The 55,058-nt window shown below is 65.4% G+C and carries 55 protein-coding genes and 2 tRNA genes (1 of these 57 running past the window's edge); 29 read left to right on the forward strand and 28 right to left on the reverse strand.

The genetic code is table 11. The features are described 5' to 3' along the window. Window positions 1-74 precede the first annotated feature (74 nt). The 6 genes from BW39_RS32210 to BW39_RS01835 all read right to left on the reverse strand — a co-directional run bounded on the left by BW39_RS32210 (window position 75) and on the right by BW39_RS01835 (window position 5,050). Window positions 75-497, reverse strand: coding sequence for an HNH endonuclease (locus BW39_RS32210; RefSeq protein ID WP_326923857.1), 423 nt, complete (start codon window positions 495-497; stop codon window positions 75-77). A gap of 72 nt (window positions 498-569) precedes the next feature. Then, window positions 570-1,004, reverse strand: a complete 435-nt coding sequence (locus BW39_RS01825; RefSeq protein ID WP_043819329.1) for a hypothetical protein — start codon at window positions 1,002-1,004, stop codon at window positions 570-572. Then, a complete protein-coding gene (locus BW39_RS30800; protein WP_152547177.1) occupies window positions 991-1,302 on the reverse strand; it encodes a hypothetical protein in 312 nt (103 codons plus the stop codon). The genes BW39_RS01825 and BW39_RS30800 overlap by 14 nt, the downstream gene beginning before the upstream one ends. Before the next feature lie 387 nt (window positions 1,303-1,689). After that, window positions 1,690-4,146 (reverse strand): VapE domain-containing protein, encoded by a 2,457-nt coding sequence (locus BW39_RS29710; protein ID WP_081816109.1) that lies wholly within the window; start codon window positions 4,144-4,146, stop codon window positions 1,690-1,692. Between the two features lie 77 nt (window positions 4,147-4,223). After that, window positions 4,224-4,511 (reverse strand): hypothetical protein, encoded by a 288-nt coding sequence (locus BW39_RS29975; protein WP_235264139.1) that lies wholly within the window; start codon window positions 4,509-4,511, stop codon window positions 4,224-4,226. A gap of 14 nt (window positions 4,512-4,525) precedes the next feature. Then, window positions 4,526-5,050, reverse strand: coding sequence for a hypothetical protein (locus tag BW39_RS01835; protein ID WP_043819330.1), 525 nt, complete (start codon window positions 5,048-5,050; stop codon window positions 4,526-4,528). Between the two features lie 105 nt (window positions 5,051-5,155). Here BW39_RS01835 and BW39_RS01840 point away from each other — a divergent pair, with 105 nt between their 5' ends. Beyond that, window positions 5,156-5,434, forward strand: coding sequence for a hypothetical protein (locus tag BW39_RS01840; RefSeq protein ID WP_043819333.1), 279 nt, complete (start codon window positions 5,156-5,158; stop codon window positions 5,432-5,434). A gap of 203 nt (window positions 5,435-5,637) precedes the next feature. On the opposite strand, the gene BW39_RS32255 is transcribed toward BW39_RS01840, so the two are convergent. Continuing rightward, complete coding sequence (locus BW39_RS32255) at window positions 5,638-5,904, reverse strand: YdaS family helix-turn-helix protein (RefSeq protein ID WP_081816110.1); 267 nt, start codon at window positions 5,902-5,904, stop codon at window positions 5,638-5,640. Window positions 5,905-5,976: 72 nt separating this feature from the next. On the opposite strand from BW39_RS32255, the gene BW39_RS31825 reads away from it, so the two are divergent. The 7 genes from BW39_RS31825 to BW39_RS01870 all read left to right on the forward strand — a co-directional run bounded on the left by BW39_RS31825 (window position 5,977) and on the right by BW39_RS01870 (window position 11,299). Beyond that, window positions 5,977-6,666, forward strand: coding sequence for a LexA family protein (locus tag BW39_RS31825; protein WP_235264140.1), 690 nt, complete (start codon window positions 5,977-5,979; stop codon window positions 6,664-6,666). A gap of 249 nt (window positions 6,667-6,915) precedes the next feature. Then, a complete protein-coding gene (locus BW39_RS31465; RefSeq protein WP_161786974.1) occupies window positions 6,916-7,083 on the forward strand; it encodes a hypothetical protein in 168 nt (55 codons plus the stop codon). Between the two features lie 252 nt (window positions 7,084-7,335). Further along, window positions 7,336-7,674, forward strand: coding sequence for a hypothetical protein (locus BW39_RS01850; protein WP_052155259.1), 339 nt, complete (start codon window positions 7,336-7,338; stop codon window positions 7,672-7,674). Next, window positions 7,667-7,996, forward strand: a complete 330-nt coding sequence (locus BW39_RS30805; RefSeq protein ID WP_046237877.1) for a hypothetical protein — start codon at window positions 7,667-7,669, stop codon at window positions 7,994-7,996. The genes BW39_RS01850 and BW39_RS30805 overlap by 8 nt, the downstream gene beginning before the upstream one ends. Beyond that, complete coding sequence (locus BW39_RS01860; RefSeq protein ID WP_043819338.1) at window positions 7,993-10,503, forward strand: ParB/RepB/Spo0J family partition protein; 2,511 nt, start codon at window positions 7,993-7,995, stop codon at window positions 10,501-10,503. Before BW39_RS30805 ends, BW39_RS01860 begins: the two co-directional genes overlap by 4 nt. Next, window positions 10,500-11,030 (forward strand): hypothetical protein, encoded by a 531-nt coding sequence (locus BW39_RS01865; protein WP_043819341.1) that lies wholly within the window; start codon window positions 10,500-10,502, stop codon window positions 11,028-11,030. Before BW39_RS01860 ends, BW39_RS01865 begins: the two co-directional genes overlap by 4 nt. Then, entirely contained in the window at window positions 11,027-11,299 is a 273-nt protein-coding gene (locus BW39_RS01870; protein WP_043819344.1) for a hypothetical protein, read from the forward strand. Before BW39_RS01865 ends, BW39_RS01870 begins: the two co-directional genes overlap by 4 nt. A gap of 49 nt (window positions 11,300-11,348) precedes the next feature. Here the strand turns inward: BW39_RS01870 and BW39_RS01875 are convergent, their stop codons facing one another. The 10 genes from BW39_RS01875 to BW39_RS01915 all read right to left on the reverse strand — a co-directional run bounded on the left by BW39_RS01875 (window position 11,349) and on the right by BW39_RS01915 (window position 22,031). Next, window positions 11,349-12,011 (reverse strand): Eco29kI family restriction endonuclease, encoded by a 663-nt coding sequence (locus BW39_RS01875; RefSeq protein ID WP_043819346.1) that lies wholly within the window; start codon window positions 12,009-12,011, stop codon window positions 11,349-11,351. After that, window positions 12,008-13,219, reverse strand: coding sequence for a DNA cytosine methyltransferase (locus BW39_RS01880; RefSeq protein WP_268749018.1), 1,212 nt, complete (start codon window positions 13,217-13,219; stop codon window positions 12,008-12,010). The genes BW39_RS01875 and BW39_RS01880 overlap by 4 nt, the downstream gene beginning before the upstream one ends. A 157-nt stretch (window positions 13,220-13,376) precedes the next feature. After that, window positions 13,377-13,628 (reverse strand): hypothetical protein, encoded by a 252-nt coding sequence (locus tag BW39_RS32260; protein ID WP_081816111.1) that lies wholly within the window; start codon window positions 13,626-13,628, stop codon window positions 13,377-13,379. A gap of 374 nt (window positions 13,629-14,002) precedes the next feature. Continuing rightward, the gene (gene phaR, locus BW39_RS01885) at window positions 14,003-14,542 is read right to left on the reverse strand and encodes a polyhydroxyalkanoate synthesis repressor PhaR (RefSeq protein ID WP_043819348.1); all 540 of its coding nucleotides are present in this window, start codon (window positions 14,540-14,542) and stop codon (window positions 14,003-14,005) included. Window positions 14,543-14,755: 213 nt separating this feature from the next. Next, window positions 14,756-14,832 (reverse strand) — tRNA-Val (locus BW39_RS01890). 70 nt (window positions 14,833-14,902) lie between these two features. Then, window positions 14,903-16,168, reverse strand: a complete 1,266-nt coding sequence (locus BW39_RS01895) for a Zn-dependent hydrolase (RefSeq protein WP_043819349.1) — start codon at window positions 16,166-16,168, stop codon at window positions 14,903-14,905. Window positions 16,169-16,192: 24 nt separating this feature from the next. Beyond that, on the reverse strand, window positions 16,193-17,653 hold the full coding sequence (hydA, locus tag BW39_RS01900; protein WP_043819351.1) for a dihydropyrimidinase: 1,461 nt from the start codon (window positions 17,651-17,653) through the stop codon (window positions 16,193-16,195). A 30-nt stretch (window positions 17,654-17,683) separates the two neighbouring features. Further along, a complete protein-coding gene (locus BW39_RS01905; protein ID WP_013803149.1) occupies window positions 17,684-19,177 on the reverse strand; it encodes an NCS1 family nucleobase:cation symporter-1 in 1,494 nt (497 codons plus the stop codon). Window positions 19,178-19,309: 132 nt separating this feature from the next. Beyond that, entirely contained in the window at window positions 19,310-20,629 is a 1,320-nt protein-coding gene (gene preA, locus BW39_RS01910) for an NAD-dependent dihydropyrimidine dehydrogenase subunit PreA (protein WP_013803150.1), read from the reverse strand. A gap of 34 nt (window positions 20,630-20,663) precedes the next feature. Continuing rightward, on the reverse strand, window positions 20,664-22,031 hold the full coding sequence (locus BW39_RS01915) for an NAD(P)-dependent oxidoreductase (RefSeq protein ID WP_043819353.1): 1,368 nt from the start codon (window positions 22,029-22,031) through the stop codon (window positions 20,664-20,666). A gap of 324 nt (window positions 22,032-22,355) precedes the next feature. On the opposite strand from BW39_RS01915, the gene BW39_RS01920 reads away from it, so the two are divergent. Together BW39_RS01920 and speG are read left to right on the forward strand one after the other, a co-directional pair. Continuing rightward, complete coding sequence (locus tag BW39_RS01920) at window positions 22,356-23,036, forward strand: TetR/AcrR family transcriptional regulator (RefSeq protein WP_013803152.1); 681 nt, start codon at window positions 22,356-22,358, stop codon at window positions 23,034-23,036. Between the two features lie 4 nt (window positions 23,037-23,040). Then, complete coding sequence (gene speG / locus BW39_RS01925) at window positions 23,041-23,571, forward strand: spermidine N1-acetyltransferase (protein ID WP_016445275.1); 531 nt, start codon at window positions 23,041-23,043, stop codon at window positions 23,569-23,571. 146 nt (window positions 23,572-23,717) lie between these two features. On the opposite strand, the gene BW39_RS01930 is transcribed toward speG, so the two are convergent. The 3 genes from BW39_RS01930 to BW39_RS01940 all read right to left on the reverse strand — a co-directional run bounded on the left by BW39_RS01930 (window position 23,718) and on the right by BW39_RS01940 (window position 27,115). Further along, window positions 23,718-23,794 (reverse strand) — tRNA-Val (locus tag BW39_RS01930). A 67-nt stretch (window positions 23,795-23,861) separates the two neighbouring features. Next, on the reverse strand, window positions 23,862-26,111 hold the full coding sequence (locus BW39_RS01935; RefSeq protein ID WP_013803154.1) for a RelA/SpoT family protein: 2,250 nt from the start codon (window positions 26,109-26,111) through the stop codon (window positions 23,862-23,864). Continuing rightward, window positions 26,108-27,115 (reverse strand): alpha/beta fold hydrolase, encoded by a 1,008-nt coding sequence (locus tag BW39_RS01940; RefSeq protein WP_200871497.1) that lies wholly within the window; start codon window positions 27,113-27,115, stop codon window positions 26,108-26,110. The genes BW39_RS01935 and BW39_RS01940 overlap by 4 nt, the downstream gene beginning before the upstream one ends. A 69-nt stretch (window positions 27,116-27,184) precedes the next feature. On the opposite strand from BW39_RS01940, the gene BW39_RS01945 reads away from it, so the two are divergent. Next, complete coding sequence (locus BW39_RS01945; RefSeq protein ID WP_012204702.1) at window positions 27,185-27,979, forward strand: 3-hydroxybutyrate dehydrogenase; 795 nt, start codon at window positions 27,185-27,187, stop codon at window positions 27,977-27,979. Window positions 27,980-28,051: 72 nt separating this feature from the next. Here the strand turns inward: BW39_RS01945 and BW39_RS01950 are convergent, their stop codons facing one another. Further along, a complete protein-coding gene (locus tag BW39_RS01950; protein WP_043819357.1) occupies window positions 28,052-28,798 on the reverse strand; it encodes an SIMPL domain-containing protein in 747 nt (248 codons plus the stop codon). A gap of 305 nt (window positions 28,799-29,103) precedes the next feature. Here BW39_RS01950 and ompR point away from each other — a divergent pair, with 305 nt between their 5' ends. After that, window positions 29,104-29,841 (forward strand): osmolarity response regulator transcription factor OmpR, encoded by a 738-nt coding sequence (gene ompR / locus BW39_RS01955; RefSeq protein ID WP_017404718.1) that lies wholly within the window; start codon window positions 29,104-29,106, stop codon window positions 29,839-29,841. A 243-nt stretch (window positions 29,842-30,084) separates the two neighbouring features. Then, window positions 30,085-31,587: an ATP-binding protein gene (locus tag BW39_RS01960; protein WP_012204699.1), complete on the forward strand. Its 1,503-nt coding sequence runs from the start codon at window positions 30,085-30,087 to the stop codon at window positions 31,585-31,587. A 102-nt stretch (window positions 31,588-31,689) separates the two neighbouring features. Here BW39_RS01960 and ispF read toward each other — a convergent pair whose 3' ends face one another. Both ispF and ispD read right to left on the reverse strand, forming a co-directional pair. Further along, window positions 31,690-32,169 (reverse strand): 2-C-methyl-D-erythritol 2,4-cyclodiphosphate synthase, encoded by a 480-nt coding sequence (ispF, locus tag BW39_RS01965; protein ID WP_013803157.1) that lies wholly within the window; start codon window positions 32,167-32,169, stop codon window positions 31,690-31,692. 16 nt (window positions 32,170-32,185) lie between these two features. Further along, entirely contained in the window at window positions 32,186-33,016 is an 831-nt protein-coding gene (gene ispD / locus BW39_RS01970; protein ID WP_043819361.1) for a 2-C-methyl-D-erythritol 4-phosphate cytidylyltransferase, read from the reverse strand. A 161-nt stretch (window positions 33,017-33,177) separates the two neighbouring features. Between ispD and mfd the strand changes: the two genes are divergently transcribed. From mfd to BW39_RS01990, 4 genes are all read left to right on the forward strand, one after another. Then, complete coding sequence (mfd, locus tag BW39_RS01975) at window positions 33,178-36,672, forward strand: transcription-repair coupling factor (RefSeq protein ID WP_034391890.1); 3,495 nt, start codon at window positions 33,178-33,180, stop codon at window positions 36,670-36,672. A gap of 17 nt (window positions 36,673-36,689) precedes the next feature. Continuing rightward, window positions 36,690-37,355 carry a hypothetical protein gene (locus tag BW39_RS01980; RefSeq protein WP_043819362.1) on the forward strand — a complete coding sequence of 222 codons (666 nt, stop codon included), beginning with the start codon at window positions 36,690-36,692 and terminating at the stop codon, window positions 37,353-37,355. A gap of 79 nt (window positions 37,356-37,434) precedes the next feature. Then, on the forward strand, window positions 37,435-38,148 hold the full coding sequence (serB, locus tag BW39_RS01985; protein ID WP_016445267.1) for a phosphoserine phosphatase SerB: 714 nt from the start codon (window positions 37,435-37,437) through the stop codon (window positions 38,146-38,148). Between the two features lie 307 nt (window positions 38,149-38,455). Continuing rightward, the gene (locus BW39_RS01990) at window positions 38,456-39,019 is read left to right on the forward strand and encodes a hypothetical protein (protein ID WP_043819363.1); all 564 of its coding nucleotides are present in this window, start codon (window positions 38,456-38,458) and stop codon (window positions 39,017-39,019) included. Between the two features lie 66 nt (window positions 39,020-39,085). On the opposite strand, the gene BW39_RS01995 is transcribed toward BW39_RS01990, so the two are convergent. Continuing rightward, window positions 39,086-39,304, reverse strand: a complete 219-nt coding sequence (locus BW39_RS01995; RefSeq protein ID WP_043819365.1) for a DUF3820 family protein — start codon at window positions 39,302-39,304, stop codon at window positions 39,086-39,088. A 196-nt stretch (window positions 39,305-39,500) separates the two neighbouring features. On the opposite strand from BW39_RS01995, the gene BW39_RS02000 reads away from it, so the two are divergent. Continuing rightward, window positions 39,501-40,286, forward strand: coding sequence for a MetQ/NlpA family ABC transporter substrate-binding protein (locus BW39_RS02000; protein WP_034391882.1), 786 nt, complete (start codon window positions 39,501-39,503; stop codon window positions 40,284-40,286). 97 nt (window positions 40,287-40,383) lie between these two features. On the opposite strand, the gene BW39_RS02005 is transcribed toward BW39_RS02000, so the two are convergent. Beyond that, on the reverse strand, window positions 40,384-41,286 hold the full coding sequence (locus BW39_RS02005; RefSeq protein ID WP_034391880.1) for an EamA family transporter: 903 nt from the start codon (window positions 41,284-41,286) through the stop codon (window positions 40,384-40,386). 108 nt (window positions 41,287-41,394) lie between these two features. Between BW39_RS02005 and BW39_RS02010 the strand changes: the two genes are divergently transcribed. Continuing rightward, window positions 41,395-41,892 (forward strand): Lrp/AsnC family transcriptional regulator, encoded by a 498-nt coding sequence (locus BW39_RS02010; protein ID WP_013803176.1) that lies wholly within the window; start codon window positions 41,395-41,397, stop codon window positions 41,890-41,892. Between the two features lie 30 nt (window positions 41,893-41,922). After that, a complete protein-coding gene (locus BW39_RS02015; protein WP_043819366.1) occupies window positions 41,923-42,234 on the forward strand; it encodes a hypothetical protein in 312 nt (103 codons plus the stop codon). Window positions 42,235-42,243: 9 nt separating this feature from the next. Here BW39_RS02015 and BW39_RS02020 read toward each other — a convergent pair whose 3' ends face one another. After that, complete coding sequence (locus tag BW39_RS02020) at window positions 42,244-42,894, reverse strand: LysE/ArgO family amino acid transporter (RefSeq protein ID WP_012204685.1); 651 nt, start codon at window positions 42,892-42,894, stop codon at window positions 42,244-42,246. Between the two features lie 70 nt (window positions 42,895-42,964). Here BW39_RS02020 and BW39_RS02025 point away from each other — a divergent pair, with 70 nt between their 5' ends. The 7 genes from BW39_RS02025 (at window position 42,965) to BW39_RS32145 (ending at window position 51,123) form a co-directional block, all read left to right on the forward strand. Continuing rightward, window positions 42,965-43,870 carry an HTH-type transcriptional regulator ArgP gene (locus BW39_RS02025; protein WP_043819368.1) on the forward strand — a complete coding sequence of 302 codons (906 nt, stop codon included), beginning with the start codon at window positions 42,965-42,967 and terminating at the stop codon, window positions 43,868-43,870. 450 nt (window positions 43,871-44,320) lie between these two features. After that, entirely contained in the window at window positions 44,321-45,163 is an 843-nt protein-coding gene (locus BW39_RS29720; RefSeq protein ID WP_161786975.1) for a GspH/FimT family pseudopilin, read from the forward strand. Window positions 45,164-45,182: 19 nt separating this feature from the next. After that, window positions 45,183-45,671 carry a type IV pilus modification protein PilV gene (gene pilV / locus BW39_RS29725; RefSeq protein ID WP_052155261.1) on the forward strand — a complete coding sequence of 163 codons (489 nt, stop codon included), beginning with the start codon at window positions 45,183-45,185 and terminating at the stop codon, window positions 45,669-45,671. Beyond that, window positions 45,668-46,768, forward strand: a complete 1,101-nt coding sequence (locus BW39_RS02040; RefSeq protein ID WP_043819369.1) for a PilW family protein — start codon at window positions 45,668-45,670, stop codon at window positions 46,766-46,768. The genes pilV and BW39_RS02040 overlap by 4 nt, the downstream gene beginning before the upstream one ends. Window positions 46,769-46,770: 2 nt before the next feature. Beyond that, on the forward strand, window positions 46,771-47,328 hold the full coding sequence (locus BW39_RS29730) for a pilus assembly PilX family protein (RefSeq protein ID WP_062794134.1): 558 nt from the start codon (window positions 46,771-46,773) through the stop codon (window positions 47,326-47,328). A gap of 10 nt (window positions 47,329-47,338) precedes the next feature. Further along, window positions 47,339-50,674 (forward strand): PilC/PilY family type IV pilus protein, encoded by a 3,336-nt coding sequence (locus tag BW39_RS32140; RefSeq protein ID WP_161786976.1) that lies wholly within the window; start codon window positions 47,339-47,341, stop codon window positions 50,672-50,674. 2 nt (window positions 50,675-50,676) lie between these two features. Then, a complete protein-coding gene (locus BW39_RS32145; protein ID WP_326923858.1) occupies window positions 50,677-51,123 on the forward strand; it encodes a type IV pilin protein in 447 nt (148 codons plus the stop codon). Window positions 51,124-51,153: 30 nt separating this feature from the next. Here the strand turns inward: BW39_RS32145 and BW39_RS02060 are convergent, their stop codons facing one another. Next, complete coding sequence (locus BW39_RS02060) at window positions 51,154-51,693, reverse strand: DUF2721 domain-containing protein (RefSeq protein WP_052155263.1); 540 nt, start codon at window positions 51,691-51,693, stop codon at window positions 51,154-51,156. Window positions 51,694-51,809: 116 nt separating this feature from the next. Then, on the reverse strand, window positions 51,810-52,799 hold the full coding sequence (locus BW39_RS02065; protein WP_012204682.1) for a LysR family transcriptional regulator: 990 nt from the start codon (window positions 52,797-52,799) through the stop codon (window positions 51,810-51,812). A 191-nt stretch (window positions 52,800-52,990) separates the two neighbouring features. On the opposite strand from BW39_RS02065, the gene BW39_RS02070 reads away from it, so the two are divergent. Both BW39_RS02070 and BW39_RS02075 read left to right on the forward strand, forming a co-directional pair. Beyond that, the gene (locus BW39_RS02070; RefSeq protein ID WP_043819370.1) at window positions 52,991-54,019 is read left to right on the forward strand and encodes a tripartite tricarboxylate transporter substrate binding protein BugE; all 1,029 of its coding nucleotides are present in this window, start codon (window positions 52,991-52,993) and stop codon (window positions 54,017-54,019) included. After that, window positions 54,016-55,058, forward strand: partial view of a M20 family metallopeptidase gene (locus BW39_RS02075; RefSeq protein ID WP_043819371.1) — the 5' portion only. It continues 385 nt past the right edge of the window; 1,043 of the gene's 1,428 nt are visible here — the first part of the coding sequence; the start codon lies at window positions 54,016-54,018; its stop codon lies off the right edge, out of view. Before BW39_RS02070 ends, BW39_RS02075 begins: the two co-directional genes overlap by 4 nt.

The following is a 55,058-nucleotide window of genomic DNA, read 5'->3' on the forward strand; positions in this document are numbered from 1 at the left end:
CCCCTCGGCCCTGCCTCGGACCCCCATCGGACGACCGGGTACCCCTGGCCCGGCCGGCCCACCCTCGGGCGGGCTCACCCTTCCCGATATCCAGCCCAAGCACGCCGCACCCCGCGCGCTCGCTCAGCCTTCGACTTCTCTTCATGACAGTCGGCGCAAATGGGTTGCTCGTTGTCTTTGGTATCGGTCCCACCCTCTTCCAATGGGATCTCATGGTCCCGCTGGGTCGCAAGGGTCACGATGCCCTTGCGGTAACAGGGCCGGCACAGCGGCTCACGCTCGAACAGTTCTTTGCGCAGCTGCTGGAGCTTGCGGCCCGTCACGCGCTTGGCGGCTGTGGGCTTCTTTGCCCAGGACTGTTTGGGATGCTTTGGACACCGGCCCGTGCCATCACGGACCAGCACGCCACAGCCCGGATGCGAGCACGGACGCGGGGCAGCTGAGGGCACGGCGATGTCTCCTGTGAAGCCAAAAGAAAAGCCCCGCCGGGTCTGCACCGGGCGGGGCTGGCATGTGTCCAGTGGTTGGGGTCACTGAGCACTAGCTTGCCGCAAATGTAGCCCAACTCTCTATGTTGTAAAACTCCCCGCGCGCCGCATGTACTCACGGCCACGCGCCAGTGCCTCGCGCTCTTCCTTGATGCGTTGCTGTTCCTGCAGCCATCGGTCGATGAACTGGTCTGCCTGGCCAAGCTGAGCATGGACAGTGCTCTGCCCCTTGCCCAAGGTGCGGGCGATGCTCGACACTCCCAGGTCTTGCAGGTAGTAGGCATAGACCGTGTCATAAAGATGAGCCTTCGCCTGCTCCATTGCCTGCACAGCCTGGTCTGTCTCCTCTGCTTCCTGCTCGACGTGCGGAATCTGGCTGCCGTTGTAGCTGTTGCGTCCCCAGACATCCACCGCCAGCACGTTGACCGTGTGATACCCCAGGCTGTTGCTGTCGAGCCTGGATCTCCACAGTGCCCAGTTCTCCAGCCGCTGCCTGATTCGCTCAATGCGCGCCATGTGCATTCCCTTCCGGCTCACGCATGAACCCAGCGAAGCCAACGCCCAGGAGCACCGCAGCAGCCTGCAGCTGTGCCACTGTGCGGGTGCCGCTGCCGACCAATGGCGCCAGGACATCCATGGGCCAGGGCGTGCCGAGCACCTTGCCGCCCTCCATCGCATAGAACCACCCCGGCTCGCCGCGCAAGGATCGGCGTATGCACTGGTCCACATAATCCCTGCCCCACTGGACACGCTTCTGGTCCACCCAATCCGCTGTCTCAGGCATCCGGTCTCTCAAGCTGGCTGGTTTGTTCATCCCCAACTCCCCAACAGATCAACGGCATGGACGACGGGTGGACGAGGGGAGGACGGCGCAAACCCGCGCCAATTCTCAATCTGTCCATCTGTCCATCCCGACCACAGAAAAAAATAAAAGACGGCCCGCACGCGAGCGCGCAGACACGCGCCCGCCTGTCCGCACACACGCCCATGTGCACACGTCTGCACGCGGCGGTGGACGGGTGGACGGATCGCCGATTCACCCATGAAAATCAAGCACTTACGCCGTCCACCCCGGGGCGGACGAACGGTGGACGGCAGGACGGCGGTGGCGACAGGACCGGCGGCGCGGATGCAGACGCATCCACCCAGCCGGGGCGTGACCAGCCCGCAAGGCATCCCGCTGTGCTCCACAGCGTTGAAATCAGATCGGGAGGTCATCACCCTCCCCCGGAGCGTCATAGGGCCACTGAGGGGCTTCCTGTGCAGCAGGAGCGGCCGCCAGCACCGGCGTGACTGCATCCTTGGGCTGCCGGAGAAAGCCGCGCTTGCGCAGGCCGGTGCTTTCCCTGTGCACCTTGAAGCCCAGCGACTTCATGGCATTGCTGATCCGCGTGTCCATCTGGCCCGCGTTGTCCACCCTGTCGGGCTTTATCTGCAGCACCTGATAAAGCTCAGTGCGCGGGAAGAACTGGCGCCGCAACGGCGCGGGATCGTTGACGTGCAGGCCATCGTTGCCGTTGACATAGGCATCCAACAGGTCTTCCCAGGGATCGGACCGCTTGAAAGGTTCTTGCTCAGGAAAGATCAGGGTCTTTTCCTCGTCCCTGTCCGGCCAATAGCGCTCCCCGGCAGTAAGCCGATGCAGCGCCTCGGCCAGCAGTTGGCCGCGCATCTCGATCAATGCGTCCGCGTTGACCTGGTGCACCTCCAGTGGCCAAAAGCGGCGATCACCCGTGGCATCACGCAGGAACGTGTCGGCATTCGTGGTGCCCACGTTGACGAAATGGCGCTTGGACTTGACCATCTGCGCGCCATACGGCGGGCGGAACCAGTCCTCTTGTGCTGAGAGGTATTGCTTGATCGCCGTGGACTCGGCCTTGTTCAGAGACTCCAGCTCGGCCGACTCCACGATCCAGGCCATCTGCTGGGCCAGCTGGCTGTCCTTGTCGCCCACACGGATCGCGTTGTCCGTGAAATACGGGTAGGCCAGTGCACGCCAGGCCGATGACTTTTTGAGGCCCTGATCTCCCTTAAGGATCAGCATGTAGTCGAACTTGCAGCCCGGGTTGATGGCGCGGTTGACCAGGCCCATCATGAAACACTTGCCGATGAGGCGCGTATAGGGCCGCTCCTCGATGCCGTACACCTTGGTAAGCCAGTGCTCAAGCCGCTGCTCACCGTCCCATGTCTCGGAACGGATCAGATCCTCAATCGGGTTGTACTTGTCCTGCAGGGCAGCCATGACAGCACCGTCCCGCAGCGTGCCCTTGGAGTTGATGTTGAGCGAGTGCGACTGCAGCAGATACTCGCCCAGCATCATGTCGTCCTCTTCATCCCAGGCGCCCGCCTCCCGTCCCCATGGCGCCTCGCGGCTGCGGTCTACGGCCATCGTGAAGGTGTTGTATCGGGCCAGGCCCGCCAGGGCTGGGTCCAGCTGAAGGCAATACATCACGTTGGGACGGCAGTCCATGTACGAGTTTTTGCCCCACACCAACTTGTCATAGAGCGCCGTCAACTCGCCGTCATGGCTCGGCTTGCGCTTGCCCTTCTTGGGCTTGTCGGCATCGCCGCCGTCCCCAGCAGCAGCCTCAGCAGCGCCCGGCGCAACAGCATCCCCCCCAGCGGGAGCACGCTCGTTCGCGCGATTTGGTTTTGGGGGCTGGAGCACGATGCCCAGCACGCCAGCGAGCCACTTCAAGGCCTCGGCCGGCTTGGCCGTCCCAGGACCCCACTCCATCACAAGATCAATGGGCGAGCGGCGGCCTCCGCGCGCATCGCCCATATCCGCCACACCCCAATCCATGATTCCATCGTCCATGCCATCGGCATGGATGGAGATGTCTTCTTGAAGGTCTCGGCCCAGCGCTTTTGATGTGATGCGATAGCCCTTCGGGCTCCTTTGCTCACGCCCTCCAAACAGGGCCGGCACCCAGACGTGCAAGGCACGCATCGCCTGCTCGTTGACATGAGCAAAATCATTGCGGCCCTCACCGACCCCTGCGGCCTGCTGCGCTGGCCGGGAAGGCGGGGGAGATGCAGGCGCCTGCCGCTTTTCCTTCGCCTCTTGAATCGTGGCGTGCATGCGTCGGATCGCCGATTCATCGGCCTGCGACACCTCCACGGGCGTGCCCGCCACATGCCTGCCCGTGACCGTGAAATACTGCCGCTCACAAAACATCTCCACGCCGATGTCATTGCTCTTGGCCGTCTGGGTATGCCCCTGCAGGTACAGATGCACGCCGGTACCGCTGGGTGATATTTCCGTGAACGTGTGGAAGGCCGCAATGATCTTTTTGCAGCGCTCAGACATCTCCCCGGTGGCAGGGTCCACATGCGTGTCCAGGTCGATGCCAATAAGCCCATCGCCCGGCAGGAAGCCGAAGCCGATCCCACTCCACGCATCCGCATGCCCCTGCTTGCGCTCGAAGGCCAAACGCACCACCGGCAGTGTTGCAAGCCGCTGGCGGTCCCTGTCGCTGCCCTGATCGCCGGAGCGACGGCCTCCGCCCACGTAGTACGGCACCTTGAGCCACGCCGAGCGACGGGCATCCCATTCAAACTTCCACAGCACCCATTGCTGACGCTGCGCAAGCTCAGCGGGAATGCTGTCCCACACCGGGACCGGGGCGGCGGGCAATGCTGGCTTTTCGTCAGACATAGCGGCCTCCACGCACCCACGAAAACATCACATCGGCGTCCCCAACACCGACGACATGCAACGAACCCATCAGAGAACTACCCCCAAAGTTGAATGGCCTGTGCCAGGCCGAAAGCCGCATCGTTCGCGGCGGTTTTTGAAATTGGTTGTGGCAGGCCATACTCGGCTGCTGGCCTGTTGCGCCCTGGCACCTTGCGCTCCCCGCAAATGACCAGGCGGCCATAGCGCTTCATGTTGGCCACCGTGGTGCGGGCCGCAGATACCGCGACACCAGCGACAGCAGCCGCCGCTGAAATCTCGCTGAGCGTTGGACCGCGCTCGGGCGTCCAAAGGCTCTCCACCACATGCAGCAGCGTGGTGCTCACTTCGCCTGCAGGCCTCATGTGAAGTCCTCCGACCTGCCAGCAGCACGGCGCGCATTGCGGCGCAGTCGAAACACCAGCTCGATAATTTCCATGCAGCCCGCTTCCAGCTCATCGCACTCAGTGCTGTCGATCTGGTTGTCTTCCGTCACGCGGGAGCAGATCCCGGCGAGCAAACCGTTTTTTGCTGTGATCTGCATGACCTTCTGCCTGATGGCCGAGGCCTCGCAGGCCCAGCCACCTTCTGGCGGTGGCGGCAGGTACGCCGCAGCCATCGAGAACCGCGCGTTGAAAGACTGGAGCCAGCGCCTGGCATCCGGCCTGCCCATGTCAATCAGCCACTCGCTCAGCAACTCAAGCATTTCTGTGCTCAGCGACTCTCCGTCAGCACCACGCAGCCGGCGGCGCAGGTCTTCCGGGTGAATGGCCTTCTCGCGCCGGTCCGTGAGAAACGCGGCCGCAGCAGTAACACCGCCAGGCGCCTCGCGTACAGCGTTGTAGAAGATGTCGCGCCAATCGGCGCTGGAGTAGCGGCGAGTCATTGGGGCTCCCCTTGAACGCTGGAAATTTCAGGATGGCGCCCGCCCCTGCCATGGCTACGATGGAGGCTTCCACACACACCATCGAAGACACACAGGAGTACGGATATGGATGAACAGATTTCCCCAGATAGGCTGCAAGGCCAGCTCATCGCCTACACCGTGCTGCTAGAAGCAGTGCTGCGCACGCTCCCAGCGCAATCACTGAAATCGATCCGAAGCGATTTCCAGACGAACGGCTCCGAGGTGGAAGGCCATTTGCTAAACACCCCAGGCACTGAGGCGATGCTTGATGCGTATCGCTCGACTGTTGAGAGCACTCAGGAATTGCTGACAAAGATTCATCAGCAGGCAATTTTTCGAGACAGCGCAGCTGGGCGGCTGTAGACAGCCCTTGCCGATACAAATTCGTGTAGTACTTCCGTCGCGCCGAAGTGTCTTGGTCCATAGCAAACCTCCTGCGAGAGAAAAAAAGCCCCACTCCAGCCAGCAACGCAAACCGCACACGCCTTCCCGCGCATGCAGCACCAAGTTGGGGAAGGAGACGAATCCCGGGCGGCGTTGCCGGGAGGCTGGAGGGGGAGAAAAGGCTATGCACTGGTGTCTCCCGCCGTATGAGCGCCACGGCGCAACAGAACGTCCCAGCGCACACACGGCCTCAACTGTTCACAGAGAACCCCAGTGCCCTCCTCGATGAGAGGGCAGTACTCAGCTGGGACTCCGTTCCCAGAGTCCAGCCAATACGACACATGCCCCTGCTTCTTGCCGAGGAGACGAGCAAGCGCGGCTTGGCCACCGGCCTTCTTGATGGCAGCAAGCAGCGCGTCGTGAGGATTCAAAGCAGTTTGTTGGTTCATAACAAGCTGCTTTGTATCTTACTACAAAGAATTTTGCAACCAACAAAACAAAGAAATTTGTAGCATCAGTCCATGCCCGAACAGAATCCACAACTTGCCGAACGCATCCGCATAGCCATGGAACGTGCTAACACGCCCAGCCAGAGCGAGCTAGCACGTGTGGTGGGCGTGAAGCCGCAGGCAATTCAGTATTTGCTGGACCCTAAGAACAATGCGACTGGCAGCAAACACTTGGTGAAGATCGCAGAAGCACTGAAAGTGAGTGCTGTATGGCTTGCGACGGGCCAGGGGGAGCCGACGGATGTATCTGCTCCCTCGAACATTGAACCCGGTCCCGATGTCCGACATGGTGCTCTCTACCCGCTCATCACCTGGGTGCAGGCTGGCGCGTGGAATGGAAACTGCGAAGCATTCACCCCTTATCAAGCGGAACACTGGTACATGAGTCCGCACAACCTCGGCCCGCGAGGCTATGTGTTGCGCGTTAGAGGCGATTCCATGACGAATCGTCAAGGGCGCTACTCATTTCCCGAGGGGATGCTGCTGTTCGTCAATCCTGACAAAGACCCCACTCCCGGTCAGTTCGTGATCGCGCGAAGGGAAGCCGACAACGAAGCAACCTTCAAGCGCTACACGGTCATCGATGGCAAACCCTACCTGGAAGCCATCAATCCTGACTGGCCGCACAAGTACCTGGAAATGAAACCCGGGGACACGTTCAGCGGGATAGTTGTGGATGCATCTTTCGGAACGCTTCCTTAATCTACAAATTGCCTTGTTGACACAAATAACAAATTGATTTGTAATTCGCCTGCCTGAGCTATCGCTCAGGCGGGCGCAGTGGCCTGCATCGCCGCGCGCCCTCCACCGCATAGGAGGCCCGGCATGCAATGCAGCAGTACAGCAGACAGTGCACACGTCTGCACCCTCTCTCTAGCCGTAGACACGACGCCGCTTCAGCGGCACATCCAGCAGTCTGAGCGCCTGCTCTGGCCCCATCGACTCGCCGCCATGTGCGACGCCGCCAATGCGCGGCTGCAGCAAGGCATCCTGCAGGCCGCCAGTGCGGCATACATCGCCCTCGATATCCCGCCACCGGACAGCCACGTCATCGACGTGCTGATGTCCATCCCTGGCCTGGCCGGCGTTGAGCTGACCGACGCCGCAAGGGGTGAGTGATGGCCCTCTACACCGTCACATGCGGCCGGACTCGCCACACGATCCGCGCCACGGGCGCAGCGGATGCCATAGCCCGCGCCATGGTCCTCTTCGGGCACGGACATCCCATCAGCGCAAGGGCAGCACGATGAGCCGCCCGCCCATCCAGATGGAAGGCCCATACCTGCCGCGCCGCGTCCGCCGCACCGTGCTGCGCTGGCTGGTCCTGGCTATGTTCGGCGCCCTCGTTGCCATCAAGTTCGGGAGCGCGCCATGGCTTTGATCTTGATCACCGGCACCCTGGTGCAAGACGCCGAGGTGCGCACGCTGCCACAGGGCGTGGACAGCACCCCGATGCCCGTCCTGTGCCTGTTGATCGACAGCGACGGTCCCGGCCAATTGCCTGTCAAAGCCGAGCAGGTCTACCCGCCAGCAGCCCGCGCGCAGGCCCAGCAGCGCGCCAAGTCATTCAAGCGCGGCATGCGTGTATCCATCACCGCGCCCGTCCACCAGATCCGCCACACCCTGGGCCACTGCAGCGACATCCAGCCCCTGCATGAGCCCGCCCCCATCCAACCCCAAATGCAACTTCTGGAGGCCGCTCATGGCTAAAGCAATCGTCATCGAAATCAAGCATGTCGGCCCTGGCGCTGTCCAAGTCGAATCGGATCTGCGCACGCCCCGCGTTGGCGCCCCTCTCGCGCCCCAGGAATCCGCAGCACTGGAAATGATCCAGCACATCCAGCGGCAACCGGCCTGCCGACGCGTGATCTATGACAGCCCGCGCGTCGATCCCGACACAGCCGCCTGCGTTGCCCTGGTGCGCGATCTGCTGGACCCGGAGGAGTTCGGCCACAGCGTCACAGCCGAAGTGCGCAACGCGGCGCGCCGCGCCTGCGGCATCAAGGGCCAGCAGGAAGGACTTGCAGCATGACCAGCACACACGACACCCAGACCGCCGCCATGCCCACCCCTGGCGCAGGCGCCCTGATGCTGCATGTGCCCGTCATGAGCATTGCACGAAGCCTGCGCAACCCGCGCAAGCACTTCGACCAAGCGAAGCTACAGGAGCTGGCCGACTCAATCAAAGCCACGGGAGGCGCGCTGCAGCCGATCCTGCTGCGCCCCCTGCCCGAGTCGCGCATTGGCGATGAGCAGCAAATTGCGAAGGCCGAGAAGCGCGAGCGCGCGCAGTACGAACTGGTGGCAGGGGAACGCCGTTGGCGCGCCAGCCAGCTCGCAGGCGTGGCCGAAATCCCCGCAATGATCCGCCCGATGTCGGACGCTGACGCCCTGCGCGCGGCCGTCATTGAGAACCTGCAGCGTACCGATATCACGAAGCTCGAAGAAGCCGAAGGCTACAGGGAACTGCTGGACCTTGGAGAAACCACGGCTGAGAAAATCGCAGAGGACGTGGGCAAGAGCCGCACCTACGTTTTCAACGTCATGAAGATCCTCGACCTGTGCGAAGAGGTCCGCGAGGTGCTGCGCAAAGGGGACATTGACTTCAGCCGCGCGCAGTTGCTGGCACGCATCCCCAGTGCACAACTTCAAATCAAAGCACTCAAAGACATCACCCGCACCGACTGGCAAGGGGAGAAGCCCAGCTACCGCGCGTGCGAGGATCTTGTGCAAAACGAGTACATGGTGCGCCTGGACCGGGCCAAGTTCACGATCACAGACGCCAGCCTGGTGCCTTCCGCTGGCAGTTGTGCGGACTGCAGCAAGCGCACCGGCGCCGATGCCGAACTGAAGAAAGAAATGGGCAGTGCAGACATCTGCACTGACAAGCCGTGCTATGACGCCAAGTCGGAAGCGCACACGGCCCGCATCGTGCAGGAGGCCAAGGACAAAGGGCATACCGTCATCGTTGGCAAGGAAGCTGCAGAGCTTCAGGCCCAGGGCTACAACGAGAAGCTGCTCGGCTATCGCCGTCTGGACGCCATCGAGGACAGCCCAGGCGACCACCCGCTGCGAAAAATCATTGGCGACCAGATGAAGGCCGAGGGCATCCAGCCGGTCAAGATCGAGAGCCCGCGCCGCAAGGGCGAGCTTGTTGACGCCCTGCCGAATGAGACGGTGCTGCGCCTGCTGAAGATCGTGGACGGCCAAGCAAAGGCGTCCGAGAAAGTGGCCAAGGAAGCGCGGCAGTTCTCCGAGTCTAAGAAGGCCCAGGCCGAAGCGAAGGCACAGGCCAAATTTGAACAGGCATGGCGCGATGCCCTGCTGGATCGCTCTTGGAACACCCTCAATGCCGAACAGCCTCCCGCCTTCACCATGGACGTGCATCGCTATATCGCCCTGCGGTCCGTCAAGAGCCTCGGAACTGATGACGCACAGGCCATCGCCGATGTGCTCGGCATCGAGCGCGTGGGCGCCCATTCCGCGCTGATCGAGTACGCCAAGGAAACCGTCAGCCCCGACTTCCTGCAGCTCCTGTGCATCATGCAGGGAGACAGCCGCGCCACGCATAACCCCTACAACGGCACGCCGAATGAGGGCCTGATGCTGGTCGCCGGCGCCGTGCTGCAGGAACGCCTGCAGGCAGTGATTGAAGAGGTCAAATTGGCTGCTGCCGACAAGCATCTGCCGAAGATTGCCCCCGTCAAACCTGCCGCCCCAAAGGCGGATCTACCCCTAATCCCCGCTGCGCGCGCTGGCGAGAGTCGCGCGAAGGGCAAAGCCAAAAAATCCCCCGCTGCGCGTGCGAGCGCCGAGCCGAAGACGACTGCCGCCGAAGCCTCGGCCGCTATCGCGGCCGCGCTCCAAGACCAAGACCAAGACCAAGAATCAGGCGCGGCCGCAGCCGCGCAAGGCAACGAGGGGGCGCCTGTCGCTGACGCGCAGGCACCCATTCAAGGTGCGGCTGCAGCCGCACAGGGCGACGATGCAGGCCCAGTCGCAGCTGACGCTGCGCAGGGCCTGCCGCCCTCCCCTGCGGCCACTGATGTTGACCAGGCCATGACCCCTGACGCGCAGCAGTCTGCGCCCGCGCAGACTGCCACCGCTGACGATGGCCAGGACAGTGCGCACGCCGGCACCGGGGCAGCAGATCAAGCAGCCACCAGCCAGGCGCCCACGTTCGCGGCCGGTGACTTGGTGCGCATCAAAGTCGGCCTCAAAGGCCCAACGGGGAGGTTCCGCAAAGAGTGCGGCCGCGTGGGCGTGGTGCGGCCTGGCCATCTGTCGCTGATCGTGGAATTCGGCGCCGGCGTGGGCCAGCGCGCAGGCTTCGAGCCCGAAGAGCTGGAGCCCTACACCGCAGACCCTATCGTGCACAAGCGTGTGCGTGTGCTCAATCTGGAGAGCGCTTACCGCTGGCAGGAAGGCACCGTCACAGCATGCACAGCAGACGGCTGGCAAGTGGAGTTCTCGGGCAAGCCTGGCACCGTGGCCAAGGCTGCAATTTTCGATACCAAGGAACTGGAGAGCCTGGCATGAACGGACGCCGTAAACCATTCCGCAGCCGTTGGGCAGGCCGACCCGACACATTTGCCGTGATCAATCACCACGGCACCAAGCTGACGAGCAAAGAGATCGCCTCCATCATCGACCCGGTGCGCGAGTGCTTCGCCCAGATCCGCGCCGGCACAGCCACTGAGGTGCACGCCACTGTCATGCACAGCACTATCCAGGTGGCCCAAGAGGTAGAGCGCGGGGATATCGTCCACGGCCTGGCCGAACATTTCGACAGCGCCCAGGCAGCATGCGAAGCCTACTTTGCACGCTGCCGAGCCGGCGGCGCTTGGCATCCAAGCGCAGTGCACTTCTACGAGCTGGACGCACTCACAACAGCGATTGACCTGCATGAATTCCAGTTGCAGCAACTCACGGCCCATGAGATCCAAGAAGTCACGCGCAAGCTAATCGCGCGTACAGAGAGCAGCGGGGGTGAGATGCTCAAAGCTGATAGCAACTTGGTCACGACCAGGCCGTACCGCAAGAGTCGAGAGGAGGCACCCGCATGATCGGCAAACAACCCACTGGCGCCATTGAGGGCGTGCAAATCAGCGCGGTGAGTCATGAGGGACTGAGCGTCAGTATCAACGGAAAACCAGGGCGCTTGGCCATCATCACCGATGATGGCCAAGTAATCGCCTCAGGCAAGGATGTGGCTCGCGAGGCCCAGGCAGTGGCCGTAAACTCTTACCGCAACTTTCTGCAGGGCAAAGGTTTCCTTCGCATCCTGAGCAACCCCATCAAAGCTGGCAATGCTGGTGCAGTCGAGGAAGCATGACACTCCCTTTTACATAAAAAGCGCGTAGAACTTGCTCTACGGGCTTTTTCTAGATATCTTGCCGTCCAACAAAGTGGGGCGTATCAGGCAACGTCATGCTGGCAAGGTAGCTCTGTACTTCCCGTTGTATATCCGCCGGAGTTTCCTCGCGCTGCTTGCATTTCAATGCCCAAGCCCGGCCTGGATGTAGGGTATCCCATTTGGGACTCAGGCCGTTGTAGCGGCCATTGCCGGGATCATGGTTGCCAAAACCTTCAAGAAAAAGGTTCCATAGGGGCGAAAACTTGGTGATCATCAGCGACTCGCCCAAGGGAATCCAGATCTCATCCACGACCAAATATCGGCAGGTGAAGTCGTTAATGTCCAGTGTATCGGTGGACAAAATGGAATCCGCATGCTCTTGCAGACGCCCAAACAGTGCTTTGGACTTAGTGGGGTCTGGCATCACCTTACCCTTGCGAGCCCCTTGTGGCACGGCCTTGCCAACATAGATCGGGATTACAGGATTTCCTTTGTTCGCCTGATTTGGCTTCGAGATGGCCCCATAGGAAACGTAATCACCGTGATAGTAGATTGCATAGATACCGGTGCCAAAGAAGGTCTCGAGTTTACCCAAGGAATGTACTGGCTGGCTCACCAGTGCCTCGGCCACGCTGGCGCCTAGGTTCTTCTTGTCAAGTGGATTGAAAGGGATGATCTCGGCTGACTTCATGCGGCCACCCTCGCGCTGCCCATAGTGGCCCGCAGTTGATTGAGTTCAGCGCGGATCAGTGCCTCACCGACGGACGAGGCCACGAGGCGCCCCAATGCCACCGGTACTGCATTGCCCAATTGGCGCATGGTTTCCGTCCATGAACCGTGGAATACATAGCCATCCGGAAAGGTCTGTATGCGAGCCGTCTCGCGCGCGGAGAAGTAGCGTACGCTGCCATCGGGCAGCACCATCATGTTCTCGCCACCTGGCACGCCATGGTCGCCTGCCTTGATGGTCTTGGCTGGTTGATCCAGTGGACTGCCAGTGTGACCAGGATAGACCTTGGCGCCATCTTGAAACTTATGGTCGCGTATGCCGGCCGCAGCACGCGTGCGCGGATCAGGCAGATCGGCGATGGCATCGCGCACAGTACGCCAAGGCAAAGTGGTTGGTGGCTTGGCGGCCAATGCTTGAATGCGCTTGGCCATCTTCGTGGGGGGCTGAGGGCGGTCACGCTTGGCTACCTTGTGACGGTCCCAATACTCACCAGTCACCCACTGGGCATGCAGCAGGGCCGCCTCGCTATGAGTGGCATCCGGAAAGTGCCAGTCAATCGCTAGGTCGGATCGGGTTCCCACGATGAACACACGTTCGCGCTTTTGTGGGATACCGTAGTCTGCAGCGTTCACAAGCGTGGCCGTCACGTTGTAGGTCAGATCGTGCATGCGGCCCGAGGTCTTTTCCGTTTGCAGACGCATCAGGTGGTCAAACCAGCTTTCATGATTTCGTCGCGGAGCTTCTGGGAACTCCAGCTGCAACTTGATGTATTCGTAGTAGTTCGCGAAGCTTGAACGCGTGAGCCCTTTCACGTTTTCCACGATGAAGGTTTTTGGGCGAAGCTTACGCACCACGTTGACAGTAGCCGGGAACATGTCGCGCTTGTCATCATGCGCCTGGTGCTTGCCTCCCATTGAAAAGGGTTGACAAGGTGGTCCACCGGCCAACAGCTCAATATTTTGGGGGATCGCGGACCAGTCCATGTCGCGCACATCGCCTTCATGCAACGGCCAGCCATCCACCAGAGGATAGCCACGTCGCTGGTTCTCCCGCACGGTGTCGCAGGCCCATTTGTCCCACTCCACCACGGCCAGCGATTTGAAGCCGGCCAAGCTTACGCCCATGGCCAGCCCCCCCGCACCCGCGAATAGCTCGACTGCTCGCATCATTTCGTTCCTTTGTTCTCGTTCAGAGATGCATCGATGCGCGGCATCAAGGCATCAAGGTCGCGCAACTCGCACTCCCAACCACCAACACGTCCCAACCCAGCCCCCGCAATAGCACCAGTTGCACCGCTTCTAGCGCACGGCAGCCCTCCAACTAGGGCTACCAAAACTCCAGCGGCAGCTTCGGCATGCGAGCTAGTGCACAACCGCCACACATGAGCCCAAAGCAGCCGCGCACGAAAAGTGCTCTACGACTCCCCACGAAGACCAGGTTAGGTCTCCAGGGCAATTTTCGACCATGCAAGCGAATCGATACCCCAGCGCACCGCCAGCTCAGGCTGAGCATCACGGTATCGCAGCCCCGGACCCTTGCCAAGCGCTCGGACCGCTGCCGGCGTGTCAAAGTATCCATGCTGTGATTTTAAACAGTTAGAGGCCGCTGTATGGCGGTTCAACGTGATCCGCACCGCAACTTGTTCGTCTCACGGGCAGCACCGTTTGTGTCGCCTAGCAGTCGCCATGCTGCAGAGGCGGCAACAACTCATCCGGTTGTTCCTAGGCCCTGACGATGGCCTGCCATGAAACGGATTCCACAGCCAAAACAACCAATACGACGGATATATTGAGTATCCTATGGGCACCCAAGAGACACGAAGCCCACGCGCGGAGCGGCCGCGCCTGCAGGGGTTGTCATGGTTGTTGCGTCGCTCGTGGGGGTCATAGGGGCGATATTGTCCCAGTTCTGCGAGAACTTGGTAAACCGCCCCTGAACTTATCCCTGCAAGCTCAGCTATTGCGCTTGATCCCGAGCGCACCCAGCATCTGCTCGGTCTGCTTTTGCATCTGGTCCTGCATCTGGGTGAACATGTTCTGCGACTGCTCCATGTAGCTGCTCATCATGTTCTGCATGGCGGGCGGCTGCATGCGCATGAACTGGCTCCAGGCCTCGGGCGAGGTGCCCTGGGCCTGCTCGGCCAGCTTGTTCTGGAAGTCGGTGAACATCTGCACGTTCTTTTCCAGATACGAGCCCATGTAGCCCTGCATGGCATGGCCGTAGAAACGGATGATGTTGGCCAGCACGGTCTCGGAGAACATGGGCGCGCCGCCGGCCTCTTCTTCCAGAATGATCTGCAGCAGGATGCTGCGCGTGAGGTCTTCGCCGCTCTTGGCGTCCTTGACCACCACGGGCTCGTTGCTCATCACCAGCTGCTTGACTTCCGTCAGCGTGATGTAGGAGGACGTGTTGGTGTCGTAGAGACGGCGGTTGGGGTATTTCTTGATCACGCGCTGGGCGCTGGGGGCGGCGGCTGTTGTCGTCTCTTGCATTGCAATGCTTCTCCTCTTGTACGTGCTTGTACGGGCAATTGATCTATTGCACTGCAACAGATTCTAGGCAGCGCACACAGCACCTGGCGCAGCAGTAACCCTGATGGTGATCAACGCATGCGACAGAGCGAATGGCTGCCTTGCCGCCGTCCGGGCAAAAAAAATCCCGCTTGAAGCGGGATTTTCTGCAGCCCCTGGTGAGACTGCTTTGTTTGGTAGGCGCGATTGGACTCGAACCAACGACCCCCACCATGTCAAGGTGGTGCTCTAACCAGCTGAGCTACGCGCCTGTCGTTTGTTGAAGCCGCAAGTATAGCAGTGCAAAACAGGGCTTCCGGGCAAGTTGCGCAGTTTTTCCGATCACAGCACCCTGGCGCGTTCCAGCATGGCGTGCATCAGCACATTGCAGCCTGCGGTGATGTCGGCCGGCGTGGCATCCTCGATCTCGTTGTGGCTGATGCCGTCCTTGCAGGGGATGAATACCATGCCGGCCGGTGCCAGCCGCGCCATGTAGACCGCATCATGCCCAGCGCCCGAGACGACGGGCATGTGCGAGTAGCCCAGGGCCTTGGCGGCGCGCGCCACCGCATCCACGCAGTCGGCATGGAAGGGTTGGGCGGGGTAGCTGGACACCAGGTTGATCGCTATGGGCAGGCCCGTTTCCCGGCTGATGCGGTCGGCCACGGCGCGGATGTCGGCGTCCATGGCTTTGCAGTCGGCATCGGTGGCGTTGCGCAGGTCGATGCTGAATTTGACCTGCCCAGGAATCACGTTGCGGCTGTTGGGATGGACCTGCACCATGCCCACGGTGCCGCGCCCGTGGGGCGGATGGCGGTGGGCGCAGGCCACCACTTCCTGCATGAGCTGCGCGGCGGCCTGCAGCGCATCCTTGCGCAGGGCCATGGGCGTGGGGCCGGCATGGGCTTCCATGCCCGTGACCATGCAGTCGTACCAGCGGATGCCCAGCACGCCGGTGACCACGCCGATGGTCCTGGCGTTGTCCTCCAGCACAGGGCCCTGTTCGATGTGGGATTCGAAGTAGGCGCCGATCGGGTGGTCGCCCGGTTCCTGGCTGCCCACATAGCCGATGCGCTCGAGCTCGCCCTTGACGGTCTTGCCTTCGGAGTCGGTGGCCGCATAGGCATGCTCCAGCGTGAAGGCCTTGGCGAACACGCCCGAGCCCATCATCACCGGCACGAAGCGCGAGCCTTCCTCGTTCGTCCAGAAGGCCACCTCGATGGGCGCTTCGGTCTCGATGCCGTGGTCGTTGAGCGTGCGCACCACCTCCAGCCCCGCCAGCACGCCGTAGTTGCCGTCGAACTTGCCGCCCGTGGGCTGGGTGTCGATGTGGCTGCCCGTCATGATGGGCGGCAGGCTGTTGTCGCGCCCGGGCCGGCGCATGAAGCCGTTGCCGATCTTGTCGATGGTCACCGTCATGCCCGCCTCGCGCGCCCAGCGGGTCACCAGATCACGGCCCTGGCGGTCCAGGTCGGTCAGCGTCAGGCGGCAGACGCCGCCCTTGGGCGTAGCGCCGATCCGGGCCAGCTCCATGAGTGAATCCCACAGCCGGCTTCCGTTGACGCGCAGCTGCGCGATGTCCTGCTTCACTTGGGTATCTGTATCCATTGCGGTCTCCTTGTCATGCGGGCTTCAGCGCACCACGGCCGTGGGCTGCAGCGTGGCGGCGCGGCGCTGCACCGCGTCGAAGTTGGGGCCGAAGGCCGGGCGCTTGATATAGCGCCCCTTGCCCATCTCGGCACGCAGATCGCCCTGCGCATAGGCCACCACGCCCTGGCTGATGGTGTGGCTGGGCATGCCTTGCACGGTGCGCCCCTCGAAGATGTTGTAGTCGCCCTTGGAATGCTGGGTCTTGACCGACAGGGTGTGGGTGGCGGCAGGGTCCCAGACGACCAGATCGGCATCGGCGCCCACGCCGACCAGGCCCTTGCGCGGATAGATGTTGAACAGCCGGGCGGTGTTGGCCGAGGTGATGGCCACGAATTCGCTGGGCGTCAGCCGGCCGGTGTTCACGCCCGCATCCCAGATCACGGCCAGGCGCTCTTCCACGCCGCCGGTGCCGTTGGGGATCTTGGCGAAGTTGTCCCGGCCCATGGCCTTCTGCGCGGCGCAGAAGGTGCAATGGTCGGTGGCCGTGGTGTGCAGCTGGCCCGACTGCAGGCCCTGCCACAAGGCCTCCTGGTGGCCCTTGGCCCGGAAGGGCGGGCTCATCACGTGGGCGGCCGCCTTGGCGAAGTCAGGGTCGCGGTACACGCTTTCGTCGATCACCAGATGGCCGGCCAGCACCTCGCCATATACGCGCTGGCCACGCGCTCGGGCAGCGGCAATGGCCTGCGCCGCCTCGGTGCAGCTGACGTGCACCACGTAGATGGGCACGCCCAGCACGCCGGCGATGGCGATGGCGCGGTTGGCCGCCTCGGCCTCCACCATGGGCGGGCGGGCCAGCGGATGGCCCTCGGGCCCGGTGATGCCCATCTTGGCCACTTCCTGCTGCAGCAGGTAGACCAGCTCGCCGTTTTCGGCATGCACCGTGGGCATGGCGCCCAGCTCCAGCGCGCGCTTGAAGCTGTTCACCAGGGTTTCGTCGTCGCACATGATGGCGTTCTTGTAGGCCATGAAGTGCTTGAAGCTGTTGATGCCCTCCTCGCGCACCAGCGTGCCCATGTCGGCATGGACGCTGTCGCTCCACCAGGTTACTGCCACGTGGAAGGAGTAGTCGGCCGCAGCCTTCTCGGCCCAGCCGCGCCATTTGCGGTAGGCGTCCAGCAGCGGCTCCTGCGGATCGGGAATGACGAAATCGATGATGCTGGTGGTGCCACCGGCCAGCGCCGCCGCCGTGCCGGTGTAGAAGTCATCGGCCGTGACCGTGCCCATGAAGGGCAGTTGCATGTGGGTATGCGGATCGATGCCGCCGGGCATGACGAACTGCCCCGAGGCATCGATCACCTGCGCCCCTGCCGGCACCAGGGCCGCCACATCCGGCCCCACGGCCGCAATCGCCCCATCCACACACAGCACATCGGCCTTCTCCTGCCGGTCTGCATTCACCACCGTGCCGCCACGCACCCATACCGAACCCTGTGATTGACCCATAGCGTCATGCCTCCTGTTGGTTGGTCCGGCCTATGCCTTGCTCAGCGCGGGCGCGCCCTTGGTCACCTGGCCTGCCATGCCGATGCGGTAGACCACGCCGGCAATGAACAGGCCGATGAACCATGCGTAGTCATAGGCATGCTTGAAGAAATCACCCACGTTCGGGAATGCAGCGGGGAACGCCGCGTGCAGGAAGCCGGGCAGGTTGGGCGCCACGCCCAGGGCGAAGGCCGCCACGGCCACCCAGTTCCAGCCGTTGGAGTAGCGGTAGACGCCCTCTTCCCTGTACAGGTCTTCCACCACCAGCTGCTTTTTGCGCACCAGGAAATAGTCCACCATCAGAATGCCCGCGATCGGCCCCAGCAGGGCCGAGTAGCCGATCAGCCAGGTGAAGATGTAGCCCTCGGTCGATTCCAGGATCTTCCAGGGCATCATCACGATGGCAATGGCCACCGTCATGTAGCCACCCACGCGGTAGCTGATCTTCTTGGGCGCCAGGGCGGAGAAGTCATAGGCAGGCCCGACCAGGTTGGCCGCCAGGTTCACGCTCACGGTGTCGATCAGCAGCACGATCAGCGCGATCAGCACGGCCGCGCCCGTCATGCGGCTGGCGACATCCACGGGGTCCCACAGGGCCTTGCCGTAGATCACCACGGTGCCCGACGTCACCACCACCGCCAGCATGGCCAGCAGCCCCATGGGCACCGGCAGGCCGATGGCCTGGCCCACTACCTGGTCCTTCTGCGACTTGGCAAAGCGCGTGAAGTCCGGAATGTTCAAGGCCAGCGTGGCCCAGAAGCCCACCATGGCCGTCAGCGACGGCCAGAACACCGACATGAACTGGCCCGCCTTGGGGCCGCCCGGCGCGTACTGCGAAGGCTGCTCCATGATGGGGCCGAAGCCGCCGGCCTTCTGGTAGACCCATCCCAGCAGCACGAAGCAGATCAGGATCTTGAGCGGCGCAGTCCAGGTCTCCAGCTTGCGGATGGACTCGATGCCATGCACCACGAAGTAGAACTGGATCGCCCAGAACACCAGAAAGCACACCAGCTGCCCCACATTGATGCCCAGGCCCGCGATCTTCTCGCCTTCCAGCGGATGGCCCAGCAGCACGCCCAGCAGGGTGTAGATCATCATGCCGCCGAACCAGGTCTGGATGCCGTACCAGCCACAGGCCACCAGGGCGCGCAGCAGGGCGGGCAGCTTGGCCCCGTGGGTGCCGAACGAGGCACGGGCCAGCACGGCAAAGGGAATGCCGTACCTGGCCCCGGCATGGCCGATGAGCAGCATGGGAATCAGCACGATGAGATTGCCCAGGAACACCGTCATCACCGCCTGCGACCACGACATGCCGTTCGTGATCATGCTGGCGGCCAGCGTGTATGCCGGGATGCACATCACCATGCCTATCCACAGGGCGGCGAAGTGGTACCAGGTCCAGGTGCGCTGACTCGGCAGCGTGGGTGCGAGGTCGTGGTTCCACAGGCTGCCTGTGGACTCACCGGAATGCGGGGCATGCGACATTGCGAAGCTCCTTCTCGAAGAGAGAAATCACCAATCCATTGCTGATCCAGGGTCTGACCTTTTCCATCAAGCGCATTTCGTGCCAGGTCGGCCCGGATGCGGGCCGTGCGCCGACCTGCCGCAATGCCCCCTCTAGCCCTGCGCCGTCACGGCCTGGCGCATGGGGTTGTTCGGATGCGTGGTCCAGTTCGCATACTCCCCGGTGACCGTCTGGCCGGTGCGGGGGTCCACCTCGCCCGGCTGCAGGCTGCGCATGGTGATGCATTCGGGCACGGGGCAGATGGACACGCACAGGTTGCAGCCCACGCATTCGGTGTCATCCACCTCGAACCGGCGCACACCGCCCTCCTTGCTGAAGGTGATGGCCTGGTGGGAGGTGTCCTCGCAGGCCACGTGGCAGCGCCCGCACTGGATGCAGCTGTCCTGGTTGATGACGGCCTTGTCGATGTGGTTGAGGTTGAGGTCCTTCCAGTCCCTGACCGTGGGCACGGCCCGGCCCTGGAAGTCCTCGATGCGCGCAAAGCCGTGCGCGTCCATGTAGTTGGACAGCCCGTCGCACATGTCCTGCACGATGCGAAAGCCGTAGACCATGGCCGCCGTACACACCTGGACATTGCCGCATCCCAGCGCAATGTATTCGGCCGCGTCCTTCCAGGTGGTGATGCCGCCAATCCCCGAGATGGGCAGGCCCGCCGTCTGCGGGTCGCGCGCGATCTCGGCCACCATGTTCTGGGCGATGGGTTTCACGGCCGGGCCGCAGTAGCCGCCGTGCGAGCCCTGGCCGTCGGTGCTGGGGTGCATGACCAGGGTGTCCAGATTCACGCCCATCAGCGAGTTGATGGTGTTGATCAGGGACACCGCATCCGCGCCGCCGGCCTTGGCCGCCCGCGCGGGAAAGCGCACGTCGGTGATGTTGGGCGTGAGCTTCACGATCACGGGCAGCCGGCTGTACTGCTTGCACCACTGCGTGACCATCTGGATGTACTCGGGCACCTGGCCCACGGCCGCGCCCATGCCGCGCTCGCTCATGCCGTGCGGGCAGCCGAAGTTCAGCTCCAGCCCGTCGGCGCCGGTGTCCTCCACCATGGGCAGGATGCGTTTCCAGCTTTCCTCCACGCAGGGCACCATCAGCGAGGCGATCAGCGCGCGGTCAGGCCAGGCCTTTTTCACGCGGGTCATCTCCTCCAGGTTGGTGCGCAGCGGCCGGTCGGTGATCAGCTCGATGTTGTTCAGGCCCATCACGCGCCGGTCCTGCGCCATGAGGGTGGAGTAGCGCGGCCCGTTCACGTTGACCACATGCGGGTCCTCGCCCAGCGTCTTCCACACCACGCCGCCCCAGCCGGCCTCGAATGCGCGGGTGACGTTGATCTCCTTGTCCGTGGGCGGTGCCGAGGCCAGCCAGAACGGATTGGGGCTGGAAATGCCCAGAAAGCGGCTGCTGATGTCTGCCATGTCAATGCTCCTTGAAAAGCGCGGGCACAGCCGCTCAAACCCCGGCCGCCACGGCGCTGGTCAGCGCCTGGTGCATGGCTCGCGCGGCCACCTTGCCGTGCTCCACCGCCTGTACGGTCAGGTCCTGGCCACCCGCGCGGCAGTCACCGCCGGCCCACACGCGCGGCACGCTGGTGCGGCCTTCGTCATCGGTGTCGATGCGGCCGTCACGCAAGGCAATGGCCGCGCCCGCCGGCGTGCCGACATAGGTCTGGCCAATGGCCTTGAGCACCATGTCGGCCGGCACGTCGAACACCTCCTGCGTCACCTGCAGCCTGTCGCCCTCCATGCGGGTGCTGGCCATGCGCACGCCGCAGACCTTGCCGTCCTGCACCAGGATCTCCTGGGGCGCGGCCCACAGCCGCAGGTTGACGCCATGGGTCTGCGCCCATTCCTGCTCCACCCAGGAGGCGGACAGCGCATCCTTGCCCCGGCGGTAGAACATGGTGACCTCGTCGGCGCCCAGCAGCCGGGCCTGCACGGATGCATCCACCGCCGTCATGCCGCCGCCGATCACCACCACGCGCCGGCCCACCGGCACCGTGGATTTGTCGGCCGCCTGGCGGATGTCGGCAATGAAGTCCACCGCATTGCGCAAGCCTTCGGCCTGCGGCTCGGCCGCGCCCAGCGCATTGACGCCCGCCAGGCCCAGGCCGAGGAATACGGCGTCATGCGCCGCCAACAGCGAATCCAGCGTGAAATCTCGCCCCAGCCGCTGGTTGTTGCGCGGCGTGATCCCGCCAACGGACAGCAGCCAGTCGATCTCCTTTTGCGCAAAATCATCGGGAGTCTTGTAGCTGGCCAGGCCGTATTCATTGAGCCCGCCCAGCTTGGGCCGCGCGTCGAACAGCACCACCTCGTGTCCCTGCAGCGCCAGCTGATGGGCGCAGGTCAGGCCGGCAGGCCCTGCCCCGACCACGGCCACCTTGCGGCCCGTGGCGGCAGCACGCTGGAACAGCGGTGCACCATCGGAGGCCATGAAGGCATCGGTCGCATAGCGTTGCAATGCACCAATTTCGACCGGCTTGTCTTCCTGGGTGTTGCGCACGCAGGCCTGCTCGCACAGCTGCTCCGTGGGGCAGACACGGGAGCACATGCCGCCCAGCGGATTGGCCGTCAGGATCTCGCGCGCCGCGCCACGGACGTTGTCCTGGGCGATGCGGGCGATGAAGGCCGGCACATCGATGCTGGTGGGGCAGGCCGTGGTGCACGGCGCGTCATAGCAGTAGTAGCAGCGCTCGGCCTCGATCAAGGCCTGGGAACGGTTCAGCGCGGGATGGGCGTCGGAGAAATTGGCCGCGTAATCGGCCAGGTTCAGGCGGCCGGCGGCAATGCCGCAGGCGCGTTGCGCGGGGCTATCCATGGTGCATCCTCCAGAGTCAGGATTGAGGGCGTGAAAGGGGCCGCGGCATGCAGGTGCACGCTGGGCCATCTCGGACAACGCAAGGCGGGCCGCAGGAAGGACTCCTGAACGGCCCCGGATCCAACAACACAGTCTTCGGAGGTTTCATCGTGGTCCTCGCATGTGTGAGTGACGCCTCTTGTCGGGCGCACTGGGGGTGGAACGGAATTTACGCGGGTGAAAAAATTTACCAATCAGTAAAATCACCCAGAAAGTCGTCAGCAAGAAAGATGCCAGACAATCGCACCAAAATGGCGCCACTTATCCCGACTTACCATCTGCGCAATGGCAACCCTTTCTGACAATGCGCCCCCTTCCCTGGCGCGATCGGCCACGCGCAAACCCACGGCTGCACGCCTGCGCAAGGAACTGAACATCCTGCAGACGGCCGAGCTTCACTTTGCGCAATACGGCTTCGAAGGCGCATCGCTGGAACTGATCGCGCACGACGCCGGCCTGAGCCGCCACAACCTGCTGTACTACTTCGCCAGCAAGGAGGAGCTGTACCTGCGCGTGCTGGGCGACGTGCTGACGCAGTGGCTCGCCGGCATGTCCGACCTGCTGCGGGGCGACGACCCTGCGGAGGCCCTGCGCATCTACATCCGGGCCAAGCTGCAGTCCTCGCGCGAACGGCCCCATGGCTCCCGTGTCTTCACGCGCGAGGTGATGGCCGGTGCGCCCCGCTTCGGGCAGGCCATAGCGAGCCAGGTGGGCCCGGCGCTGGCGGCAGACGTGCAGGCCTTCGAGCGCTGGGTGGCGCAGGGCAAGATTGCCCGCGTGGATTTCACCCACCTGATGTTCATCCTCTGGTCCGTGACCCAGGCCTATGCCGATCAGCAGGCCCAGTTCGCGCTGCTGCTGGGCCGGCCGGAACTGACCGCCGACGACTACGACACGGCGGCCGATCTGATCTACCGGCTGGTAATCCGTGGCCTGCAGCCGGATACCGCGGCTCTCGCACAATGAGCGCATGAATCACAGCATCCGCCTGAGACCCCTGGAGCGCGAAGATCTGCGCTCCGTGCATCTGCTCAACAACAATGCCGCCATCATGCGCTACTGGTTCGAGGAGCCTTACGAGACCTTCGACGAGCTTTCCGCGCTCTATGACGCCCACGTGCACGACCAGACCGAGCGCCGCTTCATCGTCGAGCACCAGGGCGATCGCGCCGGTCTCGTCGAACTGGTGGAGATCGACCTGATCCACCGGCGCGCCGAATTCCAGATCATCATCGCCCCCGAGCAGCAAGGCCAGGGCATCGCAGCCCAGGCAACGCGGCTGGCGCTGGACTATGGCTTCAAGACGCTCAACCTGCACAAGATCTTTCTCCATGTGGACCAGGAGAACGAGAAGGCCATCCACATCTACGCGCGCATAGGCTTCGTGCAGGAAGGCGTGCTGATCGACGAGTTCTTCGCCAACGGCCAGTACCGCAACGCCATCCGCATGTACCTGCTGCAAAACGACTACCTGCAGGCACAGGCCGGGGTCGGCACCTGACCTCCTGACAGAGGAGCGCGGGCCCTGCCCGCCTCCTTGACCGGCAAGTCTCCCCATCATTGGCGGGCGCACAAACAAAAAAACCAAACAAAAAAGCCTTCTGAGTGATCAGAAGGCTTTTTGCATTCCATCTGGCAATGGAAAATTGGTAGGCGCGATTGGACTCGAACCAACGACCCCCACCATGTCAAGGTGGTGCTCTAACCAGCTGAGCTACGCGCCTGTGTTTGTTCGAGAAAGCGATTCTAGCACGGCTTTTTCAGCGTCCAGGCAAAAATGCCTGAACATGCTCAACGCCGCCGCGCCGAACGCACGCCCGCCACGGCGGCCACGATGCCCAGCACCTTGCTCAGGCGGCCCGAATCGGCCACCTCCACGGTGAAGGTCATCCAGGCCGTTCCCTTGACGGACTGGGTCTGCACGCCAATGACATTGGTCTTTTCGCGCGCAAAGACTTCCGAGATATCGCGCAGCAGGCCCTGCCGGTCAGCTGCCTCCACGGACACATCGACCGGGTAGACGGCCGAGGCCACGGTGGCCGCCTTGGGCTGGCCCCAGGCCACGTCGATCACGCGCTCGGAATTGCGCGCCGCCATCTCGCGGAAGTTGGAGCAGTCGGAGCGGTGCACGCTCACGCCCTTGCCGCGCGTGACGAAGCCCCGGATGTCGTCCGGCGGCGCAGGCTTGCAGCACTTGGCCAGCTGGGTCATCAGCGAGTCCACGCCAACGACCAGCACGCCGCCCTTGGGCGAGTCCGTGCCGCGCGCCTTGCGCACGAGGGTGAATTCCTCGGGTTCTTCCTCCACCTCGGCGGGCCGCAGCACGGTCTCGATATTGCGCAGCGAGTACTCGTCCTTGCCGACGACCTCGAACAGCGCATCTGCCGACTTGAAGCCCAACTGCACCGCCAGCTCCTCCAGCTTGACGGCGGTCTTGCCCTCGCGCTGCAGCAGCTTCTCGACGGCCTCCCGGCCGCGCGCCACGGTCTCGTGCGTGGCCTGGGCATTGAACCAGGCACGCACCTTGGCCTTGGCACGGTTGCTGGTCAGATAGCCCAGGTCGGCGTTGAGCCAGTCGCGCGAGGGGCGGCCTTCCTTGACCGTGGTGATTTCCACGGTCTGGCCGTTTTGCAGCGGCGTATTCAGGGGCACCATGGCGCCGTCCACGCGCGCGCCGCGGCAGCGGTGGCCCAGGCTGGTGTGCACCGAGTAGGCAAAGTCCACGGGCGTTGCGCCCTGCGGCAGCTCGATGACGGCCGCGTCGGGGGTGAGCACGTAGATGCGATCCTCGAACAGGCCGCGATGGTGCGCACCCGCCAGGTCGCTGCCCCAGGCCAGCAGCTGGCGCAGCACGGCGATCTTGGCGTCGTATTCACTGCTGGCCGTGACACCCGCATAGCCCTTGGTGCCCGCCTCTTTGTAGGCCCAGTGGGCCGCCACGCCGTGCTCGGCATGGTCGTGCATGGCCTGGGTGCGGATCTGGATCTCGATGGCACGGCCCGTCTCGTCGCGCACCACGGTGTGCAGCGACTGGTAGCCGTTGGGCTTGGGCTTGGCGATGTAGTCGTCGAATTCCGCCTCGATGGGCGTGAACTGCTCATGCACCCAGGACAGGGTGGCGTAGCAGTCCTTGATCGTGGGCACGACAACACGCATGGCGCGGATGTCGAAGACCTGGTCGAAGTTCAGCGACTTGCCGCGCATCTTCTTGACGATGCTGTAGATGTGCTTGGGCCGGCCCTGCACCGTGGCGCTGATGCTGTGCGCACGCAGATCGGCCTCCAGCCGTGCCCGCATCTGCTCCATGTAGGCTTCGCGCTCCACGCGCTTTTCATCGAGCAGGCGAGCCACTTCACGGTAGGTCTCGGGCTCCAGGAAGCGCAGGGACAGATCCTCCAGTTCCCACTTGATCTGCCAGATGCCCAGCCGGTTGGCCAGCGGCGCGAACACCGTCAGCGCCTCGCGCGCAATGCCGGGAGAGACCGGGCGCTTGCTGGCCGCGTAGTAGCGCAGCGTCTGCAGGCGCGAGGCCAGCCGCAGCAGCACGACACGCAGATCGCGCGAGAAGCCCAGCAGCATCTTGCGCACGTTCTCGGTCTGCGTGGCCTCATCGTCCAGATACTGGCCGCCCAGCTCGGCGCCGCGCGCCTGCTGCTGCACGCGCATGAGCTTGTTGGTTTCCACCGCCAGGGTGGCGAAGTTCTCGCCAAAGGCCTTGGCGATCACTTCCTGCGGGCGATTCAGGTGCACGCTGGCATGCACCAGATAGATCGCCGCCTGCATCGTTTCGGAGCCACCGATGGTCTTGAGGATGGCGGCCACCGCATCGGCATGGGCCATCGTGTTCTCGCCGGACTCCATGGTCTCGGTGGCGATCAGCGGCTCGGCAAAGCTGCGCGCGCGGGCCAGCGCGTTGACCTGTTCGGGCAGGGTCTGCGACGTGGCCGTGATCAGGTGCGGCAGCACCGCCGGCACCTGGCCCGGCGCGGCTGCGGCGGGCGAAGGCGCCTGCACGGCGGCCTCGCTGCTGGCGGTCTTCATTCGTCACTCTCCCTGGCCTGCTCGGCAAGATTCATGGTGCTTGGCAAGCGCTCTTCTCCCCATAAGAACCGGCACAGCAAGGCCACCTGCCCTGCTGCGACGAAGGTGGGCGCATGCCCCACCCCTTCAAATTCCACGCAATGCGCCTTCGGGCCGCGCTGCGCCATGGCCTGCGCCGTGGCCGCAGTCAGCAGATCGGACTGCGCACCACGAACTAGCAAGACGCGTGCCTTGATCTGGTCATACAGCTGCCACAACAGCGCTTCGCCGGCCTGGGCCATCTCGGGCGTCATCTGCTGCAGGGACACTGCAATCTGAGGGTCATAGTGCAAGACAAGGCCGCCATCGGCGGCCGGCCGCATCATAGGTCGCGTCAATCGCAACCATTGCCCTTCGCTATGTGGGCCGAAGCCTTCGGAAATCAAGAGCAGCGCATGGGCTGCCTGTTCAAGATTTTCAAAATGCACGCCCTTGCCCAGGTACTGACCTATGCGCTCCAGGGCAGACCACTCGATGACAGGCCCCACATCGTTGAGCACCAGCCTGCGGATGGGAGCCGGCAGCGGCAGCCCCGGCTGGCCTGCAAGCGCCATGCCGATCAGCCCGCCCATGCTGGTGCCCACCCAATCCAATTGTTCGACGGGCGCCTGCGCATGCACCTGGACCAGCAAGGCCAGCATGTCGGCTGCGTAAAGAGGCACCTGGTAGGCGGCCGGATCCTGCAGCCAGTCGCTTTCGCCACGCCCGACCACGTCGGGGCAGATCACGCGGGCGCGTTCGCTGAGCCGCTCGGCCAGCACGTCGAAGTCACGCCCCTGGCGCGACAGGCCGTGCACGCAGACCACGACATGGGGATGGTTCGGATCGCCGGTGCGATTCCATTCCCAATAGGCCATGCGGTGCGACGCATTCTCTTGAGCAGCCGGGCTGGCAGTACGGCTCCAGGGTGAGGCACGCCCGGCAACTGCCGGGCAGGATACGTAGTTCAGCGTAGGATGATTCATGGAAACGCATTCGCGGAGCCGGCGCCGATAATGGCTGTGTTGCATCGTACATTCATTCGGAGACTCTCTATGTTGAAAGGCAAGACCGCCCTCGTGACCGGTTCGACCAGCGGAATCGGCCTCGGGATCGCGAAGGCGCTGGCCCGCCAGGGCGCCAATATCGTGCTCAATGGTTTCGGCGATGTGGACGGCCCCCGTGCCGAAGTGCTGGCCGCAGGCCAGGCCGCCGGCGCCCAGGTCGCCTACCACGGTGCCGACATGAGCCGCGTGGCAGACATCGAGGACATGGTCCAGTACAGCGTGCGCAATTTCGGCCAGATCGACATCCTCGTGAACAATGCCGGCATCCAGCACGTGGCACGCGTGGAAGACTTCCCGCCCGAGCGCTGGGATTCCATCATCGCCATCAACCTGTCCAGCGCCTTCCACACCTCGCGCCTGGTCCTGCCCATGATGCAGGCGGCCGATGGCGGCAAGGGCTGGGGCCGCATCATCAACGTGGCTTCGGTGCACGGCCTCGTGGGCTCGGCGCAGAAGTCCGCGTATGTGGCGGCCAAGCACGGCATTGTCGGGCTGACCAAGGTCACGGCCCTGGAGAACGCCACCTCCGGCATCACCTGCAACGCCATCTGCCCCGGCTGGGTGCTGACGCCGCTGGTGCAAAAGCAGGTGGACGCCAAGGCCGAGCAGCACGGCATCAGCAACGAAGAAGCCAAGAAGCTGCTACTGGGCGAAAAGGAACCCTCGATGCAGTTCACCACGCCCGAGGAGCTTGGCGAACTGGCCGTGTTCTTTTGCTCGCCCGCCGCAGCCAACGTGCGCGGCGTGGCCTGGAACATGGATGGCGGCTGGGCTGCGCAGTAATCGCGGCCAGACAGGAGCACTGCCAAAAAAGGAGCGCCACGGCGCTCCTTTTTTCATGGATGGGTCACCCGGTCAGTACATCTGCACCGACCCCGAAACGTGGACCATCACCTGCGCCTTGCCCGCTTCCACGGACACGGCATCCATTTCCGCGCCGGCGGCCTTGGCGGACATGGCCATCATGCGCGGACGCGGCATGGGCACCGAGGTATCGCTGCTGCTCACGTTGACCTCGCGCAGGCTGTAGTTGGCAAAGCCGAAGCTCTTGGACAGCGTGGTGGCACGCTGCTTGAACTGTTCGATGGCCTTGGCCTGGGCCTCGCCCTCGACCTTTTCACGGGCCTCGCGCGACAGGCCGAAGCCCACTTGCGACAGCGTCATGTCCTGCACCTGGGCCGCCGTCTGCGTAATGCGCGCGAAGTCGCGGCCCTGCAGAAGAATCTCGGCGCGGCCCTGCCAGCCTTCCACCTTGTTGTCCTTGCCATAGCGCGGATAGATGCCGAAGCTGCCGGTGCTCACATCCATCTGGCCCGACTGGGCGCTGCGCTTGGTCACTGCCATGGCGGCCTCGACCACTTTCTGCAGCTGGGACTGGACCGTGGCCGCATCGCGCCCTTCGCGCGTGGCCGACAAGGTGGCGGTCAGCAGGTCCTGCACCACATCCACCGAGCCTTCTGCAGACAACTGCACCACATTGGCCGGCTGTGCCTGCGCCGAGGCGGCGTTCTGCGCCCAGGCACCGCTGGCACAGGCCAGCGCAGTGGCCGCGACCACGGACTTGACCCAGGGGCGGGACAGCTGTTTGGAAAGCTTGCTCATGCGTTCACCCTTTGAAATGAAAGGTAGTTCAGGGATACAACTGCATGCCGCCCTTTCGCTACGGCATGCCGCCAGATGGTGACAGGTGTGGAGCCGTTCAGGCCTATTCGTCCCGTCATTCACAACATTATTGCAACGATAAATGCATCAACGCGGCAAACCCATAGTTAAATATTCTAAAGACACATTTTCCGTTCTAAATTTAAACGCAACATCTGTAACACACGGCAAAAGTTCGGGGTTTTGACCAGACTTTTCAGCCCAAGCTGGTAACAATGGCGGCTGTTACAAATGACCGACCGAGGATGAACATGGCCACTACGACCAACCGCACCGACAAGATCCTGGTGGTGGATGACGATGCGCGCATCCGCGACCTGCTGCGCCGCTACCTGACGCAGGAAGGCTTCGAGATCATGATTGCCGAAGATGGCAAGGCGCTGAACCGCATCCTGCTGCGCGAAACAGTGGACCTGATCGTGCTTGACCTGATGATGCCCGGCGAGGATGGCCTGTCCATCTGCCGCCGCCTGCGCTCGGCCAATGACCGCACGCCCATCATCATGCTGACCGCCAAGGGCGAGGATGTGGACCGCATCGTGGGCCTGGAAGTGGGCGCCGACGACTACCTGGGCAAGCCGTTCAACCCCCGCGAACTGCTGGCGCGCATCCATGCCGTGCTGCGCCGCCGCCCGCCGCAGGAAGCGCCGGGCGCGCCTTCCGGCGACAACGAGGTGGTGAGCTTCGGCCCCTTCACCTTCGACCTGGGCACGCGCGTGCTGCAAAAGAACGGCGAGGAACTGCCGCTGACCACGGGCGAATTCGCCATGCTCAAGGCCCTGGTGCGCCACCCGCGCCAGCCGCTGTCGCGCGAGAAGCTGGCCCTGCTGGCGCGCGGCCGCGAGTTCGAGCCCTTCGACCGCAGCCTGGACGTGCAGGTCTCGCGCCTGCGCAAGCTGATCGAGGAAGATGCCGCCGCACCGCGCTATATCCAGACGGTCTGGGGTGTCGGCTATGTGTTCGTACCCGATGGCGCGAACTGAAATGCATCACCCCCTGAGGCGCTGCGCGCCTTCCCCCTCTCTCGCTCCGCGGGAGGGGGACGACGCCCTCGCCGCGAGGCGGCTCTTGCTCGGCGTCCCTGGGTTGGGGCCGTAACGTTTTATGTGCCGTTGACAATGCGCAGCGCCAAAACCTCACCCTGTCGACCGAGACAACCGGTAACGCAGGCTGGCCGGCACAGGCGTAATCTCGCAGCCGGCCCCTAGAATGACGAACCGCATTCCATGAGTTCCTTCACCGTCCCGCCCCACGACGCCACCAGCCCTGCGCCGCTCGACTACGAGCGGCGCATGACTGCGCGCTCTCCGCTGGGACTCAATCTTTTCTGGCGCACCTTCTGCCTGCTGGCCCTGTTGCTGGTGGGCAGCATCCTGGCGTGGCTGCAGACGCTGCGCGCCTTCGAGTTCGAGCCGCGCACGCTGCACACCGCCCAGCAGATCGCCTCGCTGGTCAACCTCAGCCGCGCGGCCCTGGTGCATTCGGATGCCATCAACCGTGTCTCGCTGATCAAGACCATGGCCGACCAGGAAGGCGTGCGCATTCTGCCGCGCGAGCCTGGCGACAGCTTCGAGCTGCTGGACCAGAGCACGCTGGGCAAGCGCCTGACCGAGGAGCTCACGCGCCGCCTGGGCTACGGCACCATCGTGGCGCGCAGCGTCAATGGTGAACCGGGTCTGTGGGTGGGCTTCACCATCAATGGCGACCGCACCTGGCTGCTGATGGACCGCTCGCGCTTCACACCGGCCAGCGGGCGCACCTGGCTGATCTGGCTGATCACGGCCGGCCTGCTGTCCCTGGCGGGGGCGGCAGCCATCGCGCGCCTGATCAACCGGCCACTCAAACAGTTGAGCTATGCGGCCAACCGCGTGCGAGATGGCGACTTCGACGCCAGCCAGCTCGACGAGGAAGCCGTCACCAGCGAGATCCGCGAGGTCAACATCGGCTTCAACCGCATGGCGCAGAAACTGGCCCAGCTGGAGCAGGACCGCGCGGTGATGCTGGCCGGCATCTCCCACGACCTGCGCACGCCGCTCGCCCGCCTGCGGCTGGAGACCGAGATGAGCGTGGTGGACGACGTGGCGCGCGAGCACATGGTGGCCGACATCGTGCAGCTCGACGCCACCATCGACAAATTCCTGGACTATGCCCGCCCCGACCATGTGACCCTCAACCCGGTCAACCTGCATGCCGTGGTGTCCTCCTGCGTCTATGCGGTGCAGGACCACCGCGAGCTGCAGATCAGCATGGCCGTGCCCGAAGGCGTCTATGTGCTGGCCGACGAGGTGGAACTGGCGCGCGTGATCTCCAACCTTTTCGAGAACGCACGCCGCTACGGCAAGACGCCCGAGACCGAAACCACGCATGTGGACGTGACGGCATCGGAGCGCGAAAGCTGGGTCGTAATTCGCATCCGCGACCATGGCCGTGGCGTGCCGCCCGAGCAGCTGGCCAGCCTGACCCAGCCCTTCTTCCGCGGCGACTCCGCGCGCACGGCCGCAGCGGGCGCGGGCCTGGGCCTGTCCATCGTGGACAAGACGGTGCAGCGCATGGGCGGCGTGTTTGCGCTGTCCAACTCCTCCACGGGCGGGCTGGTTGCACATGTGCAGTTGCAGCGTGCCTCGGGCGTGGCCAAGGGTGCCGAGCCCGAGCAGCGTCTGCAGCGCCCGCAGATCAAGCGCCAGTTGCCTCCGCGTGCGCAGGACGGCGCCCTGGACGGAGAGGACTGAGCCCGCAGCGCGCGTTCGTCAGATACGTTCGGCAGACACAAAGGCCCCGGCGATCATTGACCGATCGCCGGGGCCTTTTGCATGGGGATGGCACCCCGCTGGTCAGGCGCGGAACAGCAAGGCGGCGGCGCGCGCCTCCATGGCCTGTTGCTGGCCCACGGGCCCGAGCTTCTCGGCCGTCTTGGCCTTGACGTTGACCTGGTCCAGCGCCAGGCCCAGCGCCGTGGCGATGCGCTCGCGCATGGCAGGAATGTGCGGCGCCAGCTTGGGAGCCTGGGCAATGATGGTGCTGTCGATGTTGCCAATCTCCAGGCCCGTGGCGCGCACGCGGCGCGCAGCTTCCACCAGCAGCACCAGCGAATCGGCGCCACGGAATTCTGGGTCGGTGTCGGGGAAATGCCGGCCGATGTCGCCCAGCGCCGCGCCGCCCAGCAGCGCGTCGGTGATGGCGTGCAGCAGCACGTCGGCATCGGAGTGGCCCAGCAGGCCCAGTTCATGCGGCACCTCGATGCCGCCCAGGATCAGCTTGCGCCCGGGCACCAGGGCATGCACGTCCCAGCCCTCGCCAATACGAAAATTCATGTGAAACATTCCAGGTTCAGAAAAACGGATTGCCCGACGCCTGCGGCTGGTCGCGCTTGCCCCGGTAGCGTTCCAGCGTCGCGCCATGCGCGCGCTGCGACAGCACGGCGGCAGCCAGCGCAAAGTCGTCGGGATAGGTGACCTTGAAGTTCTGCGCGCCGCCGGGCACCAGGCGCGGGCGCTGGCCCACGGCCTCCATGGCGCTGGCCTCGTCGGTCACGGCCGATCCCGCGTGTTCCAGGGCGTCAAGCAGCGGCGCGATGCGAAACATCTGCGGCGTCTGCGCCAGCCATTTGTCGCTGCGGTCCACCGTGCCCGCCACGCGCACCCCGCCAGGCCCGGTCACGGCCGTCTTGAGCGTGTCGGGCAGCTTGTGCGCCAGCAGGCCGCCCACGGCATCGTGCTCGCAGGCGTCGATCAGGGCATCGATCAGTTCGGGCGTCACCAGGCAGCGCGCGGCGTCGTGCACCAGCACCCAGTCGTGCGCACTCGCTCCGCGCGCCAGCAGCTCCTTCAGGCCGTTGGTCACGGATTCGGCCCGCGTGGCGCCGCCGCAGGCCGCCGTGGAGTAGCGCGTGGGCGACGGGCCCGGCAGGCCCTGGCGCCAGAAATCATCGCCAGGCGCGATCACCACCAGAGTGTGGTGCACGCGCGCTGTGCCCGCAAAGGCGGCCAGTGTGTGCGCCACCATGGGCGCACCGGCCACCAGGTGGTATTGCTTGGGCAGTTCAGGCGCAGGCGCATCGGGCGCGATGGCGCGCGAGCCCGTGCCCGCACAGGGGATCAAGGCCCACAGGCGGGCCGGCTCCAGGGATGCGGGCGCAGCCGCCGCAAGCAGATCTGTCATGGTGGCGCATTGTAGTGACGGCCATGCGCCACCATGGACATGCGGGCATGCCTGCATGGCCGTCATGCGTGCTGGCTAAAATGGTTCGATACCCCTCTGCGCGTGCCGAGGGGTTTTGTCGTTACTTCGCCCAGGCGCTGCGGCGCCCACGTCCAAGCACCATGGAACTGCCCAAGCTCACTCCCGGAAAACGCTTCACCCTGCCCCGCCCTGTGGGCAGCGCCGACGCCCTGCTGCTGGCCCGCCTGGGCGAGCGCGAGAAGGCTGCTGGCCGGGTGACGGCCATCGTCACGGCCGACGCCTCGGATGCCCAGCGGCTGATCGACGAGATGGCCTTCTTCGCCCCGGGCCTGCGCTGCGCGCTGTTCCCCGACTGGGAGACCCTGCCCTACGACAGCTTCTCTCCCCACCAGGACCTGATCAGCGAGCGCCTGGCCACGCTGTGGCGCATCAACCAGCGCGACAAGGAGCATGGCGCCGACGTGGTGCTGGTGCCCGCCACCACGGCGCTGTACCGGCTGGCGCCGCCCTCCTTCCTGGCCGGCTACACCTTCGAGTTCAAGAGCGGCCAGAAACTGGACGAGGCCAAACTCAAGGCCCAGCTGACGCTGGCCGGCTACCAGCATGTCTCCCAGGTGGTCAGCCACGGCGAGTACGCGGTGCGCGGCGGCCTGATCGACCTGTTTCCCATGGGCTCGCTGCAGCCCTACCGCGTGGATCTGTTCGACGACGAGATCGACTCCATCCGCACCTTCGATCCCGACACCCAGCGCAGCCTCTACCCCGTGCCCGAGGTGCGCCTGCTGCCCGGCCGCGAGTTCCCCATGGACGAGGACGCGCGCGCCAAGTTCCGCCAGCGCTGGCGCGAGCTGCTGGAGGGCGATCCCACGCGCAGCCGCATCTACAAGGACATGGGCCAAGGCATTGCCACGGCCGGCATCGAGTACTACCTGCCGCTGTTCTTCGACGAAACGGCCACCGTGTTCGACTACCTGGGCGCCGATGCCACCGTGGTGATGCATGGCGACCTGGAGCCGGCCTTCCAGCGCTTTTGGCAGGACACCAAGGAGCGCTTCCGCCTGGTGCAGGGCGACCCCGAGCGCCCGGCCCTGCCGCCCGAGGTGCTGTTCCTGTCCGCCGACCAGTTCTACACGCGCGCCAAGGAGCACGCCCAGCTCGCGCTGCGCCCCGGCACCGAGGACGTGGCCGACAGCGCCATCTTCCAGAAGCTGGAGGACCTGTCCGTGGTGCGCGGCGCGGAAGACCCGCTGGCGCGCCTGCAAAGGCACATTGCCAGCAGCGCCCACCGCATCCTGCTGCTGGCCGAGTCCGATGGCCGGCGCGAAAGCCTGCTGGACTTCTTCCGCGCCTCGGGCGTGAACCCGCCGGTCTTCGACTCGCTGGCCGAGTTCCAGGGCGATGCGGGCGAGAAGGTGGGCATTGCCACGGCCGGCCTGATGAACGGTTTTGCCTGGGTGGAGGAAGGCCTGGACTTCGTCACCGAGACGGAGCTGTTCGCCACCAGCCCCACGGGCCGCAGGCGCCGCCGCCAGGAGCAGGTCAGCGATGTGGAGGCGCTGATCAAGGACCTGTCCGAACTCAAGGTGGGCGACCCCGTGGTGCATTCGGACCATGGCATCGGCCGCTACCAGGGCCTGGTCAACATGGACATGGGCCAGAAGAACCCTGACGGCACGCCGGCCGTGCAGGAGTTCCTTCACCTGGAGTACGCGGGCAACGCCGTGCTCTACGTGCCCGTCAGCCAGTTGCAGCTGATCAGCCGCTACACGGGCGTCTCGCCGGAGGACGCGCCGCTGCACAAGCTCGGCGGCACGCAGTGGGAAAAGGCCAAGCGCAAGGCGGCCGAGCAGGTGCGCGACTCGGCAGCCGAGCTGCTGAACATCTATGCGCGCCGCGCCGCACGCCAGGGCCATGCCTTCCGCTACTCGCCCCAGGACTACGAGCAGTTCGCCAACGACTTCGGCTTCGAGGAAACGGCGGACCAGCGCGCTGCCATCCACGCCGTGATCCAGGACATGATCAGCCCCCAGCCCATGGACCGCCTGGTCTGCGGCGACGTGGGCTTCGGCAAGACCGAGGTGGCGCTGCGCGCGGCCTTCGTGGCCATCACGGGCGGCAAGCAGGTGGCCTTCCTCGCGCCCACCACGCTGCTGGCCGAGCAGCACTACCAGACCCTGGTGGACCGCTTCTCCAAGTGGCCGATCAAGGTGGCCGAAGTCTCGCGCTTTCGCTCGGGCAAGGAGATCACGGCGGCTGTCAAGGGCATTGCCGACGGCTCGGTGGACATCGTCGTGGGCACGCACAAGCTGCTGTCGGAGTCCACACAGTTCAAGAACCTGGGCCTGCTGATCATCGACGAGGAGCACCGCTTCGGCGTGCGCCACAAGGAAGCCATGAAGGCCATGCGCGCCGAGGTGGACGTGCTCACGCTGACGGCCACGCCCATCCCGCGCACCATGGGCATGGCGCTGGAAGGCTTGCGCGACCTGTCCGTCATCGCCACCGCGCCCCAGCGGCGCCTGGCCATCAAGACCTTTGTGCGCAACGAGGGCACGGGCGTGATCCGCGAGGCCGTGCTGCGCGAGCTCAAGCGCGGCGGCCAGTGCTACTTCCTGCACAACGAGGTCGAGACCATCGAGAACCGCAAGCAAAAGCTCGAGGAAATCCTGCCCGAGGCACGCATTGCCGTGGCCCACGGCCAGATGCCCGAGCGCGAGCTCGAACGCGTGATGCGCGACTTCGTGGCCCAGCGCTACAACATATTGCTGTGCTCGACCATCATCGAGACCGGCATCGACGTGCCCAGCTCCAACACCATCCTCATCAGCCGCGCCGACAAGTTCGGCCTGGCCCAGCTGCACCAGTTGCGCGGCCGCGTGGGCCGCAGCCACCACCAGGCCTATGCCTACCTGATGGTGCCCGACCTGGACAGCCTGACCAAACAGGCCCAGCAGCGGCTGGAGGCCATCCAGCAGATGGAGGAACTGGGCTCGGGCTTCTACCTGGCCATGCACGACCTGGAGATCCGCGGCGCCGGCGAGGTGCTGGGCGAGAACCAGAGCGGCAACATGATGGAGGTGGGCTTCCAGCTCTACAACGAGATGCTGTCCGAGGCGGTGCGCAGCCTCAAGGCCGGCAAGGAGCCCGACCTGCTCAGCCCGCTGTCGGCCTCCACCGACATCAACCTGCACGCGCCGGCCCTGCTGCCCAACGACTACTGCGGCGACGTGCACCTGCGCCTGTCCTTCTACAAGAAACTGGCCACGGCACGCACCAGCGACCAGATCGACACCCTGCTCGAAGAAATCGTGGACCGCTTCGGCAAGCTGCCGCCCCAGGCGCAGACGCTGATCGACGTGCACCGCCTGCGCGTGCTGTCGCAGCCCTACGGCGTGGTCAAGGTGGATGCGGCGCCCGGCGTCATCAACATCACCTTCAAGCCCCAGCCGCCCGTGGACCCGATGGCCATCATCCACCTCATCCAGAAGAACAAGCACATCAAGCTGGCCGGCAACGAGAAGCTGCGCATCGAGCGTGCCCTGGACAACCCCAAGGACCGCGCCCAGATGGTGCGCGACGTGCTGCGCAGCCTGGGCCAGCCGCTGGTGGAAGCGAAGGCGGCCCAGCCCGCATAGAACGCGTCGTTCCAGCCATGTTCCTCGAAGCGAGCATCGCCCTGCTGGCCCTGGCCACCGCGCTGTGGCTGCGCCCCTGGCGCATGCTGGCCGGCCGCACTGGTCCGGGCGGCCCGCAGGACCGCGTTGCCTCGCCCCTGGTCACGCCGCTGCTGGGCGTGCTCGTGCTGCTGCCCTGGATCTGGGCCCTGCCCACGCTGCATCGCATGCCGCTGCAATTGCAGTGGTCCTCGGCGCCGCTGGTGGTGCTCATGCTGGGCTGGCCGCTGTCCGTGCCGCTGCTGCTCGTTGTGGGTGGCCTGGCGGCCCTGCTGTCGCCGGCCCTGGGCTGGGGCGATGCGCTGGGCATCTCGGTCTGGCAGGGCATCGTGCCGGCCACGCTGGCCATGCTCTGGGGCGCGGCGCTGCGGCGCTGGCTGCCGCACCAGATCTTTGTCTACATCCTCGCGCGCGGCTTTGCGGGCACGGTGCTGTGCGTTTTCATCTCGGCCCTGCTGGCCCAGGCGGCGGGCCACGCCCTGCCCGGCGTCAACGAGGATCTGTCGCGCATCGCGCGCTGGCTCATGGCCTGGGGAGATGCCGTGGTCACCGGCATGGTCACCGCCATCTTCGTGGTGTTTCGCCCCCAATGGCTGGCCACCTGGTCGGACGCCATCTACCTGCGCCAGCCGCCCGCAGCCTGACGGCAGGCCCGCCACTGGATATGATTTGCGCCTGTTTCCCGCCAGCCCGGCGGCCCGTCCCCTTTTTGCTGCCCCACCCATGACCGATGTCACCGAATTCGCGCCCGGACTGCTGATCCGCGGCATCCAGCCGCCACTGAAGCTGGCCGACTACAAGCTCATCGCGTTCGACATGGACTCGACGCTGATCACCATCGAGTGCATCGACGAGATCGCCGACGCCACCGGCAAGAAGGCAGAGGTCGCGGCCATCACCGAAGCCACCATGCGCGGCGAGATCACCGACTTCAAGGACAGCCTGCGCCAGCGCGTGGGCAAGCTCGTCGGCGTGACCGAGGCCGACATGGCCCGCGTGCTGGCCGAGCGCCTGAAGCTCTCCCCGGGCGCCGAAACCCTGGTGCGCGCAGCCCAGGCCGCGGGCCTGAAGGTGCTGCTGGTCTCGGGCGGCTTCACCTACTTTGCCGAACATGTGCGCGGCATGCTGGGCATCGACTTCGTGCGTGCCAACGTGCTGGAGATGCGTGACGGCGCGCTGACCGGCGGCCTGATCGAGCAGCCCTGGGGCGACATCTGCGACGGCGCCGAAAAGCGCCGCACCCTGCTGGAAGTCGCCTCGCTGCTGGGCATTCGCCCCGACCAGTGCATCGCCGTGGGCGACGGCAGCAACGACATTCCCATGATGCAGGTCGCAGGCCTGTCCGTGGCCTACCACGCCAAGCCGCGCGTGCGCAACGAAGCCAAGGTCTCCATCACCGAAGGCGGCCTGGACCGCCTGCTGGAAGTCCTGCGCTGAAAACGGGTGGCAGCGGCGGGCGCAGGCCGCTGCGCCGCTCCGCAATCAATAGCTGAGAATGTTCTGTGGGCTTGCTTTTCCGGCAAGCCCCAGTCTTTTCTACAATGCATCACGCAGCCCCATAGGCCACCGCCCCAGCGCCGGGTGGCCCACCTACAACAGCAGGCTGCACGCCGGCGCATCCGCGCGCCGGTGCTTGGAATCTCCTCCCCCATCCCCATGTGACACACAAGGCCGCAGGCTTGCCCGCATATGGGCAGCCTGTGGCGCGCCGAACGGCGCGGGCCCGCCTGCGCCGACCGTGTACATGACCACCATGATTGGAAAAAACTCCGTGAAGACTTCGTTCCGCGCCACTGCCTCCGTGATCGCCCTGGCCATTGCATCGCTGACCGTGCCCACGCTGGCCCAGGCCAAGCGCATGGGCAGCGGCGGCAAGTCCGTGCGCCCGGCGTCGATCGGCAAGGCCCCCGCTCAGCCCGCAGCGCCTGCGGCACCCACCGCCAGCAAGGCAGCGACTCCGTCCACCCCCGCCGCACCAGCCGCGCCTGCAGCCCCGACCGCTGGGGCAGCCCCCGCTGCGGCACCTGCGGCTGGGGCCGCCCCCGCTGCTGCTGCACCTGGCGCGGCTGCCGCTCCCGCAGCACGCGGCTCCGGCATGATGGGCACGCTGGGCGCCGCTGCCGTGGGCGCCGTTGCAGGCTCCATGGCCGGCAATGCGCTGGCTGGCGCCATGACCCCTGAAAAGGATGCGGCCGCCAAGGAAGCCGAAGCCAAGGCCAAGGCCGCTGAAACCGAGGCAGCCGAGCTGCAGCGCAAGGCCGACGAAGCCAAGGCCAAGGCAGAAGCCGCCCGCGCTGCCGCCAAGTAAACCGCCTGCGTTTTTCCCCGAAAAGGCCGCGCCCGTCGCGGCCTTTTGCTTTATAGGGCGGCCGTTTCAGCCCGGCCCGGCGCGCAGCGGCTGCAGCAGGTGCGACAGTCCGTTGTGGTCCAGTTCCTGCATCAGCGCCAACAACTGGCCCAGCTCTCCCTTGGGGAAGCCTTCGCGTGCGAACCAGTTCAGATAGTTGCCGGGCAGGTCGGCGATCAGCCGGCCCTTGTACTTGCCATAGGGCATTTGCACCTGCACCAGCTTTTGCAGCATTTCGGAGTCCATGGCGGCGATGGTACGCGCTGCGGCATCGCAAGAATCTGCATAAAAAGCCACAGCCTTATAACCAAATAGCAAAATTGTTCATTGCGGCCGCTGGCGCCGCACTAGACTATGCGCCTGCCTGCCGTACCGCCCGACACAGAACCACTCCACCGGGCCTGCGGCGTTTTTGCAACCCGTTGAAGAAAGTCCTCCGGTCATGTTGAAGAAAGCCCTCTCCGCAATCGCGATTGCCACGCTGGCCCTGACGGCCCAGGCCGCCGACGTGCTCAAGGTCGGCGCCACCGCCGTGCCCCATGCAGAAATCCTCAACCATGTGAAGCCGGCCCTCAAGGCCCAGGGCATCGACCTGCAGATCAAGGAATTCAGCGACTACGTGCAGCCCAATGCGGCAGTCGAGGACAAGCAGCTGGACGTGAACTTCTTCCAGCACCAGCCCTACCTGGACAGCTACAACAAGGACCGCAAGACCTCGCTGGTGGCCGTGCCCAATGGCAAGGTCCATGTGGAGCCCTTCGGCGGTTACTCGCAGAAGATCAAGAACGTGAAGGATCTGAAGGACGGTGCCACCATCGCCATCCCCAACGACCCCTCCAACGGCGGCCGCGCCCTGATTCTGCTGGCCAAGCAGGGCCTGATCGAGCTCAAGGACCCCAAGAGCCTGACCCCCACGCCGCTGGACGTGGCCAAGAACCCCAAGAAGCTCAAGTTCAAGGAACTCGAAGCCCCGCTGCTGCCGCGCGCACTGGCTGACGTGGACCTGGCCCTGATCAACACCAACTACGCCATCGAGGCCAAGCTCAATCCCACCAAGGATGCGCTGTTCATCGAAGGCTCCGATTCGCCCTACACCAACATCGTGGTCTCGCGCCAGGACCGTGCCAACGATCCCAACATCGCCAAGCTGATGAACGCGCTGCACACGCCCGACGTGAAGAAGTTCATCCTCGAGAAGTACAAGGGCGCTGTCGTTCCTGCGTTCTGAGGCGCAGGGAATGCAGCCGGTCGGCTGCGTCCTGTCCCCGCAAAAAAAGCGCTGCCTCGGCAGCGCTTTTTTCATTCCCGTTCCCTGGTATCGCCACTCAACCCGCAGGCGTCACCTCGGCCGGCGCCTTGGCCGCCGCAGCGGGCCGCGTGATGGCGCTGCCCATGGCCGCGCCCATGATGCAGGCGATGGCCAGCCACTGGGTCCCCACCAGGTGCTCATGCAGCAGCAGCATGCCCATGAGGGCGGCAATCGCAGGCTCCGTGGCCAGGGCGATGCCGAAGGTGGCCGGTGGCAGGCGGCGCAGGGCCATCATCTCCAGCGTATAGGGCAAGGCGCTGGAGATGGCCGCCACCACCAGGCCGAAGGCCAGGATGGACGGCTGCAGCAGCTTGGCCCCCGCCTCGGCCACGCCGAAGGGCACCACCACCATGGCGGCGAACACCAGGCCCAGCGACACGGCCTGGCCGCTGGGAATGCTGCCCAGGCGCTGACCCAGCAGGATGTACAGCGCCCAGCAGATGGCAGCGCCCACGGCGCAGGCAATGCCCACGGGCTCCAGCACCAATCCGCCCGCGCCGGCGCCCCCTATCGGCAAAATCAGGGCCAGCCCCGCCACGGCCAGCGCCAGCCAGACAAAGTCCACCGGCCGGCGCGAGTGGTAGATGGCCACGGCCAGCGGGCCGGAGAATTCGATGGCCACGGCCAGGCCAAAGGGAATGGTGCGCAGCGCCATGTAGAACAGCAGGTTCATGGCGCCCAGCGCCACGCCGAAACGCAGCAGCGCCCAGGCCTGGGGGCGGGCCAGCGTCCAGCGCCAGGGCCGCCAGATGGCCACCAGTATCAGCGCGGCAAAGCCCACGCGCAATGCCGAAGTGCCCTGGGCGCCCAGCACCGGAAAAAGCTGCTTGGCCAGTGAAGTGCCCACGCCCAGTGCCGTGACCGAGCCCAGCACGGCCAGCAGGGGCCAGGCGCGGTTCCATGTGGTGTTTGTTGTCATGGCCCGTACGATATTGCAGGCCAGCGATGCAAAAGGCTCGTTTTGGGGCCTCTTCGCGCAATATTCGCTCTTTCCGACCGCCCCGCACCCGTTTTCCGCCCCTTCCCCATGCCCGCCATCGCACTCGATACTTTTGACCGCGCCATCCTCGACGTGCTCCAGCGCGACAACCTCACGCCACAGCGCCTCATTGCCGAGCAGGTCCACCTTTCGGCACCGGCCGTGCAGCGGCGCATACGGCGCCTGCAGGAGCTGGGCGTGATCACGGCCAACGTGGCCGTGGTCGATCCCGTGCGCACGGGGCGCCCGCTCACCGTGCTCATCAACGTGCAGCTGGCCAACGAGCGCCCGGACCTGTCCCTGGCCTTCCGCGCGCGCGTGGCGCGCGAGCCCGCCGTGCAGCAGTGCTACTACGTGACCGGGGAAGCCGACTATTCATTGATCGTCACGGCTGCCGATATGCAGGAGTACCAGGCGCTGGCGGCGCGGCTGTTCTCCGGAGACGACAACATCCGGCGCTACACCACCTCGATCGCTCTGGAACGCATCAAGACCGGGCTGCAGTTGCCGATGGCAGAACACAAGCCCGACAATGAAACAAGTTGACACAACCTAGACATACACCAGGAGACTGCTTTGAGCGCACCTTCACCGGACAGCATGGCCCGCCTTGTCGCCACACGCACCCTCGACAAGTACGAGCGTGACTACTATCCCAAGCGCGAGCGCATCACCATTTCCTTCCGGGGCGACCTGGCCGAGCAATACAACTACGACATGATCCAGCCCTTGTCCGAGGCCCAGCGCCATGGCCACAAGGTCGTCATCGAGGCGACCAGCCAGAAGACCGGCGCCACGGGCCACTACTGCATCGAATGCAACAGCTGGAACCTCATCGAGGCCGTGGGCACCTGGGCGCCCGGCGAGCAAGCCCCGGCCGCAGACTGATCTGCGCCGTCAGCCAACTGCCGGTGCCAACGCGCTGCCAGCCACCCACCAGGCCAGCGCCAGCATCATCACGCCCGTGAGGCCATCGAGAACGCGCCAGGCCTGCGGCTTCTCGAACAGGCGCTTCATGCGGCGGCCCGCAAAGGCCAGCGCCACGAACCACGACAGGCTGGCCGATGCTGCGCCCACCACATAGACCCACTTGAGCACGCCTTCCTGGCGCGCGCCGATGGAGCCCATGAGCAGCACCGTGTCCAGATAGACATGGGGGTTGAACAGGGTGATCACGGCCAGCGTGGAGACCACGCCCAGCAGGCCACGCGGGGCCAGTTGCCCGCCCGATGCCGCCAGTTGCGCATCGGGCGCCATGGCCATGCGCCACAGCGCGATCAGCCCATAGGCCAGCAGGAACAGGGCGCCGCCCAGCGTCAGGTAGCGGGCCAGGTCGGGGTTGTCGCCCAGCAGCCGGGCCATGCCCGCCACGCCCAGGCCGATGAGCACCACGTCGCTCACCACGCACCAGGCCACGCACGCGCGCACATGCTGGCCTTGAACGGCCTGGCGCAGCACATAGAGGTTCTGGGCGCCGATGGAGACGATGAGAGACAGGCAGACCGTGAAGCCCGCCAGCCAGGAAGAAGAAACATTTGCAGTCCACATGGCCGGGATTGTCTGGCCAGCAAATGGTTAAGTAAAATTACATTTACTCAACCAAATGAAGAATATCTAAATGCTCGACTACGCCGGACTCGAAGCCCTGGCGGCCGTGGTGCGCGAAGGCAGCTTCGAGCGCGCGGCACGCAAGCTGCATGTCACGCCCTCGGCCGTTTCCCAGCGCATCAAGCTGCTGGAGGAGCGTGTGGGCCAGGTGCTGGTACTGCGCGGCCAGCCCTGCTCGGGCACCGATGCGGGCCGCAGGCTGTGCCTGCACCTGGAGCAGGTGGCCCTGCTCGAAAACGATCTGCGCCGCAAGAACCCGGAACTGGTCCCCGAGGGCCAGACCGCCCTGCCCACGCTCAAGCTGGCCGTCAATGCCGACTCGCTGTCCACTTGGTTCATGGATGCCATGTCCGCCTTCACGCGCGACGGCAACGAGCTGCTGGACATCAGCATCGACGACCAGGACCACACGGCCAAGCGCATCCGCGAGGGCGAGGTGCTGGCCGCCGTCACGGCCACTTCATCGGCCATTCCCGGCTGCAATACCTGGCCACTGGGCCGCATGCGCTACGTGGCGGCCGCCAGCCCCGACTTCATTCGCCGCTACCTGAAGGACGGCATCACGCCCGAGGCCATGGCGCGCACGCCCATGATGAGCTACGGCCGCAAGGACAGCCTGCAGGACCAATGGCTGCAACGCCTGGGCGCAGAGGGGCGGCGCAACACGCCGCGCCACTTTCTTCCCTCCAACCAGGGCTATACGCGGGCCTGCGAGCTGGGCATGGGCTGGGGCATGCACCCGCCGCCGATGATCGGCGCGCAGCTGGCCGAAGGCAGCCTGGTGGAGCTGCTGCCCGGCAACGACCTGGACATTCCCATGTACTGGGCCCATGCGCGCAATGCGCAGGCCAGCCTGCAGCGGCTGACCGACTGCGTGATCCAGGCGGCAGCCGCCTGTCTTGACCCGATGGAGTGAGGGGGCCATCGACGACCCTCTCTTTCCCCCTCGCCCACTCCGTCGAATCCACCTCCCCGGCCAATGCGTTTTTGCCAATCCGGGATCATCGCAATACCGGAAACAAACAGGTCTTCCATTCATTGAAGCCGCTGAAATACCGGCGTCAGCAGATAATCCCGCGCACGCCCGGAAAATGCAAACAGGAACAGTCCTAGAAATAAAATAGGAGCATTCCCATAAGGCGGATACAAGCGTCCCGGGGGCAAAAAGAAGGACTCAGATTTTCTGAAAAGCCTTGACATCATTTGCCGGGAGCCTAGAGAATTCGCGGGCCTCAAGGCAATTTCATAAAGCTGCCACTCTTTTTGAAAATCACCCAGGCAATAGACGCGCCTCGAAATACTTGCCATATCCAGGAAATCGACATCTCCGGCAATGCCTCCATTGCCGGATATTCAGGATTCGCCTATGACCACCACAGGAATACACAGGGACGAATACACGGGACAGGCAATGCAGGAGTACTCCTTCGCTTTTCATTTGCGCATTCCATTCATTGCGCATGCGGCATGCCAGCGGCGCCGCGAAGCCGGCGGCATGCCTGCGCCGCCCGCAGGGCGCCACCAGGGCTTCACCCTGGTGGAGATCATGGTGACCCTGGCCGTGATGGTCATCCTGCTGGCCATTGCCGCCCCCAACATGAACGACATGGTGCAGGCCAGCCAGCAGGAGTCCGCACTGATGCGCCTGTCCGCGGCCCTGCGCATGGCCCAGCACGAGGCGGGACGACGCAACCAGCGCATCACCATCTGCCCTGCCAGCGCGGGCCGCAAGGCCTGCAGCGACACCACCATCGGCAGCGGTCCCTATCAGGGGCTCCAGGATTGGTCCGGCGAGCTGATCGCCTTCAGCGACGGCAGCACCCCCCGCGTGATCGACGAGGACGACCAAGTCCTCAGGGTGTTTCCCAGCGTGCGCAGCGTGGATCTCTTCGCCTGGTATCCGACGGGCGGCCAGGGCATGAAATCGGCGGGCCACGCCGTACACGCGCTTCCGGACGGGCAGATCTGCTGGCCCACGGCCCGCCAGGGCGCACCGGGCGCCGAGCAGGTCCACCGCGTGGCCTACCCCTGCAACCCCGACGTGCCCTTCACGGCCTGCCCGAGTCGCGCCCGGCCCCCCCCCGCCCGCCATATCGCCATGTATGCCGGTGGCCTGCAGGACCTGGCACCGCGCGACCCGCTGCCCCGCGCCTCTGACAGCCGCAAGCCGCAAGCCGTGGACTGCGCCGGCGCCGCTTCCGGCCTCTGAACACAAGCGAGGACTTCGCATGGACAGGAAGGATCCACACCCCGCCCCCACCCCCGCCGTAGCTGCGGCATCGCAGGCAGGCTTCACGCTGGTGGAGGTCATGGTCACCCTGGTGGTCATTTCCGCCGGCCTGCTGGGCACCCTCAAGGGGCTCTATCAGAACCTGGGCGACCTCAATGCCTCCTACCAGCGCACGGCGGCCGTGCAAAAGGCCGCCGAGATGGTGGAACGCCTGCGCGCCAACCGCCGGGGCGCACTGGCAGGCGACTTCGACGGCGGTGGCGGCACCGCGCCCAGATCCTGCAGCGACCCTGGCGAAGGCGGAGACGACAAGGCCCATGCCCAGTACCGGCTGTGCCTGTGGCAAAGGGACCTGGGCAACGCCCTGGCCCAGGGCCAGGGCAGCGTCAAGACTGCCGAAGGCAAGACCCTCATCACCGTGACCTGGAGCCATCCCCGCAGCGGGGATGGAAACCCCGAAGAACACAGCATCGAGGTCATCCCATGAGAGATCGGCTGGCATCCCGTGGCCCGCAGCAAGGCCCGCAACAGGGCCTGACCCTGGTGGAACTCATGGTGGCGGTGGTCATCGCCCTGTTTCTCCTGGCCGCCTTGGCGGGACTGTATGTGAACGCAAGAGGCCTGCTGCGCCATGAAAATGCACTGGCGCGCATGCAAAGCGATGCACGCCTGAGCTTTGGCGTGATGGGCCAGGCGGTGCGCAATGCGGGCTTCACGGGCTGCAGCACGGCCCTGACCAAGGTTCCCCCCTTCATCGCCGAGCCCGAAAGGCTCGGGCCCCACTGGAACCTGCTGGATCCCATAGGCATCCGGCGCGGACAGGCACAGGATGCCTGGACCAGTTTCGCGGAAGATGTCCCTGCCCAGGCCAGCGCCCGGTCGGACGTGCTCAGGACCGCGGGCACGGGCACGCACAAGAGCAGCCAGCAACTGAGCGACAACGATGTGGTCGTCGCGACCGATTGCTCGCAGACCTACATTTCCCGCCGGGTGCTCCTGGATACCTGCATCCAGCCCCCGCCCGGATCGGGAATTTCCGGCTTCTCTCCGGACCGTGGCGCCTGCGGCCTGACGCCCCTCAAGCGCGATGCACGCGTGCTGCCCGCAGTCAATGACCTGTTCTTCATCGGGCGGCTCAAGGACGGCAGCGCCACCGGCCTCATCCACTGCTCCAGCAGCCTGATCGATCCCAAGCCCGAGCAAGGCAAAGCCAATAACCTGAGCTGCCGCATGCTGGCCGAAGGGGCCGTGGATCTCAAGATCGAGGCCATACACGGCCAGCCCTCGGCCGCCGTGCAGCAAAAGGCTCCCGGCAACAGCGTATGGAACAACACCGACTCCGGCCTGGCCGGCAGAGCGACGACGCCGGGCCCGCCTCCGCCGCCACCGCCTCCTGCCGTGCGCGCCGTGGAAGTGCGCCTTCTCATGGCCTCCGCGCCTGGCATGGGTGCGCTGCTGCACGCACCCCAGAGCTACACCTTCTATCGCGACGGCAACGGCGCCCCCCGGCGCACCACCGCAGCCGATCGGCGGCTGTACCGTGAATTCAGCGCGGTCTTCACGCTGCGAAACCGGGTGGAATGAGCATGGCAAGGACACGGACACAAACACGGACACAGGGCGGCCTGGCGCTCATCACCACCATGATCATCATGATGGCCCTGGTGATGCTGTCGCTGGCCGCCATGAACATGGGCCTGCTGCAGGGCCGGTCCACGGGCAACCGCAACGACTGGCACATCGCCTTCCAGGCCGCCGAGGCCGCGCTGCGCGACGGGGAGCAGGACATCACCACCCGCAACCCGGCCCTGGAGGCCTTTGACGATGCCTGCACAGCGGGCCTGTGCCTGCCCAGGGAAGACGGCAGCTCGTGGTCCGAGGCGCTCATTGCCCAGGACACGCTGGGCGTGGCGCTGGGCACGCACACCGGGCAGACCGCCCCCGGCCCCCAGGGAGCCCCGACACCGCGCTACCTCATCGAGCGGCTGGAGACCCCTGCGCAAAGCGTGGTGGTGCAGGGCTATGGCGCCGACCAGGGCCGCCCTCCCGTCTTTCGCGTGACGGCCATCGGCATGGGAGCGGCCCGGCGCGCCGATGGCAGTCCGGCCTCGCGGGTGGTGCTGCAAAGCATGTACATCAATTGAAGGAAAGACCATGCGCAAACTCCCTCTGCAAAAGCCAGCCCAGCACCCCCTCTTGCCGGCGGCAGTGGCGATGCTGCTGCTCGCCTGCATGGCCGGCCCCCGCGCGCAGCAACCGGCGCGCCCCGTGCCCCTGAACATCTCACAGGTGCCCCTAATGGCCACGCAGAACGCCACGCCCAACGTGCTGCTCATCATGGACAACTCCAACAGCATGGACGAGGCACCCAACGGCTGGGCCGTGGGCAGCGCCAGTGCGAACAGCAAGTCCGAAATCGCCCGCACCGCGGCCCGCACCATCATTGAACGCCACCAGGGGCGCATGAACTTGGGCCTGATGGCCTACCAGCAGAACGACCACGTTGACATCACCAGCCTGGGCAACTCGCTGTACGACGTCAGCTACAACCCCAGGCACTGGAACCGGGACTGGGAAGGCCCGCGCGCCAGCCCCGACAACAAGCGCTTCCGCCTCCCCAACCCCAACGACCCTGGGCGCTTCATCCACTTCAACGTGGCCTTGCCGATGTACGGCCTCGGCAACACGGCCGCCCACTGCTTTTCCGCCACAGCCAACGCCGCGGCCACGCCCGCCAATCCCGACGGCTTCCGCACAACCGAGACACCCGATGGCCCCTGGGACCGCTATGCCTGCTTCCGCAGCAAGATAGGTACCGACAACACCGTCATTGCGGGCTATGGCGACTTCTGGTTCGAGGGACCTTTCGAGGCCACCGACTCCGACTTCGCCCAGGGCATCTTCGACTTCGGCAGGCAGATATTCCTCACGCCCATAGGCTTGGCCTGGTTCAGCAACGGGTGGCGCAACAATGACGGTTCCCGCCGCTTTCCAGGCCGCGGCTTCCTGCACCAGCCCATCCGGCCGCTGGACGGCGCCCACAGGGCCGCGCTGGATCGCAAGCTGGCCACCTCGCAGTTTGAGGTCAACGGGCCGACCAATCCCGCCCTGCCCCTGCAGAACGCGGGCAGTACGCCGCTGGAGGGCACGCTGCTGACGGCATTCGACTACTTCCAGGGCGAGGGGGGCAGTTGGCGCGATGCGGCAGAGGGCTATGTGCCCGCCTGCTATCCGCTGCCCCAGTCCTGCGGCCGCAACTTTTTGGTGCTGCTCACCGACGGCCTGCCCTCGACCCGGCCCGACGGCACCATCATCCAGGACATGGCGGCCGGCCTGCGCCAGACGGCAGAGGCCGCGCGGCGCCTCAGGCAAGAGGCCAACGTGGAGACCTTCGTCATCGGATTCGCCCTGCCCTTCGGCACCAATCCCGAGCAATTGAACGAGGTGGCCGCCGCCGGGGGCACGGAGCGCGCCTTCGCGGCCAACGACCCCGCGACCCTCGATACCGCCCTGCAGGCGATCTTCGCCGACATCGCCGCCCGCTCCTCCAGCGTGGCCGCCGTGGCGGCCAACTCCACCAACGTGTCCAGCAGCACCAGGATCTACCAGGCCCGCTTCGATCCCCGCGACTGGAGCGGCACGCTGTCAGCGCACAGCATCACAGGCACTGCGGTGGCCGAACAGGCGCAGTGGGAGGCACGCATTCCTGCGACACGCCGCATCCTCAGCTACCGGCCCGACACGCGCCAAGGCGTGGCCTTTGCCTGGGATGCACTGAACCCCGAGCAGCAAAGGCAGATCGGATCGCTCGACGTGCTGGCCTACCTGCGGGGCAGCCAGGCGCAGGAAGCGCCCCGTGGACCCCTGCGCAGGCGCACCAGCCTGCTGGGCGACATCGTCAACTCGGCCCCGGTGTATGTGGGCGCGCCCGAGATGCCCTACACCGAGGCCTCCTACCGCGAATTCCGCAAGGCACGGGCCGATCGCCGCAAGATGGTCTACGTGGGAGCCAACGACGGCATGCTGCATGCTTTCGACGCGGATACGGGGCAGGAGCTCTTTGCCTATGTCCCCTCGACCGTGATCCCCCACCTGCGCCAGCTGTCCGATCCGAACTACCGCCACCGCTTCTACGTGGACGGCTCGCCCATGGTGTCCGATGCCTTCATCGGCGGCCGGTGGCGGACCATCCTCGTGGGGGGTCTGGGCGCAGGGGGCCAGGGCGTGTACGCGCTGGACATCACCGATCCCGATGCGATCACCGAAGCCGCCGCCAAGGACGTCGTGCTGTGGGAGTTCGGCGACCGCGACCGGCGCGCACCGGGCAGCAACCGACCGGCCGGTTTCGATATGGACATGGGCTTCAGCTTCGCGCAGCCTTCCATCGCCAGGACACGGGCAGGCTGGATGGCCCTGTTCGGCAACGGCTACAACAATGTGGAGGCGGACGGCGCGGCCAGCGCCAGCGGCAATGCCGTGCTGTACGCCGTCAACCTGGAGACCGGCGCGCTGCACAGGAAATGGGACACTCGCCGAGGCGTGCAAGACAGCACGCGCAGGTGGCCCAATGGCCTGAGCACGCCGGCTGCCGTGGACCTGGATGACGACGGGCTGGTGGACCGCGTCTATGCGGGAGACCTGCAGGGCAACATGTGGCGCTTCGACCTCATGGCCGCGAGCGGGGACGGGGGCGGGATCGTGCCGTCGGTCAACGGCACTCCTGCACCGATGAGCACCCCCTGGGGCGGCAGCTTCCACGGGCAGCCCATCACCACGCGGCCCGAGGCCAAGATCAGCCACGGCACGCTGCAATCGCACGTGCAGCTGCTGTACGGCACGGGCAAGAGCTTCGAGGTCGGCGACCATGACGCTGCGGCCCCGGCCTCCGCATCCCAGTACTTCTTCAGCCTGCTGGACGAAGGCACCGGGGGCTCCTCCGCAAGCCACAGCGTGCTGAAGGTCACCAGTGTCGACGCCGGCGCCGCCAACGGCGATGGCCGCACCACGCAGATGTCCCTGCGGCTGATCTCCGACGGCCGCCCCGGCAACAGGAACTGGATCATGCCCCTGGCCGACGCGGGCGAGCGCTTGATCACCCATCCCATGCTGCGCCGCGACCGCATCATCTTCACCACGGCCGTGCCCAGCACGCAGATGTGTACGGCAGGCGGCCATAGCTGGCTGATGGAACTCTCGCTGGACGGCCAGGGCGCGGAGAAGTATGCCGACGGCCTGTTCGACATCAACGGCGACGGTACGGTGGACGGCAGCGACCGCTACGGCGACAACGACCGCGCCACCGGGGGCGCGCGGCTGGAGGGCATCAGCTCTCAGCCCGCCATCCTGAACAACGGCAAGCAGGAGACCAAGGTCATGAACAGCACCGCAGGCCTGCAGTCGCTGGCCGAAAGCAAGGGGCCGCTGAGCAACAGGCGCATTTCCTGGCGCGAGGACACCCCGGCCGACATCCATCCGCTGGGCCTGGACTGACTATGGGCATGCAGAACAACCCGTTGCCGACGCCCGGCCGCCGCCGGACGGCAGGCGGCTTCACCCTGATCGAGCTGATGGTGGTGGTGGCCGTGATCGGCATCCTGTCGGCCATCGCCTATCCCAGCTATGCCGAATACCTGCGCAAGTCCCGCCGCACCGATGGCAGGCGCGCCTTGCTGGAGGCCGCAGGCGCCATGGAGAAGTACTTTTCCGCCAACCTGACCTACGAGGGTGCGACGCTGGGAGGCACCGGCGTCTATGCCAGCCGATCTCCCGACGGTTTCTACGAACTGTCGCTGAGCCCTGACCCCACCGCATCGAGCTACACCCTCATTGCCTCGCCGCTGCGAAGCCAGCTCAGCGACAAATGCCATACCTTCACCTACGACCACCTGGGCGTGGGCGGGGTCCGCAATGGCACCCTGCCTGCGCGCGATTGCTGGTAGCAGCCGCGCAGCGTGGCCCGGCAGCCGCGCTCAGGGTTCGCTGCCCGGCCCAGGGATCGGGGCCGGCGCCCCGGACCCGGCAGGCTCGGGCCGCTGTATGGTGCGCACGGCCGCGCGCACGCGGGTCAGGGTGTGGAAGTCCAGCAGGCTGGTGGCCATGATGGTTTCCCAGAGAAAGCAGGCCAGGGCCGAGAGAAACATCAGCACGCCGAACAGAAAGCCCAGCACCGCATAGCCATGGCCGTTGATGCCGTAGGCCTCGCCCAGAAACAGCAGGGCAATGGTCAGGCCGATGCAAAAGCCGCAGACGGTCAGCAGCCCTATGCAGACATTGGCCAGCCGGCCGCGCTTGCGCAGAAAGTGCAGTTCCGTGAGGCTGCGCGCGATGAAGTCCTCTTCCTGCGGGTTGCGCAGCAGTTCTTCCAGCTTGCGCGCGCGGTCGATGATGCGGGCCAGCCGCCCGGCCACGGCGCCGATCATGCCGGCCACGGCCGTCAGGAAGAACACCGGCGCCAGCGCCAGCTGGATGCTGTGGGTGACGGTATCGGCGTCTAGCGACCAATTGATCATGCGGTCCTCTGCGTGCTTTCTGTTGTCTGGTGCGGCCATGCTGCCGTGTTTTCGCGCGGACAGTATTGTGGCCGCAAGCGGGGCCGGCAAGAGGCCATGTCGCCAGCTTTTGGCATTCAGCGGGCCGGTGGCGCTGGCAGCATCTGCCGGCACAGCGACAGCATCTCGGTCAGCAGGGCGGGCGCCTGGTCGCGCCGGCAGACCACGCCCAGCGGCGCCAACCTGCCCGTCAGCCGCACATCAAGCCGGCACACGCGCGCATGGGTCTGCAGGCCCGGCGCAATGCTCAGTGGCACCAGGGCCACGGCGCCGGGCTGGCTCAACAGGCCCTCCAGTATCGGCAGGGAAACGGTGGAGACGGGAAACCAGGGCGCATCGGGCAGCGCCTGGAGCACCTCGGCCTCGAAAATCCCGCGTACGGCGATGTTGGCCGTGGGCAGCACCCAGCGTGCGCCGGTCAAGGCCTGCAGCGGCACGTCACGGCGCCCGGCCAGCGCATGCGAGCGTGCGGCCACCACCACGGCCGTGTCGGCCAGCAGCGGCTCGAAGGCGAAGGGGCCGGGCAGCAGCGCCGGCTCGCGGCAGAACACCGCGTCCAGCCCGCCGCCCAGCAGCTGGGACAGCAGCCGGGTGCTGGCGTCTTCGTGCACATCGACATGCACCTCGGGGTGCTCGGCATAGAACCGCGCCAGCAGGGGCGAAAGAATGGCCAGGGCTGCCGCCGGAATGGCGCCCAGCCGCAGCGCGGCCGCCGCGCCCCGGCGAATGGCAGCCAGCGATTCCGCCACCTCCTCCAGCGCGGCCAGCACGCCGCGCACCGTGTCCACCAGGGTCTGGCCGGCCAGCGTGGGGCGTATGCCCCGCGCATGGCGCTCGAACAGGCGGATGTCCAGCACGCGCTCCATCTCGGCCAGCGCCTGGGTGGCGGCCGACTGGCTCATGTGCAGCGTGGCGGCGGCCTGCACCACCGAGCCGCATTGCTGCAGCGCCACCAGCAGTTGCAGCTGGCGCAGGCGCACATGCTTGGTCAGGCGCGAATACAGCAGCCGCCCCTGGGGCGTGGCCGCATCGTCCAGGCCGTCGCGGTCATCGAAGTCATTGCTCATGGGAGTCTCAGTGTTTTCCCCAGGCAGGCCCTGGCGCGCCACAGGCGGCGCAGGGCAAGCTATCGGAACGGCTTATAGCTTGGCATAAATACCGTGGCCCACGCGGGCGGCAGGATTTCTATAGTTGCCTGCATCGGGAGCCAGCGCGGCCCAGGCCTGCGGCTCCTTCCCCCGTAGATGGAACCCATGCCATGCAAGCCAAACCCCTCTTTCAGCTGCCGCGGCGCACCGTGCTCTCGCTGGGCACGTCCGGTCTTGCCGCCGTGTTGTGCGGCCTCACTCTGGCCCACACGGCCTCCACGGCCCATGCGGCCGACGCCTATCCGAACAAGCCGGTCAAGCTCATCGTGCCCTTTGCAGCAGGCGGCTCCACCGACATCGTTGCGCGCGTGATCGCAGAGGGCCTGCGCAGCACGCTGGGCCAGCCCGTGGTGGTGGACAACAAGGCCGGCGCTGGCGGCCTGATCGGAACCGAAAGCATTGCCCAGGCCGCGCCTGACGGCTACACCATCGGCATGGCCACGGTGAGCACGGCCACCATCAATCCCTCGCTGTACACGCGCGCCGCCAAGCTGGAAGGCAGGCTTTTGCCCGTGGCCAATCTGGTGACCATGCCGTCGGTCTACATGGTCCATCCCAAGATGGGCGTCAAGGATTTCCCGGGCTTTCTGGCCAAGCTGCGCGCCCAGCCCGGCGCCTACAGCGCGGGCGTGCCGGGCCTGGGCACGCTGGGCCATCTGATGGTGGCGTCCTTCAACGAGACCATGAAGACCCAGGTGCAGATCGTGCCCTACCGCGGCAACGGGCCGGCGCTCAACGACGCCCTGGCCGGCATGGTGCAGGTGATGACCGACCAGCTGCCTTCGGCCATGCCCCAGATCAAGGGCGGCAAGCTCATCCCCGTGGCGCTGTCGGGCGACAGCCGCTCGCCCGACCTGCCCGATGTGCCCACCTTCAAGGAGCTGGGCTACGCGCAGCTCAACGAACTGGGCATCAGCTGGTTCGGGCTGGTCGTGCCGGCCGGCACGCCACCGGCCATCGTCCGGCAGTTGCAGGATGCGTCGGTGAAGGCCGTGCGCCTGCCCGAGGTGCAAAAGCACCTGAAGCTGCTGGGCGCCTCGGTCACCGAGATGGACCAGAGCCGCTTCCCGGCCCAGATCGCCAGCGAACTGCAGCGCAACAAGGCGCTGCTGGACAAGGCAGGGGTGAAGCCGGAATGAGTGCAGTCGAGCATCTCCAGGACTTCTTCCAGCAGCAGTCCCCGCGCATGGCGGCCCTGGCCGACAGCATCTGGTCCCTGGCCGAGCTGCGCTATGCAGAAACCGCTTCTGCCCGGCTGCACATTGATGCGCTGGAGCAGGCCGGGTTTCGCATCACGCGCGGCGTGGCCGGCATTCCCACGGCCTTCCTGGCCGAATGGGGCGACGAGGGCCCGGTGCTGGCCTTCCTGGGCGAGTACGACGCGCTGTCGGGCCTGAACCAGCAAAGCGGCGCCCTGGTCTGCACGCCCTCCACCGACAGCCCGGGCCTGGCGGGCCACGGCTGCGGCCACCATCTGCTGGGCACCTCGGCGCATTTCGCGGCCGTTGCGCTGCAGGAGCACCTGCGCCGCAGCGGTGCCAAGGCACGCGTGCGCTACTACGGCTGCCCGGCCGAGGAAGGCGGATCGGGCAAGACCTTCATGGCGCGCGCCGGGGTGTTCGACGATGTGGACGCGGCGCTGACCTGGCACCCGGCCAGCTTCACCGGCGTGTTCAGCCAGAGCACGCTGGCCAACATCCAGGCGAAATTCATCTTCCACGGCAAGGCCTCGCATGCCGCGCATTCCCCGCACCTGGGCCGCAGCGCGCTCGACGCCGTGGAGCTGATGAACGTGGGCGTGAACTACCTGCGCGAGCACATGCCCACCGATGCGCGGGTGCACTACGCCATCACCGACTCGGGCGGCCTGTCGCCCAACGTGGTCCAGGCGCGCGCCGAGGTGCTGTACCTGGTGCGCGCCGCGCGCAACCATGAGGCAGCAGCGCTGTACGAGCGCGTGCAGAACGTGGCACGCGGCGCCGCGCTGATGACGGACTGCCGGCTGGAGATCGTCTTTGACAAGGCCTGCTCCAACCTGCTGCAGAACCGCACGCTGAACCAGGTGATGTATGCGCAGATGCAGGCCCTGGGCCCGCTGCGCGTGGACCCCGGCCTGCATCGCCTGGCCGGAGACTTCCAGGCCACGCTGGACAGCAACGACGTGGACCAGGTCAGCCG

It is taken from the genome of Delftia sp. RIT313, assembly GCF_000632165.1.
GTDB lineage: Bacteria > Pseudomonadota > Gammaproteobacteria > Burkholderiales > Burkholderiaceae_C > Comamonas > Comamonas acidovorans.

Excerpts from the sequence above, each read along its gene's own strand:
- BW39_RS01935 (WP_013803154.1), bottom strand. The coding sequence starts at position 26,111 with ATGAAGACCGCCAGCAGCGAGGCCGCCGTGCAGGCGCCTTCGCCCGCC.
- ispD (WP_043819361.1), bottom strand. The coding sequence starts at position 33,016 with ATGACAGATCTGCTTGCGGCGGCTGCGCCCGCATCCCTGGAGCCGGCC.
- BW39_RS01875 (WP_043819346.1), bottom strand. The coding sequence starts at position 12,011 with ATGAAGTCAGCCGAGATCATCCCTTTCAATCCACTTGACAAGAAGAAC.
- BW39_RS01865 (WP_043819341.1), top strand. The coding sequence starts at position 10,500 with ATGAACGGACGCCGTAAACCATTCCGCAGCCGTTGGGCAGGCCGACCC.
- hydA (WP_043819351.1), bottom strand. The coding sequence starts at position 17,653 with ATGGGTCAATCACAGGGTTCGGTATGGGTGCGTGGCGGCACGGTGGTG.
- BW39_RS02005 (WP_034391880.1), bottom strand. The coding sequence starts at position 41,286 with ATGACAACAAACACCACATGGAACCGCGCCTGGCCCCTGCTGGCCGTG.
- BW39_RS01915 (WP_043819353.1), bottom strand. The coding sequence starts at position 22,031 with ATGGATAGCCCCGCGCAACGCGCCTGCGGCATTGCCGCCGGCCGCCTG.
- BW39_RS30805 (WP_046237877.1), top strand. The coding sequence starts at position 7,667 with ATGGCTAAAGCAATCGTCATCGAAATCAAGCATGTCGGCCCTGGCGCT.
- serB (WP_016445267.1), top strand. The coding sequence starts at position 37,435 with ATGACCGATGTCACCGAATTCGCGCCCGGACTGCTGATCCGCGGCATC.
- BW39_RS01870 (WP_043819344.1), top strand. The coding sequence starts at position 11,027 with ATGATCGGCAAACAACCCACTGGCGCCATTGAGGGCGTGCAAATCAGC.
- BW39_RS01895 (WP_043819349.1), bottom strand. The coding sequence starts at position 16,168 with ATGGATACAGATACCCAAGTGAAGCAGGACATCGCGCAGCTGCGCGTC.
- BW39_RS29710 (WP_081816109.1), bottom strand. The coding sequence starts at position 4,146 with ATGTCTGACGAAAAGCCAGCATTGCCCGCCGCCCCGGTCCCGGTGTGG.
- BW39_RS01905 (WP_013803149.1), bottom strand. The coding sequence starts at position 19,177 with ATGTCGCATGCCCCGCATTCCGGTGAGTCCACAGGCAGCCTGTGGAAC.
- BW39_RS01990 (WP_043819363.1), top strand. The coding sequence starts at position 38,456 with ATGACCACCATGATTGGAAAAAACTCCGTGAAGACTTCGTTCCGCGCC.
- BW39_RS02025 (WP_043819368.1), top strand. The coding sequence starts at position 42,965 with ATGCTCGACTACGCCGGACTCGAAGCCCTGGCGGCCGTGGTGCGCGAA.
- BW39_RS01960 (WP_012204699.1), top strand. The coding sequence starts at position 30,085 with ATGAGTTCCTTCACCGTCCCGCCCCACGACGCCACCAGCCCTGCGCCG.
- BW39_RS01825 (WP_043819329.1), bottom strand. The coding sequence starts at position 1,004 with ATGGCGCGCATTGAGCGAATCAGGCAGCGGCTGGAGAACTGGGCACTG.
- preA (WP_013803150.1), bottom strand. The coding sequence starts at position 20,629 with ATGGCAGACATCAGCAGCCGCTTTCTGGGCATTTCCAGCCCCAATCCG.
- BW39_RS02065 (WP_012204682.1), bottom strand. The coding sequence starts at position 52,799 with ATGAGCAATGACTTCGATGACCGCGACGGCCTGGACGATGCGGCCACG.
- pilV (WP_052155261.1), top strand. The coding sequence starts at position 45,183 with ATGGACAGGAAGGATCCACACCCCGCCCCCACCCCCGCCGTAGCTGCG.
- BW39_RS01940 (WP_200871497.1), bottom strand. The coding sequence starts at position 27,115 with ATGAATCATCCTACGCTGAACTACGTATCCTGCCCGGCAGTTGCCGGG.
- speG (WP_016445275.1), top strand. The coding sequence starts at position 23,041 with ATGAATCACAGCATCCGCCTGAGACCCCTGGAGCGCGAAGATCTGCGC.
- BW39_RS01945 (WP_012204702.1), top strand. The coding sequence starts at position 27,185 with ATGTTGAAAGGCAAGACCGCCCTCGTGACCGGTTCGACCAGCGGAATC.
- BW39_RS01980 (WP_043819362.1), top strand. The coding sequence starts at position 36,690 with ATGTTCCTCGAAGCGAGCATCGCCCTGCTGGCCCTGGCCACCGCGCTG.
- ompR (WP_017404718.1), top strand. The coding sequence starts at position 29,104 with ATGAACATGGCCACTACGACCAACCGCACCGACAAGATCCTGGTGGTG.
- BW39_RS01835 (WP_043819330.1), bottom strand. The coding sequence starts at position 5,050 with ATGACTCGCCGCTACTCCAGCGCCGATTGGCGCGACATCTTCTACAAC.
- BW39_RS01840 (WP_043819333.1), top strand. The coding sequence starts at position 5,156 with ATGGATGAACAGATTTCCCCAGATAGGCTGCAAGGCCAGCTCATCGCC.
- BW39_RS31825 (WP_235264140.1), top strand. The coding sequence starts at position 5,977 with ATGCCCGAACAGAATCCACAACTTGCCGAACGCATCCGCATAGCCATG.
- BW39_RS01920 (WP_013803152.1), top strand. The coding sequence starts at position 22,356 with ATGGCAACCCTTTCTGACAATGCGCCCCCTTCCCTGGCGCGATCGGCC.
- BW39_RS02010 (WP_013803176.1), top strand. The coding sequence starts at position 41,395 with ATGCCCGCCATCGCACTCGATACTTTTGACCGCGCCATCCTCGACGTG.
- BW39_RS02070 (WP_043819370.1), top strand. The coding sequence starts at position 52,991 with ATGCAAGCCAAACCCCTCTTTCAGCTGCCGCGGCGCACCGTGCTCTCG.
- mfd (WP_034391890.1), top strand. The coding sequence starts at position 33,178 with ATGGAACTGCCCAAGCTCACTCCCGGAAAACGCTTCACCCTGCCCCGC.
- BW39_RS02000 (WP_034391882.1), top strand. The coding sequence starts at position 39,501 with ATGTTGAAGAAAGCCCTCTCCGCAATCGCGATTGCCACGCTGGCCCTG.
- BW39_RS32260 (WP_081816111.1), bottom strand. The coding sequence starts at position 13,628 with ATGGATACTTTGACACGCCGGCAGCGGTCCGAGCGCTTGGCAAGGGTC.
- BW39_RS32255 (WP_081816110.1), bottom strand. The coding sequence starts at position 5,904 with ATGAACCAACAAACTGCTTTGAATCCTCACGACGCGCTGCTTGCTGCC.
- BW39_RS02020 (WP_012204685.1), bottom strand. The coding sequence starts at position 42,894 with ATGTGGACTGCAAATGTTTCTTCTTCCTGGCTGGCGGGCTTCACGGTC.
- BW39_RS02040 (WP_043819369.1), top strand. The coding sequence starts at position 45,668 with ATGAGAGATCGGCTGGCATCCCGTGGCCCGCAGCAAGGCCCGCAACAG.
- BW39_RS01995 (WP_043819365.1), bottom strand. The coding sequence starts at position 39,304 with ATGGACTCCGAAATGCTGCAAAAGCTGGTGCAGGTGCAAATGCCCTAT.
- BW39_RS02060 (WP_052155263.1), bottom strand. The coding sequence starts at position 51,693 with ATGATCAATTGGTCGCTAGACGCCGATACCGTCACCCACAGCATCCAG.
- BW39_RS31465 (WP_161786974.1), top strand. The coding sequence starts at position 6,916 with ATGTGCGACGCCGCCAATGCGCGGCTGCAGCAAGGCATCCTGCAGGCC.
- BW39_RS01860 (WP_043819338.1), top strand. The coding sequence starts at position 7,993 with ATGACCAGCACACACGACACCCAGACCGCCGCCATGCCCACCCCTGGC.
- BW39_RS32140 (WP_161786976.1), top strand. The coding sequence starts at position 47,339 with ATGCGCAAACTCCCTCTGCAAAAGCCAGCCCAGCACCCCCTCTTGCCG.
- BW39_RS29730 (WP_062794134.1), top strand. The coding sequence starts at position 46,771 with ATGGCAAGGACACGGACACAAACACGGACACAGGGCGGCCTGGCGCTC.
- BW39_RS01880 (WP_268749018.1), bottom strand. The coding sequence starts at position 13,219 with ATGATGCGAGCAGTCGAGCTATTCGCGGGTGCGGGGGGGCTGGCCATG.
- ispF (WP_013803157.1), bottom strand. The coding sequence starts at position 32,169 with ATGAATTTTCGTATTGGCGAGGGCTGGGACGTGCATGCCCTGGTGCCC.
- BW39_RS30800 (WP_152547177.1), bottom strand. The coding sequence starts at position 1,302 with ATGAACAAACCAGCCAGCTTGAGAGACCGGATGCCTGAGACAGCGGAT.
- phaR (WP_043819348.1), bottom strand. The coding sequence starts at position 14,542 with ATGCAAGAGACGACAACAGCCGCCGCCCCCAGCGCCCAGCGCGTGATC.
- BW39_RS29720 (WP_161786975.1), top strand. The coding sequence starts at position 44,321 with ATGACCACCACAGGAATACACAGGGACGAATACACGGGACAGGCAATG.
- BW39_RS01850 (WP_052155259.1), top strand. The coding sequence starts at position 7,336 with ATGGCTTTGATCTTGATCACCGGCACCCTGGTGCAAGACGCCGAGGTG.
- BW39_RS32145 (WP_326923858.1), top strand. The coding sequence starts at position 50,677 with ATGGGCATGCAGAACAACCCGTTGCCGACGCCCGGCCGCCGCCGGACG.
- BW39_RS01950 (WP_043819357.1), bottom strand. The coding sequence starts at position 28,798 with ATGAGCAAGCTTTCCAAACAGCTGTCCCGCCCCTGGGTCAAGTCCGTG.